This is a genomic window from Cupriavidus sp. GW823-FHT07B10 (assembly GCF_058794355.1).
This window is the reverse complement of record NZ_JBXAGS010000015.1, coordinates 1-57,671: the sequence shown is the minus strand read 5'-3', so window position 1 is coordinate 57,671 and position 57,671 is coordinate 1. Positions and strand designations below refer to the sequence as shown.

The window sequence follows — 57,671 nt, the reverse complement described above, 5'->3', positions numbered from 1 at the left end:
CGAATGCTCGCCCTCGGCCGCCAGCTCGAAATGCTCATGCAGCAGCGCCATCACGCGGCGCATCTCGCCGGGGTCGAGGAAGGTCGGCGTGCCCCCGCCCCAGTGCGACTGCAGCACCTGGCGACGCGGCCCGAGCCGGTCTGCCACCAGCGCCATTTCGCGGCCCAGGTAGTTGACGTAGCGGGCGCTGCGGCCATGGTCGCGCGTGATGATCTTGTTGCAGCCGCAGTAGTAGCAGATGTTCTCGCAGAACGGGATATGCAGGTACAGCGACAGCGGCGCCGGCGCGTCGGCGCGGCAGGCGGCCAGTGCGTCGTGGTACAGCGACAGGTCGGGGCCGTTGTGGAAGCGGTCGGCCGTCGGGTACGAGGTATAGCGCGGGCCGTTGCCGTCGATGCGGCCGGCCAGCGCACGGAAGTCGGACAGCGCGCGGCGGTCGGGCGCAGGGGAAGGTATGGCAGACGGGATCATGGGGGCGCGGGGGTATGAGTGTATGACGGCCCATCGTAGGGCCGCACCGCCGCCGGCGCGTTGACCGCCGTCAAGCGCGGGCATTGGACCCTGCGGGCGGCAGGCGTCACATTGGTGTCATGTGCGGCGGATACGCTGCGCGCCACCGCCGGCCCGCGCGTCACCTGCCCCCTGCAATGCCAACTCCCGACCAGACTCCGATGTTTCCGCCGTACCTACCGCTGCGCAGGCACCTGGCAGCACCGGCCCGGCACCGGCGCCGCCTGCTTGCCGCCGCCGGCGCGGCCCTGGCCCTGCCCGCCTGGCCAGCACTGTCGCAGGCGCGCCGCACGATCGTGGTCGGCCACCTGCTCGACCGCGGCGGCGCACAAGCCGACCTTGCGCGCGACTACCTGGCCGGGGCCAAGGTCATGTTCGACGCCGTCAACGCCGGCAACGGCCCGGTGCGCATCGCGCACGTGGTCCGCGACGCCGATCCCGACCCGCGCCGCGCGCTGGCGCAGGCGGTGTCGCTGGCCGATACCGACCGCGCCGAGCTGCTGTTCGGCCCGGGCGACCGGCTGTTGCCGGCGCTGGCGGCATCGGCCGAGCTGGGCCGGCGCGGCGTGCAGATCGTGGCGCCGCTGTCGGGCCTTGCGCTGACGGCCGACAACGTCTGGTTCACCCGTGCCGACTACCAGGCCGAACTGGACGCGGCGGTACGCCAGCTGCGCAGCTACGGCATGACCAGCATCGCGCTGGCCCTGGCGCCGGACTTCGCCGCCCCGTCGCTGGCCCGGCTGGAGGCGCAGACCGGGACGCGCGCGGTGCCGCTCGACGCCAATCCCGAGGCCGCCGCCCGGCGCATCGCCGCCACCCGCCCGGGCGCGGTGATCGTGGCGGGCGATACCCTCGCCTACGCCGGACTGGGCCGCGCGCTGGCGGTGCAGGGCTGGTACGGTTTCCTGGTCGGGCTGTCGTCGGTCAGCGCCACCGCCGCGCGCGAAATCCTGGGCGCTGGCTACAACGGCGGCATGGTGCTGACCCAGGTCGCGCCCGGGCCGCAACAGGCCACGCTGCGGGTGGTGAAGGAACACGTGGCGCGCATGAAGCAATACCTGGATGAGCCGCCGTCGCCGGCCACGCTGGCCGGCTATATCGGCGCGGCATGGCTGGCGCGCGCGCTGGCCGGCCTGCGCGGCAGCGGCGCGGCCGAGATGCGGCGGGCACTGCAGGGGCGCGTGGACGTGGGCGATTTCCCGCTCGACTTCACGCACGGGCAGCGCGGCTCGCAGTACGTCACGCTGGCGGCGTCAGCCGCGCGGTAGGGACAGGCGCGCGGGCAGGCCGCCTTCGGGGCGGTTGCTCAGGGTCAGCTCGCCGCCATGGCGCGCGGCAATGTCGGCCGCGATCGACAACCCCATGCCGACCCCGCCGGTGGCGCGGCTGCGCGAGGATTCGACGCAGTAGAACGGCTCGAGCAGCACAGCCGCCATACCAGGTATGCCTGCACCCGGCGTCTTGTCAGCCTGGTATGCCTTTGTATCGGGACTGTAGCGCCCCGTTCAGCCCGGGGCCGTCTTGCCGCCGGTTCCCAGCAGTGCCTTGAGCGCGCCGAGCCGGTCCTTGGGGCTCATCGCCGGGGTTTCATCCACCGGCGCAGGCGCCTCCTCCAGCTTCATCTCGCCGATAAAGCGCGAAGGCTGGCACGAGTAGGTTTCGCGCGCACGCTTGCGCTTCTTGCACCAGCTGACATGCAGGCTGCGCTGGGCGCGGGTGATGCCGACATACATCAGCCGCCGCTCTTCCTCGATCTTCTCGTCGCTCATGTCCTCGTCTTCGCGGCAGTGCGGCAGGATGCCCTCCTCCACACCGACCAGGAACACGTGCGGATACTCCAGCCCCTTGGACGCATGCAGCGTGGACAGCCGCACCGCGTCGGGATCTTCCTCGCGGCCTTCCAGCATGCTCATCAGCGCCACGGTCTGGGTCAGCTCCAGCAGGTTCTTGCCTTCGCTGCCGAAGCCGTCGGCATTGTCGAAACCGGTGGCTTCCTCGCCCTCGGCGCCTTCGGGCTTGGTGCCCTTGCGCTTGAGCCAGTCCAGGAATTCCAGCGTGTTGGTCCAGCGCGACTGCGCCTGCCGTTCGTCGAAGCTGTCGTACAGGTAGGCCTCGTAGTGGATCCCTTCCATCAGGTCGTCCAGCACCACGGTGGCGGGATCCTTGGCCGCGCGGTCGGCCAGCCGTACCATCGATTCGCAGAACACGCGCAGCGGCTCCAGCTGGCGCGGCTGCAGCTTGCCTTCGATACCGCCCATCATCGCGGCCTCGAACAGCGACACCTTGGCCTGTCCGGCAAAGGTGCCCAGCACTTCCAGCGTGGTGTTTCCCACGCCGCGGCGCGGCGTGGTGATGGCGCGGATAAAGGCGGGATCGTCGTCGGGATTGGCAATCAGGCGCAGGTAGGCGCAGATGTCCTTGATCTCGGCCTTGTCGAAGAAGCTCTGGCCGCCTGAAAGCACATAGGGAATGCGCTCGCGCCGCAGGATCTGCTCAAACAGCCGCGCCTGGTGGTTGCCGCGATACAGGATGGCGTAGTCGCGGAACTGCGCGCGGCGCTCGAACTTGTGCGCGGACAGGCGGAACACCACCGACTCGGCCTCGTGCTCCTCGTCGTTCATCGGGTGGATGGCGATGGGGTCGCCCATGCCGTGCTCGCTCCACAGCTTCTTGTCGAACAGCTTGGGATTGTTGGCGATAACCGCGTTGGCCGCTTCCAGGATGCGCACGGTGGAGCGGTAGTTCTGCTCCAGCTTGATCACCTTCAGGTCCGGAAAATCGGTCTGCAGCCCGCGCAGGTTGTCCAGCGTGGCGCCGCGCCAGCCGTAGATGGCCTGGTCGTCGTCGCCCACCGCGGTAAAGGCCGGCGCGCGCAGGTGCGAGCCGCCCGCCAGCAGCTTGAGCAACTGGTACTGGCAGGCGTTGGTGTCCTGGTATTCGTCGACCAGGAAGTAGCGCAGGCGGTTCTGCCACTTGAGCTGCACCGCTTCATTGCGCGCGAACAGTTCGGCCGGCAGGCGGATCAGGTCGTCGAAATCCACCGCCTGGTAGGCATGCAGCGTGGCCACGTAGTTGCGGTAGACCAGCGCGGCCTGGTGCTCGTCGGCATTGGCGGCCTGCGCGATCGCTGCCTCCGGATCGACCATGCCGTTCTTCCACAGCGAGATCGTGCCCTGCACGCCGCGGATCAGCTTCTTGTCGGTGGTGCCGAGCTGCTCCTGGATCAGGCCGAAGCAGTCGTCCGAATCCATGATCGAAAACTGCGGCTTCAGGCCCACGTGCTCGGCCTCCATGCGCAGGATCTGCACCCCGAGCGAGTGGAAGGTACAGACCGTCAGCTGTTTGAGCGGAATGCGCTTGCCCTCGCGCGTAGTCTTGCCCTCCATCAGCTTGCCGATGCGCTCCTGCATCTCCTTGGCGGCCTTGTTGGTAAAGGTGACGGCGGCGATATGGCGCGGCTCGAAGCCCTTGTCCTCGATCAGATGCGCGATCTTCTGCGTGATCACCCGGGTCTTGCCGGAGCCCGCCCCGGCCAGCACCAGGCAAGGGCCGTCCAGGTAGCGGACGGCTTCGGATTGGGCGGAGTTCAGGCCATGGGTCATGCGTGGGATGCGGTTGGAGGCAGGGAAATCGGCAGGAACAGCGGAAGGCCAGGCGGGACACGCCAGCACCCAAGAAACGGGCACGGCGGCAAAGCTGCCGATGTTAACACGCTGGCCGCGGCAGGTCAGTCAGCGCAAGCCGCGTTGACACGGCCGGTTGTGTCACCGGCGTAACACTTCGTAAAGGCCGGAGCCAATCGCGCAACCAAACGCTCTAACTAGTATGTCCCCCTGGCCTGCGCGGCGGGGTTGACATGCTTGAATCATCACATCGGAGCCAATAATGAAAACCCTGCAGACTTTGACCAAGGTGACCCTGATCGGCGTGACCGTCGCGGCCTTTGCCGGTTGCGCGGATATGACCCCGAAGCAGCGTAATACCGCCATTGGCGCGGGCGCGGGCGCCGTGGGCGGCGCCATCCTCACCGACGGTAGCGCGCTGGGTACGCTGGGTGGCGCGGCCGTGGGCGGCGTGATCGGTAACGTTGTCACCGACGACAAGAAGAAGTAAGCCAGACCACCGCAGCGACAGGTACGGCAGGCTCCCCTGGCCCGTTTGACAAAGGCCGGGGCCTCCCGTACATTGCGCGCATCCGACCGGGAGAGCGCGCATCGCCTGCGCCGCCGAAGGGGTATCACCCGAAAACTCTCAGGCACCACGGACCGATCGGATCGGCATGCAATATGCACACGATGCATGCCGAACTCTGGAGAGCGGCACCCGCCATTCGTGGCGAGCGTGCCCACCGAAGGGGCGCACGAGGACGGGGTCCGGCAGGATCCGCCTTGTAATCTCTCAGGTATCGAGGACAGAGGGGTCATCCGCCGCAGCGGATTGCCACGCCACATTCAGGCGCGGCGAGCATTGCGGCGGATGGCCCTTTTTTGTTTTCGCCAACCGAGACTGCCCCAGAGGATTCCATGACGCTCCAGGCCACGCCCCTCAACGCCATCCACCGCGCCCTCGGCGCCCGCATGGTTGATTTCGGCGGCTGGGACATGCCGGTCAACTACGGCTCCCAGATCGAAGAACACAATGCTGTGCGCACCGACGCCGGCATGTTCGACGTGTCGCACATGTGCGTGGTCGACCTCGCCGGCGCCAATACCCGCAGCTTCCTGCGCGGCCTGCTGGCCAACAATGTCGACAAGCTGCAGACCCCGGGCAAGGCGCTCTACTCCTGCATGCTGGATGAGAAAGGCGGCGTGATCGACGACCTGATCGTCTACTTCTTTGCCGAGGACCACTTCCGCCTGGTCGTCAACGCCAGCACCGCGCTGGGCGACATCGAATGGATCCGCGCGCGCAATGCCGCCACCGGCAGCGATGTGACCATCACGCCGCGCCGCGAGGACGTTGCGCCTGCAGGCGTGCAGCCTCTGGCGATCGTCGCCGTGCAGGGGCCCAACGCCCGCACCAAAGTGTGGAGCACTTTCCCCTCGACCCAGCCGTCGGACACGCTCAAGCCCTTCAACGCCGCCGTGGTCCAGGACCCGGCCCTCGGCGAGATCATGGTGGCGCGCACCGGCTACACCGGCGAAGACGGCTTCGAACTGGTGGTGCCGGCCGAGAACGTCGCCGCCGTCTGGGAAAAGCTGAACGCCGCCGGCGTGCGCCCGGCGGGCCTGGGCGCGCGCGACACGCTGCGCCTGGAAGCCGGCATGAACCTGTACGGCCAGGACATGGACATCAACACCTCGCCGCTGGATGCGGGCCTGGCCTGGACCGTTGACCTGCAGAGCGAGCGTGACTTCACCGGCAAGGCGGCACTGGCCGCAGCCGGTTCGCGCCAGCAATTCCTCGGCCTGATCCTGCGTGACAAAGGCGGCGTCCTGCGCGCCCACCAGAAAGTGATCACGCCGGCCGGTGACGGTGAAATCACCAGCGGCACCTTCAGCCCGTCGCTGTCGCAGTCCATCGCCTTTGCCCGCCTGCCCAAGGATGTCGCCGTGGGCGATACCGTGCAGGTGGAGATCCGCGACCGCAAACTCAACGCGACTGTGGTTAAACTGCCGTTTGTGCGTAATGGCAAGGCACTCGTGAGCTAAGCGCTCACCCAACGGTCGCCCTCGCCTGCCGGCGCTTGCCGGGCAGGCATCACCCAACAAGAAACAAATCTGTATCCGGAGAACCTTCATGAATTTCCCCGCTGACCTCAAGTACACCGAGTCGCATGAGTGGGTACGCGTCGAAGCCGACGGCACGCTCACCATCGGTATCACCGACCACGCGCAGGACGCGCTGGGCGACATCGTCTTCCTGGAACTGCCCGAAGTGGGCAAGTCGGTCGGTGCCGGCGACGCGCTGGCAGTGGTGGAATCGGTGAAGGCCGCTTCCGACATCTACGCCCCCGTGGCCGGCGAAGTGATCGCCGTCAACGAGGCCGCCACGGCTGCCCCGGAGAGCGTCAACGCCGACGCCTTCGACGCGTGGCTGTTCAAGCTCAAGCCGGCCAACGGCGACGACGTCAACGGCCTGATGTCGGCCGACGCCTACAAGGCCAGCGTCGGCGCCTGACGCCGGCCGCGCCGGTCCATGGTTGGACCGGCCACTGCAGACTGACGCGCGCCGTCCCGGCTGACCACCGGCCGGCGCGCACCCCACGAGGTTCTTGCCAATGAACGCCCCGCTTCCCATGAACGCCGCCCAAGTGAACCGGCCCACGCTGGCCGAACTGGAGGCGCGCGACGCCTTCGCCGCCCGCCATATCGGCCCCGATACCCCCGAACAGCAGCACATGCTGAAGGTGCTCGGCTATGACAGCCGCGCCGCGCTGATCGACGCCGTCATCCCCGCCGCCATCCGCCGCCGCGACGGCATGCCGATGGGCGAGTTCACCGAGCCGCTGAGCGAGGAAGCCGCGCTGGCCAGGCTGCGCGGCCTGGCAGGCAAGAACAGGGTGCTGAAGAGCTTTATCGGCCAGGGCTACTACAACACCGTCACGCCCGGCGTCATCCTGCGCAATATCTTCGAGAACCCGGCCTGGTACACCGCCTACACGCCCTACCAGCCGGAGATCTCGCAGGGCCGCCTGGAAGCGATGCTGAACTTCCAGCAGATGGTCACCGACCTGACCGGGCTGGATATCGCCAATGCATCGATGCTGGATGAAGGCACTGCCGCGGCCGAAGCCATGACGCTGCTGCAGCGCGTGAACAAGCACGATTCGAACACCTTCTATGTGGCCGACGACGTGCTGCCGCAGACGCTGGAAGTGGTACGCACGCGCGCGCTGCCGATGGGCATCGAGGTCAAGGTCGGCCCCGCCGCCGATGCCGCCGCGGCCAACGCCTTCGGCGTGCTGCTGCAGTATCCGGGCGTAAACGGCGACGTCAACGACTACCGCGCCATCGCCGACGCCGTGCACGCCGCCGGCGGCCTGGTGGTGGCTGCCGCCGACCTGCTGGCGCTGACGCTGATCGCCGCGCCTGGCGAATGGGGCGCCGACGTGGCCGTGGGCAACTCGCAGCGCTTCGGCGTACCGCTGGGCTTCGGCGGCCCGCACGCCGGCTATATGGCGGTGAAGGACGCCTTCAAGCGCTCGATGCCGGGCCGCCTGGTGGGCGTGACCATCGATGCGCAGGGCAACAAGGCCTATCGCCTGGCCCTGCAGACGCGCGAGCAGCATATCCGCCGCGAGAAGGCCACCTCGAACATCTGTACTGCGCAGGTGCTGCTGGCCGTAATGGCCTCGATGTATGCCGTCTACCACGGTCCGCAGGGCCTGAAGCGCATCGCGCAGCGCGTGCATCGCCTGACCGCGACGCTGGCCGCCGGCCTGGAAAAGCTCGGCTTCGCGCGCACCAACGCCAGCTTCTTCGATACGCTGACGCTGGAAACCGGCTTCAACACCGATGCCATCCATGCCGCGGCCACCGCGCGCGGCATCAACCTGCGCCATATCAGCGCCACGCGCGTCGGCATCTCGCTGGACGAGACCGCTACCCGTGCCGACGTGGTCGCGCTGTGGGAAGTATTCATGCAGGGCAAGCCGTTGCCCGCGGACGTGGACTTCGACAAGCTCGAGGCCGTCGCGCAGGACGGCTTCCCCTCCGAACTGGCACGCACCAGCGAATACCTGACCCACCCGGTGTTCAACACGCACCACGCCGAACACGAGATGCTGCGCTACCTGCGCATGCTGGCCGACAAGGACCTGGCGCTGGACCGCACCATGATCCCGCTGGGCTCGTGCACGATGAAGCTGAACGCCACCAGCGAGATGATCCCGGTGACCTGGCCCGAATTCAGCCAGATCCACCCGTTCGCGCCGCTGGACCAGACCGTGGGCTACCGCGAGATGATCGACCAGCTCGAGGCCATGCTGTGCGCCGCCACCGGCTACGCCGCGGTGAGCCTGCAACCCAACGCAGGCTCGCAGGGCGAGTACGCGGGCCTGCTGATCATCCATGCCTACCACGCCAGCCGCGGCGAGAGCCATCGCGACATCTGCCTGATCCCGTCGTCCGCACACGGCACCAACCCGGCGTCGGCGCAGATGGCCGGCATGAAGGTGGTGGTCGTAGCCTGCGATGAGGACGGCAACGTCGACCTGCAAGACCTGGCGAAGAAGGCCGAGCAGCACAGCAAGAACCTGGCGGCGATCATGATCACCTACCCGTCCACGCATGGCGTGTTCGAGCAGGGCGTGCAGCAGATTTGCGAGATCGTGCACCAGCACGGCGGCCAGGTGTACGTGGACGGCGCCAACATGAACGCCATGGTCGGTACCGCCGCGCCGGGCCAGTTCGGCGGCGACGTGTCCCACCTGAACCTGCACAAGACCTTCTGCATCCCGCACGGCGGCGGCGGCCCGGGCGTGGGCCCGGTTGCAGTCGGCGCGCACCTGGCTGACTTCCTGCCCAATCAGGACAGCGTCGGCTATCGCCGCGACGACCGCGGCATCGGCGGCGTTTCGGCGGCGCCGTTCGGCTCGGCCAGCATCCTGCCGATCTCGTGGATGTATATCGCGATGATGGGTTCGGCCGGCCTGACCGCCGCCACCGAGAACGCGATCCTGGCGGCCAACTATGTCGCCAAGCGCCTGGCCCCGTACTACCCGGTGCTGTACACCGGCCAGCACGACCTGGTCGCGCACGAGTGCATCCTGGACCTGCGCCCGCTGCAGAAGGACACCGGCATCAGCAATGAAGACGTGGCCAAGCGCCTGATGGACTACGGCTTCCACGCCCCGACCATGAGCTTCCCGGTGCCGGGCACGCTGATGATCGAGCCGACCGAGAGCGAGGCGCTGCACGAGCTGGACCGCTTTATCGACGCGATGATCGCGATCCGCCAGGAAATCGGCCGCGTTGCCGACGGCACCTTCGACCGCGACGACAACCCGCTCAAGCACGCGCCGCACACGGCCGCGGTGGTGACCGCCGACGAGTGGACCCACAAGTACACGCGCGAGGAAGCCGCGTACCCGGTGGCATCGCTGCGCACGCAGAAGTACTGGCCGCCGGTCGGCCGTGCCGACAACGTGTATGGTGACCGCAACCTGTTCTGCGCCTGCGTGCCGGTCAGCGACTACGTGGTGGACTGAGGCGTAGCGCCGCCGCAGCCGCGGCGGCCCGCCAACGAACTATGCTCGAGATGACGGGCATCGCGGTGTCGCGGTGCCCGCCGCAGCCACGCCAACCGACCAAGAAGAGCCTCTTCAGGGCCATCCCATTGCTGGAGACATTCCGTGGCAGTCAGCGTCTTTGATCTGTTCAAGGTGGGCATCGGCCCGTCGAGCTCGCATACCGTAGGCCCGATGCGCGCTGCGCTGATGTTCGCGCAGGGGCTTGAGCGCGACGGCCTGCTGCCGCAGGTGGCGAGCGTGCGTGCCGAGCTCTATGGCTCGCTGGGCGCCACCGGCAAGGGCCACGGCACCGACAAGGGCGTGATCCTCGGCCTGATGGGGGAAGCCCCCGACACCATCGATCCCGATTCGATCGACACGCGCCTGGCCGCGCTGCGCGCGGGCCGCGAGCTGTCCCTGCTGGGCCAGCATGTCGTGCCCTTTGTCGAGAAGGAGCACATCGCCTTCTACCGGCGCGAAGCGATGGCCGAGCACCCCAACGGCATGAAGTTTCATGCCTTCGACGCCGGCGGTGCATCGCTGCGCGAGGCGCGCTACCTGTCGGTCGGCGGCGGCTTCGTCGTGACCGCGGGCGCACCCAATACGCAGGTGCTCAATGCCGCGCAGCAGCTGCCGCACCCGTTCCGCAGCGGCAAGGACATGCTGGAGATGGCCACCGCCAGTGGCAAGAGCATCGCGCGGCTGATGATGGAAAACGAGCTGACCTGGCGCAGCGAGGCGGAAGTCACCAGCGGCCTGCTGCATATCTGGGATGTGATGCAGGCGTGCGTGGCGCGCGGCTGCCGCACCGACGGCGAGCTGCCGGGGCCATTCAGGGTCAAGCGCCGTGCGCCGGAGCTGTTCCGCAGCCTGACCGAGCGCGCCGAGCGCACCCTGTCCGACCCGCTCTCGGTGATGGACTGGGTCAACCTGTACGCCATCGCAGTCAATGAAGAGAACGCCGCCGGCGGGCGCGTGGTCACGGCACCTACCAACGGCGCGGCCGGCATCATCCCCGCGGTGCTGCACTACTACGACCGCTTCGTGCCGGGCGCCAGCAAGCAAGGCGTGGTCGACTTCCTGCTGACCGCGGGCGCGATCGGCCTGCTGTACAAGCTCAATGCGTCGATTTCCGGCGCCGAGGTCGGCTGCCAGGGCGAAGTCGGCGTGGCCTGCTCGATGGCCGCCGGCGCGCTGGCGGCGGTGCAGGGCGGCAGCCCGGCGCAGGTCGAGAACGCGGCCGAGATCGGCATGGAGCACAACCTCGGGCTGACCTGCGACCCGGTTGGCGGACTGGTGCAGATCCCGTGTATCGAGCGCAACGCAATGGCCTCGGTCAAGGCGGTCAACGCGGCGCGCATGGCCTTGCGCGGCGACGGCACGCACTACGTATCGCTCGATTCGGTGATCAAGACCATGCGCGAGACCGGTGCCGACATGAAGACCAAGTACAAGGAGACGGCGCGCGGCGGGCTGGCGGTGAATATCGTGGAATGCTAATGTCCGCGCGCGCAGCGCGGCGTATCATGGCGGCGTTCCCCGAACGAAAAACAAGAGGGCAGCCATGCAGACCTTCCACCAGCTGTTCGACGACACCTCGTCCACCTTCACCTACCTGCTGATCGACGCCGCCACCGGGGACGCGCTGCTGATCGATCCGGTCGACCACCAGCTGGAACGCGACCTGGCGCTGCTGAAGTCAACCGGCGCGCGGCTGGCGTGGGTCATCGAGACCCATGCCCATGCCGACCACATCACCTCGGCCGGCCACCTTGCGCTGCAGACCGGCGCGCACACCGCGGCGCCGTCCGGCTGCGATATCAAGCCCGCGCAGAAGCAGCTGATCGACGGCGACACTGTCGCCTTCGGCAAGCAGGTGCTGCGCGCCATCCATACGCCCGGGCACACCGCCGGCAGCATGAGCTACCTGTGGGAAGAGCCCACGCCCGACGGCATCGTGCGCCGCGTCTTCACCGGCGATGCCCTGCTGATCGACGGCTGCGGCCGCACCGACTTCCAGTCGGGCGACGCCGGCACGCTCTACGACAGCCTGACCAGGAAGCTGTTTGCGCTGCCCGACGACACGCAGGTCTATCCGGCCCACGACTACAAGGGCCGCACCTCGTCCACCATCGGCCAGGAGCGCGCCCACAACAGCCGCGTCGCCGGCCGCACGCGTGAAGAGTTCATCGAGATGATGCGCAACCTGAACCTGCCGCGCCCGAAGCTGATCGATGTCGCCGTGGCGGCCAACCAGCGCCTGGGCCTGCGCGACGGCGAAAGCGTGCCGCACGGCGCCTGAGGTTTTCCTAACGTTAGGAGTCTTTGCATGTCCACATACACCGCTGAAGTCCTGTGGCAACGCGACGGGCAGGATTTCGCCGGCAACCGCTACAGCCGCAGGCATGTGCTGCGCTTTGACGGTGGCGCGGAAGTCCCGGGATCGTCATCACCCCATGTGGTGCCATTGCCGATGTCGGATGCGAGCGCGGTCGATCCCGAAGAGATGTTCATCGCCTCGCTGTCCAGCTGCCACATGCTGTGGTTCCTGTCGCTGGCGGCGAAGCAACGCTTTGTCGTCGACCGCTACCTGGATGCGGCCACCGGTGTGATGGAAAAGAACGCGGACGGGCAGACGGCGATGACCGTGGTGACGCTGCGCCCTCAGGTGACGTTTGGCGGCGAGCGCGAGCCCACGCGCGAAGAACTCGATGCCCTGCACCACGCCGCGCATGGCGCCTGCTTTATCGCCAACTCGGTCAGGACCGAGGTGCGCTGCGAACCGGTGTTCGCCTGCGCCTGAGCGCGTTGCCATGCCTGCCATCTCCCCGGCACCGGCGCCAGCGCGGCTGGTGTCGCCGCGGACTGAATCGGTTCGCCGCAGGGTGCTGCGCTGGCTCGGTGCGGGACTGGTCCTGCTTGCCGGAATCAGCATGATGCAGGATCACTTCCTCTACTTTCCCGATAAAGCCTCGGTCGACGCCATGGTCTCGCCCGGGCTGCGCGCCTGGCCGGGGCCGCAGGACTTTCGCGGCCTTGTCGCCGAACCGGCCGGACCGGCGCGCGCCACCGCCATGGTCTTTCACGGCAATGCCGGGCACGCCGGGCATCGCGGCTACTACGCCAGCGCGCTGACGAAGCTGGGCCTTCGCGTGATCCTGGCCGAGTACCCGGCCTACGGCCCGCGCACCGGCGCACTCGGCGAGCGCAGCTTCGTGGCAGACGCGGAACAATCGATTGCGCTGGCCCGGCGCCAGTTCGGCGGCCCGCTGCTGCTGGTCGGCGAGTCGCTGGGCGCGGGCGTGGCCGCAGCGGCCGCGGCGCGCCAGCGCGAGAGCGTCGCCGGCGTGCTGCTGATCACGCCGTGGGACAAGCTTGTGCATATTGCCTCGCATCACTATCCCTGGCTGCCGGCCGGCTGGGTGCTGCGCGACCGCTACGACAGCGCGGCCAACCTGGAAGGCTTCGGCCGCCCGGTGATGGTCGCGGTCGCCGAACGCGACACCATCGTGCCGGCACGCTTCGGCCAGGCGCTCTATGCGTCGCTGGGCGAACCGCGGCGGCTCGCGGTGATCGGCGGCGCCGGGCATAACGACTGGGCCGGGCATGTCGATACGGCCTGGTGGCAGGAAGCGGTCGCGTTCCTGCTGTCCCCGCCACCCACTACAAACAAATAACATCGGGCCGTCAAAACGCTGATTTGACTTACCCCTGCGTGCCGCAAATACTGGCCTTCACAGAACGGCTCGCCACTTGCGCACCGGTCGGTGCGTCCAGCGTCGCGTAGCCGACACCCGTGGGGGAACATCATCATGAAGCAATGCCCGCATCGCAAGCTGTACCGTGGCCTCGGCGTACTGGCCGCGGCGATCGCGCTGACCCCGGCGCTGATCCCGGCTCAGGCCATGGCGCAGAACAAGCCCATGGCCTATCCGGCCAAGGGCCAGAGTCAGCAACAGCAGGCCAGCGACGACGGCGCCTGCTACAGCTGGGCCAAGCAGCAGACCGGCGTGGATCCGGCACAGGCCGCCAACGCCCCGCCGCCGGCCCAGGCGCAGAGCGGCCAGCGCGTGCGGGGTGCCGCGGGCGGCGCCGCGGCGGGCGCGGTGGTGGGCGCGATGGCAGGCGATGCCGGCAAGGGTGCGGCGGTCGGCGCTGCAGCGGGTACGGTGGGGGGCGGCGTGGCGCACCGGCAGTCGCGCCGCCAGGCGAACGCGGCCAACCAGCAGGCGGCGGCCAATACCAGCCAGGCGATGGGCTCGTACTACCAAGCCTGGGGCGCCTGCATGCAGGGGCGCGGCTACAGCGTCAAATAAGACAAGGGGCAGCCTGGCGCAGGCTCAGGCAGCCCACCGGTCACACGCCTTGCGCACCGTTTCACGCTGGCTGCGCGCATCGGCATCGACCTGGCGCAGCCACTCGGCGTCGCCGTCGCGGCGCTCGGCCAGCGCGCGGATATTGGCCAGCGCCTCCAGCGAGCCGAGTGCCTCGGCGTGCGGCACCAGCGCGTCGCAGATCGACAGGATGTGGTCGGCGATCGGCATGCGCGTCAGTTCGTTGGGATGCACGTACTCCCCCTCCAGCCCGAAACGGCAGGCCTGGAAGCGGTTGAAGGTGTACACCAGGTAATCGTCTTCCTGCGGCATGAAGGGGCGCGACAGCAGCAGGTAGCGCGCCAGCATCTGGATATAGGCGGCGATATCGCAGGCGCGCTGCACCGTCAGCGGCGTGTCCATCACGCGGACCTCGATGGTGCCGAACTCGGGCTTGGGCCGGATATCCCAGTAGAAGTCCTTCATGCTCTCGATCACGCCGGTATTGCGCATTTTCTCGAAATACGCGGTGAAGGCGTCCCACGTCAGCAGGAACGGCGCCCGCCCGCTCATCGGGAAGGCCGCGACCGAATTCAGCCGCGCCGAGGCAAAGCCGGTATCCACGCCCTGCACATAGGGCGAGGATGCCGCCAGCGCCACAAAGTGCGGCACATAGCGGCCGATGGCGTGCAGCAGGAACAGCGATTCGTCGGCGCTGGGGCAGCCGATATGCACGTGCTGGCCGAACACCGTGAACTGCTTGGCGAGGTAGCCGTACAGCTCTGAGATGTACTGGTAGCGCGGCGAATCCGAGATGGTGCGGTCGGCCCACTGCTGGAACGGGTGGGTGCCGCCGCCGGCAATGCCCAGGTTCAGCGAGCGCGAGGCCGCCACCATCAGGTCGCGCATCACAGTCAGCTCTTCCAGCGCCTGCTGGTAGGTGTGGCAGATCCCGGTGCTGATCTCGATCATCGACGGGCTGATCTCCGGCTTGATGTCGCCGGCATGCTCGGCGCCCTTGAGCGCGCGCAGCAGGTCGGGCGCGAACGGGGCCAGGTCATAGTCATGCCGGTTGACCAGCTGCAGCTCCAGCTCCACGCCGAAGGTCAGCGCCTCAGAGTGCTTGAACGTTTCGAGCGACATCAGCGCCCTCCTCCATTGGCCCGGATGTCGACGCGGACTTCGCCTGCGTAGCGCAGCGCCCAGGCCGCGATCACCGGACCGAAAAGTTGTTCGATTGCCAGCGCGCACAGGATGATGGCCGCCAGCGGCTGGCCGGTACCGGGGTAGAGCCGCGCCACGTCATGCATCAGCAGGTAGGCGAGGCCCGACATCGGCGCCAGCGCCAGCCCCAGCGCCATGCACTGGCGCAGGCTCAGGCCCGAGAACGAGCCCAGCGAGACCACGCCGGCCAGCTTGGCCACATGGCGCAGCACCACCAGCGCGATGGCGTAAACGCCGCCCACGGCCCAGTCCTGTGCCGTCAGCGGCAGGCCCAGCGACACCACCATCACGATGATCAGCAGGCTGCCGGCGCTGCCGAAATGCGGCGGCCACACATGCGGCTGGTTGTCCTGGTGCTTGAACACGACACCGGCCAGCATCAGCGTCAGCGGCATCGACAATTTTAGTACCCGGGTCAGCGCCAGCGTGAACAGCACCAGGCCCACCAGCACCAGGAAGCTGTAGTGGTCGTCGGCCGACATGCGGTCATAGATGGCATGGCCGAGCTTGCCCACCACCCACGCCAGCAGGCACGAGCCCACCAGCAGGTACAGCGGATGCAGCAGCGCCGCGCCCAGGTTGCCGTATTCCGAATGCAGCCAGCCGGTGGCGACCTGCACGATGGCAGCGGCGTAGATGCTGTTGAGTGCGGCCATCGCCATCAGGCGCTCGGTGACCTGGCCGTCGGCGCGCAACTCATTCTTGAGCTGCAGCACGATGGTGGGCGAGGTGCTGACCGCGATGCCGCCGGCCAGGATCGCCACGCCGGGCGAGGCGCCGATCCATTGCAGCACCGCCGCCACCAGGCCCCAGGTCAGCAGGCTTTCAAAGGCACTGGTCAGCAGCAGCCAGCGGTTGGCGCGCAGCCAGGTCAGCGAGAGGCGATGCCCGAGTTCGAACAAGGCCAGCGCCAGCGCCATATCGATCAGGATACGGGTCTGGTTGATCATGTTCTCGTCGACGATGCCGCGCCCCAGCATGCCGGCGCAAAGCCCCGCCGCGGCATACCCGACGATGCGCGGGCAGCGCAGCCAGCGCCGGCTCAGCTCACCGGCCAGGCCGGCGCCGACCAGCGCCAGCCCGACCCAGAACAGGCCGCCGGGCGCGAGCGGGAGGCTTGGAAAAAGTTGGCTCAGTCCGTTCATGGCGACATGGTAATGTAAGCACTTCACAATCCATGTCAGTGATTGTCCGACACCGCACAAAACACGCGCACAACTTCTGTCATCTGCACGTAAAAAACGCCATCTCCGGATGGCGTTTTTTACATCCCTTACATGTTCAGACCGTTCGGCGGCCCGGAGCGACGTTTCAGACGCCCCAGACTTTCCACATCGGGCGGGTTGCCTTGAGCGCGGCCTCCACCTGTGCGTACAAAGTGCGCGTCGAGCCCTGCGCGGCCCCGCGGGCACGGGCCTTTTCGAAATACCCCAGCGCGGTTTCACGCTGGTCCAGGCCAAGCGCCGACTGCACCGCGCGCAGGTACACCTCGGCATCCCAGTCGTCACGCACGGCGAAGGCTGCGATAAAGTCGGCCAGCGCGGCATCGTGGCGCCGCGCTGCATGGTGGACCAGCCCGCGCTGCACGCGCGGGCCGGCCTGGTCCAGCGGATCGCCCTCGGTCAGCGCCACGGCCTGTTCGAACAGCGGCAGCGCGCGCTCGGGCTCGCCCGCGTCGCGCCAGACCTGGCCGAAGCGGTTGTACAGCCAGGCGTCCTCGACCAGCAGCGCGCGGCGCTGCTGGGCCTCGATCTCGGCCAGGGCATCGGTGCGGTCGTGCTCGTCCATGCCGGCCACCTGCGCCTGCAGCAGCGCGGCAAAGTGCGCGCGCGCATGCGCCATCGGGTGCGCGGCCTCGCTGCGGGCTTCCACCGGCAGCGCGTCCAGCCGGGCATCCATATGCATCATCGCGGCACGGGCGGCCTCGGTCGGCTCGGCGCCGCCCATGGCCTTCCAGGCCGCGATCATGCGGCTGAAGGCCCAGGTCACGTCGGCCGGGTTACGCTCCAGCGGGTAGCGGTTGAGCACCTCGCCGGCCAGCTCGGCCACTTTCTGGTGCTGGCCGGCGTCGGCGTGGCAGTCGAGCAGGTCGATCCAGTGATCGATGAACTCGCTGGCGGCCATGCCCTGCTGGTGCAGCGCGATGCGCTCGTCCACGTGCGCGGCGTCGGCCGGCAGGCTGCGCGACAGCAGCCGGCAAAGCAGCGAATAGACATGCGGGTCGGCATTGCCGCCGTGCCCCGCGGCATCGCCCTGGCCGGTGGCGAAATACTGGTCGAAGCGCGCCACGCCGGCACGGCCGGCCTGCACAAGCACCGGCCGCAGCGCGGCCTCGGCGGCCGGCACCTCGTCGATGAACTCGCCCAGCGCCATGGCGGCGCGGTAGTAGCCGGCACCGTCGTCGGACTGGTCGGTCAGCGTGAAGCGCAGCCACGGCTCGCGATCGGCCGGCTGGGTGCTGTCGGCGCGCTGCGCCAGCTGGTGGCGCCAGGCCAGTTCGCGTACCTGGCTCTGCGGGTCGGGCACCTGGCGCAGGTAGACCGCCAGGTCGTCCAGTGCCCCCTGGACGTCGCCCACGCCGTGGCGCAGCGGTGCACGCAGGCGGCGCGCCTCGGGGTGGTCAGGGTGCTCGGCCAGCACACGGGCGGCCTGGTCGGCGGCCACGGCGTCACCGGCTGCGGGATCGAGCTCCAGCAGATGCGGGTTGTCCAGGGCCACGCGGCCCAGGCAGACGCGCATCAGGGGCTCCACCGGAACGCCGGCGGCCTCGGCCCGGGCGATGTAGTCCGTCACCAGCGGTGCGATGTCATCTGCGCCCAGGTCGGGATTGCGGACCATCAGGTCATGCCAGTAGCGTGCCGCGGCGGCCATGTCGCCCATGCGCAGCGCGGCCAGGCCGGCGTGGAAATGCGCGGCCCATTCGCCCGTCAGCAGGCCGCTGCGTTGCGCGGCCTCATGCAGCCACGGGCGCGCCTCGGCATCGCGGCCCAGGCTCATCAGCATGGCGCCGTAGCGGTGCGCGATCACCCCGCGCGAGGCCCAGCGGTGCGGCGGCTGCAGCGGCAGCGTGTCAAGCCGCGCCAGCGCCTCGTCCAGCACCGCCAGCGCGGCGTTGGCGTCACCGTTGTCAAAGTGCAGCCGCGCCCGCAGCGTGACGAAATCAACCACCTCGGGGCGGGCCTGCGACAGCTGGTCGGCAATCTGCAGGGCTTCGGTGAAGCGCCCTTGGTTGGCTAGCCCGATGGCGTGGTCGTAGCTGGCTTCCTGCTCGGACACGTACTGCTCCTATGGATTGAAAAAATGTGCGAGTGCGGGATTATGCGCCAATGGGGGAGATACGGAATTGTTTGGGAGGCTTGCCGCCAAGCCCCCAAAAGAAAAAACGCCACCCAAAGGCAGCGTTCTCCCATAACCAAAACCAGCCAGCAGCTTACTTCCCGCCAACCGTCTCCAGCACCGTCCACTTGCCGCCAACCACCTTATAGACAGTGATACCACCATCCTTCAGGTCGCCGCGCGCGTCATACGCCAGCGTCTTGGTGGTCACGCCCTGCATATTGGTAGCAGCCAGCACCGGCAGGTAGCGCGCCGGGTCGGTCGAGCCGGCCTTGACCATGGCCGACATCATCGCGGTGGCGCCGTCGTAGGCGTACGGCGAGTAGGTCTGCACCTTCGAGCCAAAGCGCTTCTCGTACTTCTTCTCGTACGTGGAGCCGCCAGGCATCTGGTCCAGCGGCAGGCCGGCCAGCGACACCACGGTGCCTTCGGCGGCCGGGCCGGCGAGCTTCAGGAAGTTGTCGGTCTTGGACATTTCGCCCGACACCAGCGGGGCCTTCATGCCCAGTTCCTTGACCTGCTTGGCCATCGGCGCGGACTGGGTCTCGGCGCCGCCGTAGAAGATGATGTCCGGGTTGCTGCGCTTGATGTTGGTCAGCACGGCCTTGAAGTCCACCGCCTTGTCGTTGGTGAACTCGCGGCGCACGATCTTGCCGCCGGCGGCCTTGGCGGCCTTCTCGAACTCGTCGGCCAGGCCCTGGCCGTACGCGGTGCGGTCATCGACGATGGCGATGTTCTTCGCGCCCAGCTTCTTCACCACGAAGGCGCCGATCACCGAGCCCTGCTGGGTGTCGGAGGTCATCATGCGGAAGGTGGTCTTGAAGCCTTGCTTGGTGTATTCCGGCGCGGTCGCCATGGCGATCTGCGGAATGCCGGCGCGGTTGTAGACCATCGACGCCGGGATGGTGGTGCCCGAGTTGAAGTGGCCGAGCATGCCCTGGATGCCGTTATCCACCAGCTTCTGCGCCACCACCGAGCCGGTCTTCGGGTCGGCCTGGTCGTCTTCTGAGACCAGCACGAACTTGACTTCCTTGCCGCCGATCTTGGGCTTGGTGGCGTTCATGTCCTCGATCGCGAGGACGATGCCGTTCTGCATGTCCTTGCCGTACTGCGCCTGGCCGCCGGTCATCGGGCCGGCAAAGCCCAGCTTGATTTCCTGGGCCTGCGCGAACGCGGCGGAGGCGGCGGTCAGGCCAGCCAGGGTCAGGGCAACGGTCATTGCCGTCTTGTGGAATGTCGAGCTCATCAGATCTCCTTGGGTCCCAAATGGTGCCGATGTGGTGCCGTTGCCGGCAGTTATAGCGGTGCAGCCTGGCAGTGCCGCACCTTGCTTCAATACGCAACCGGGGCGGGATCGCCGCCACCGCTGCGTGCTTCGACATGACGAGGTCCGAGGGTTGCCTCAGCCGATCGTCATCAAACTGGCATTGCCGCCCGCGGCTGCGGTGTTGACCGAAAGCGAGCGCTCGATCAGCAAACGGTCGAGCGCGATATTCGGTTCACCTTGCGCCAGGCCCTGCACGCCGATGATCGGACCGGGGCGCACCGCCACCTGCTCGCACACCGTGCGCAGCTGGTCGGAATCTCCGTGGTGCAGCACCGCATCGATAGCGATGTCCGCCGCGGTCCAGTCGGCCACCATGCGGACGCGCGATTGTACGCCCTTAGGCAGGCGCGCAAACAGCCCCCGGCTGACAGGGTTTTCCGGCCATACGGCGTCTGCGCCGACGGTCAGCACGGCGCCCAGCTGCAGCGCCAGGTCGGCCTCCTGCGTGGCCAGGCACAGCACGTGCTCGCGCGGCAGCAGGGTGTAGGTGTTGCGCTCGCCGGTGGGGCCGGGCAGCGTCACGGTCAGGCCCGAGGGCGAGGCCTCGGCCAGGCGCTCGCAGGCGGCGGCCACCGCCGGCAGCTCGGCCCTGGCCCAGGCCTGGAAGGCCGCTGCGGCCTCGTCGCGCAGCGTGGCCGCCTCGGCGCCGCCGCCTGCTTCCGACGCGCGCACGCTGCGTACCACCGCGTCCTGCGGGCAGACCGACAGCAGGCGGTGCAGGTACAGCGGGCCGCCCGCCTTCGGGCCGGTGCCCGACAGGCCTTCGCCGCCGAAGGGCTGCACGCCCACCACGGCGCCAACGATATTGCGGTTGACATACAGGTTGCCCACATGGGCACGGCTGACGATGTGCGAGATGGTCTCGTCGATGCGGGTATGGATGCCCAGCGTCAGGCCGTAGCCGGTGGCGTTGATCTGGCTGACCATGGTGTCCAGCGCCGCGCGCGGAAAGCGCACCACGTGCAGCACCGGGCCGAACACCTCGCGCTTGAGTTCCTCGATGCTATCCAGTTCGATCAGCGTCGGCGGCACGAAGGTGCCGTTGCGGCAGCTGGCGCCCTGCGCGGCGTTGGGGTCGGCCTGATGGACACGGCGGCCCTTGGCGCGCATGGCATCGACATGGCGCACGATATTGCCGCGCGCTTCGTCGTCGATCACCGGGCCGACGTCGGTCGAGAGCCGGTCCGGATTGGCCATGTTCAGTTCCTGCATGGCGCCCTTGAGCATTTCCAGCACGCGGTCGGCCACGTCTTCCTGCAGGCACAGCACGCGCAGCGCCGAGCAGCGCTGGCCGGCCGAATCGAAAGCGGAGCTGAGGACATCGCCCACCACCTGTTCAGCCAGCGCCGACGAGTCGACGATCATCGCGTTCTGTCCGCCGGTCTCCGCGATCAGCGGGATCGGGCGGCCGGCGGCGTCGAGGCGGCCGGCGACGTTGCGCTGCAGGATGCGCGCGACTTCGGTCGAGCCGGTGAACATCACACCCTTGACGCGGGCGTCGCCGACCAGCGCGGCGCCCACGGTCTCGCCGCGGCCCGGCAGCAGCTGCACCGCGCCGGCCGGAACGCCGGCTTCGCGCAGCAGGCGCACGGCGGCGGCGGCGATCAGCGGGGTCTGCTCGGCGGGCTTGGCCAGCACCGGGTTGCCGGCGGCCAGCGCCGCGGCCACCTGGCCGGTGAAGATCGCCAGCGGGAAGTTCCACGGGCTGATGCAGACCACCGGGCCCAGCGGGCGGTGGGTCTCGTTGTCGAAGCTGCGGCGCACCTCGGCGGCGTAGTAGCGCAGGAAGTCCACGGCTTCGCGCACTTCGGCGATGGCGTTGGAGAAGGTCTTGCCGGCCTCGCGCATGATGATGCCCATCAGCGACTGCATCTGGGCTTCCATCAGGTCGGCGGCGCGCTCCAGCGCGGCCGCGCGCACGTCCGGCGGCGTCGCCTGCCAGATCGGCGCGGCGTTGATGGCGGCCTGCAGCGCGGCGTCGACCTCGGCCTGGCCGGCCTCGGTGACATGGCCCACCACATCGCGGTGGTCGGCCGGGTTCAGCACCGGCGTGGTGATGGCGTCGGCTGCGCGCGGTACCTCGGCGCCGAGCAGCGGCTCGGCCACGAAGCGCTCGCTGGTGCCTGCCAGCAGCGCCGACGACAGCGACGCCAGGCGATGCTCGTTCGCGAGATCGATGCCGGCCGAATTGGGGCGGCTCTTGCCGTACAGCGTGCGCGGCGACGGGATGCGCGGGTGCGGCAGGCCCAGCACGCCTTCTTCGCGGTGCATGGCTTCGACCACGGCGACCGGGTCGGCCACCAGCTCGTCCAGCGAGATGGTGTCGTCGGCGATGCGGTTCACGAACGAGGTATTGGCGCCATTCTCCAGCAGGCGGCGCACCAGGTAGGCCAGCAGCGTTTCATGCGTGCCGACCGGCGCGTAGATGCGGCACGGGCGGTTGAACTTGCCGTCCGCGGTGGCGCCAACCACCTGGTCGTACAGCGGCTCGCCCATGCCGTGCAGGCACTGGAACTCATACTGGCCGGGATAGTAGCTGTGGCCGGCGATCTGGTAGATGGCCGACAGCGTATGCGCATTGTGCGTGGCGAACTGCGGGTAGATCGCGTCCGGCACCGACAGCAGCTTGCGCGCGCAGGCGATGTACGACACGTCGGTGTAGACCTTGCGCGTGTAGACCGGGTAGCCCTCCAGCCCGTCGAGCTGGGCGCGCTTGATCTCGCTGTCCCAGTAGGCGCCCTTGACCAGGCGGATCATCAGGCGGTGGCGGCTGCGGCGGGCCAGGTCGATCAGGTAGTCGATCACGAACGGGCAGCGCTTCTGGTAGCCCTGCACCACGAAGCCGATGCCGTTCCAGCCCGCCAGCTCGGGCTCGAAGCACAGGCGCTCGAGCAGGTCCAGCGAGATCTCCAGGCGGTCGGCTTCCTCGGCGTCGATATTGATGCCGATGTCGTACTGGCGTGCCAGCAGCGTCAGCGACTTCAGGCGCTCGTACAGCTCGCCCACCACGCGCTCATGCTGCGCGCGGCTGTAGCGCGGGTGCAGCGCCGACAGCTTGATCGAGATGCCCGGGCCCTCATAGATGCCGCGCCCGCGCGAGGCCTGGCCGATGGCGTGGATGGCCTGCTCGTACGAGGCCAGGTAGCGCTGCGCGTCGGCCTCGGTCATGGCGGCCTCGCCCAGCATGTCGTAGGAGTAGCGGAAGCCTTCGGCCTCGTACTTGCGCGCGTTGGCCAGCGCCTCGGAAATGGTCTCGCCGGTGACGAACTGCTCGCCCATCAGGCGCATCGCCATGTCCACGCCCTTGCGGATCAGCGGCTCGCCGCCCTTGCCGATGATGCGCGTGAGCGCCTTGGTCAGGCCCGATTCGGTATGGGTGGCGACCAGCTTGCCGGTCAGCAGCAGGCCCCAGGTGGCGGCGTTGACGAACAGCGACGGGCTCTGGCCCAGGTGCGACTGCCAGTTGGCGCCGCTGATCTTGTCGCGGATCAGCGCGTCGCGGGTGGCCTTGTCGGGGATGCGCAGCAGGGCCTCGGCCAGGCACATCAGCGCCACGCCTTCCTGCGACGACAGCGAGAATTCCTGGATCAGGCCCTGCACCAGGCCCTCGCGGCCGCTGCCGACCTTCTGCTCGCGCAGCCGCGTGGCCAGGGTCTTGGCCATCTTGATGGCGGCCTCGCCTTGCTGCTGCGGCAGGCGCGCCTGCTCCAGCAGCACCGGTACGCAATCGGCTTCCGGGCGGCGATAGGCAGAGGTAATGGCAGCACGCAGCACCGATTGCGGCTGGATGCTTTGGGCGAACTCCAGGAACGGCTGCGGCGCATCGCCATGGACCAGCTCGGCTCCGTCGGCGCCATCCGCGTCGGCGCTACCGGCGGCGCCGGTCTCGTGCGGCAGGTGGCCGCGCTCGATCTGCTCGAGGTAGGTGAAGATAGCCTGCTTGATCAGCCAGTGCGGCGTGCGGTCGATGGATTGGGCAACGCGCTTGAGGCGGTCGCGCGAGGCGTCGTCGAGCTTGACGCCGAGAGTGGTGGTGGCCATGCGGGCATTTCTCCGAAAGACTGGAGCCGCCGCCGGTGCTACCTCGTCCATGCCGGCAGGCACGGGCGCGCGACCGGCCGCAGCCTGTGAGCTGGCGCGATCTTACTCCCGAAAATCACCAAGGTGCAACCTAGTGCAACCCTATCGAAAACCCTAATGCCAGGGTTGCACCTTTCACTGCCACGCCAGCTGACTCAGATCCGCAACGGGTCGATCTCAAGCTGCCAGCGCACCCCTTTTGCCTCTGTCCCCACATCTGCGAAAGTCTGCACCCACTCAGCCACGAAGCGTTGCAGCACCGGCCGCGAGGTGGCCTCAACCAGCATCTGCGCACGCTCCCGGTTGAAGATGCGCACCATCGACATCGGCACCGGATCGTGCAGTTGCACCTCGGCCGCCAGCTCGCAGGTTTCGGCATGCCGGCGCGCCACTTCCAGGAACTGCAGCGCCCGCTCCAGCTGGCCGTGGTCGGCGGTTACCAGCACCTGGTAGCAGAACGGGGGCAACCCGGCCTGGCGCCGCTCGCGCAACTGGCTGGCCGCGAATCCATCATAGTCGTGGCGCGTCAGCGCCTGCAATGCCGGGGTGTCCGGGTAGCGCGTCTGGATCAGCACCTCGCCCGGCAAGCCGGCCCGCCCTGCCCGCCCGGCCACCTGCATCAGCGAGGCGAACAGATGCTCGGCGGCGCGGAAGTCATGGCTGAACATGGCCGCGTCCGGATGGACGATGCCGACCAGGGTCACGCGCTGGAAGTCATGCCCCTTGGCCACCATCTGCGTGCCCACCAGGATGTCGACTTCGCCGGCATGGACTTCGTCGAACATGGCTTGCGCGCTGCCCTTGCGGCGCGTGGAATCTGCGTCGATGCGGGCGATGCGCGCCTGCGGGAAGCGCGTCGCCAATGCCTCTTCGATGCGCTGCGTGCCACGCCCCAGCGGCGCGATGTCGACGTTGCCGCAGTCCGGGCAGTGGTGCGGCACCGGCGCCTCCAGGCCGCAGTGGTGGCAGCGCAGGCGCCGTTCGGGGCGGTGCAGCACCAGGTAGGCCGAGCAGCGCGGGCAGCCCGACAGCCAGCCGCAGCTGTCGCAGGCAATCACCGGCGCGTAGCCGCGGCGGTTCAGGAACAGCAGGCTCTGCTCGCCGCGCGCCAGGCGCGCGTCGATGGCTTCCAGCAGCGGCACCGACAAGCCTTCGAACAGCGGGCGCTGGCGCTGGCGCTCGTGGTTCAGGTCGACCAGGCGCACTGTCGGCAGGGTCGCTTCGGCCTGGGCGCGCTCGCGCAGCACCAGCTTGCGGTAAGTGCCCTGCCCGGCCCGCCACCAGGTCTCCATCGACGGCGTGGCCGAACCAAGCACCACGGCAATGCCGCGCTGCTTGGCGCGCCACACCGCCAGGTCGCGCGCCGAGTAGCGCAGCCCTTCCTGCTGCTTGTAGGAAGTGTCGTGTTCCTCGTCGACCACGATCAGCGCCAGCGCCGGCAGCGAGGCCATCACCGCCATGCGCGTGCCCAGCACGATGCGGGCCTCGCCGCGGTGCGCGGCCAGCCACTGCAGGCTGCGCTCCTGGTCGGCCAGGCCGCTGTGCAGCACCGCCAGCGGCAGGTGCGGGAAGCGTGCAGCGATGCGGGCCTGCAGTTGCGGGGTCAGGTTGATTTCAGGCACCAGCATCAGCACCTGGGCCTGGGGGTCGCGTTCGAGCAGCGCCTGCATCGCATGCAGGTAGACCTCGGTCTTGCCGCTGCCGGTCACCCCGTGCAGCAGGAACGGCGCGAAGCCCTCGGCCTCGGCAATTGCCTGCACCGCGGCGCGCTGCTCGTCGTGCAGCGGCGGCGCAGTCGATGGCGGCTGTGCGGGGTCGGTCGGCAGCAGGGGGCGCGCGGTGCGGCTGGCCTCGACCCAGCCGGCGGCCTGCCATTCGGCCAGCCGCGCCGGTGCCGCCGCGCACAGCACGCGGGCGTCGGCCAGCGTCAGCGGCTCGGCCGCGGCGGCGCGCTCGGCCAGCGCCTGTGCCAGGGCGCGCACGCTGCGTGCGCGTGGCGGCACGGCGGCCAGCAGGGCCTCTGCATGCCCAGGCAGCAGGCGGTATTCGTCGGTGCGGGCACGCTGGGCCAGGCCCGGCCAGCCCTCGGCCTCGCGCAAGGCCGGCGGCAAGGCCGGCAGCATCACTTCGCCCAGGCGGCGCTGGTAGTAGCGCGCGGCAAAGGCGGCCAGCCCGATCCAGTCGGGCTGCAGCGGCGGCATCCATTCCAGGCGCTGCGCCACCTGGCGTAGCCGGTCGGCGGGCACATCGGAGCTGTCGGCATACGCCACCGCCACGCCGACCATGCTGCGGCGACCGAACGGCACCACCACCAGGTCACCCGGGGCGACCTCGGGCGTGGCGAGATAGTCGAAGCAGTCGTCGGCGGGGGTGTCCAGCGCGACCCGGATGACTGACTGCGCGGCGGCGGTCGGCATCACGGCGCCCATCGCCGCGCTGTCCTCGACCACCGGAAGCGCGCCGCTAGCTGGCGCCATGCGGCCCTTCCTGGTGCACCGCCATTGCGCAACCTTTGTGCAACGGGCGCCTGGCGCAATAAGAGTGGAAATCTAGTGTGCGGCGCAACATCAACTTAAAGTAAAACTTCAAATGTGGCCCTAAGTCGATGATAGATGACTGGTTTTCCACTAATTCCACCGCCCCTGTGGATAACTTTGTTGAAAAGTCGCACTGGCTGGCCGGGAAGCCCCGCGAAACAAGGGATCCACCGGCATCGGGCCTTCCTTTGCAATTCTTCCAAATCCTTAAAAATCAAGGGCTTGCAAACATCCCCCGGATAGGTTAGGGAATAACCCTGTTCCGCACTGCGGCAAACCTATCGGTGTGCATAAGTCAAGTACCGCCAGTCAAGTCCGAGCACCTTTTTGGCGAATGCTGGCGAAAAAGTTAACTTGACAGGGTCCGGCGGCGCGGCTCCCGCAGCACTGGGTACGCTGGGGCGCCGGTGCGCTGCAGCGCAGGGCACCGCAGCAGCAGCCAGGCCGGCCGCATACTGTCATCGTCACTTCTGACCGGCGCGCAGCTTGCGGCTGTGGCGATGCACTTCATCCACCAGCACCGAGACGTTATCCGGCGGCGTGAACTGCGAGATGCCGTGGCCAAGGTTGAATACGTGGCCATCACTGCCCCCGGCGGCGGCATAGCTGTCCAGCACGCCGCGCACCTGCTCGCGGATCGCGGCCTCAGGGGCGAACAGCACGGTCGGGTCGATATTGCCCTGCAGCGCCACACGCCCGCCGGTGCGGCGGCGCGCTTCGGCCAGGTTGACGGTCCAGTCCAACCCGATCGCGTCGGCGCCGGTGTCAGCCAGCGCCTCGAGCCACAGGCCGCCGCCTTTGGTAAAGACGATCGCGGGCACCTGTTGGCCATCGTGCTCGCGCTTCAGGCCGGCCAGCACCCGGCGCATATAGGCCAGCGAGAACGCCTGGTACATGCCGTCGGCAAGCGCCCCGCCCCAGGTGTCGAAAATCATCACGGCCTGCGCGCCGGCTTCGATCTGGGCATTCAGGTATTCGGTCACCGCCTGGGCGTTGATCTCGAGAATGCGGTGCATCAGGTCCGGGCGGCCGTACATCATCGCCTTGACCGTGCGGAAGTCGTCCGAGCCGCCGCCTTCGACCATGTAGCAGGCCAGCGTCCAGGGGCTGCCGGAAAATCCGATCAGCGGCACGCGCTGGCCGCCGTCCTGGACCAGTGCGCGGCGGATTTCGCTTACCGCGTCAAAGACATACTGCAGCGACGCCATGTCCGGCACGGCCAGTTTCTGCACGTCGGCTTCGGTGCGCAGCGGATGGGCAAAGCGCGGGCCCTCGCCCTGCGCGAACGACAGGCCCAGGCCCATCGCGTCGGGCACGGTCAGGATGTCGGAAAAGAGAATCGCCGCGTCCAGTGGATAGCGGTCCAGCGGCTGCAGTGTCACTTCCGTGGCGTAGGCCGGGTTCTTGGCCAGCCCGAGGAAGCTGCCGGCGCGGGCGCGCGTGGCGTTGTACTCGGGCAGGTAGCGGCCCGCCTGGCGCATCAGCCACAGCGGCGTGTATTCGGTCGGCTGGCGGCGCAGCGCGCGCAGGAAGGTATCGTTCTGCAGTGCGGTCATGGTCATCCTCGTAAGACCGCCATTCTAAGGGATGGCTGCGGCTGGATGCCGCTCAGACGTCGTCGATCATCCCGGTGAAGGCCGCTGCGGCACGCCGCATCCATTCGCGCGCGCGTTCGGCATCGGGCTGCAGCCGTGCGAAGCCGTGGGTCATGCCACTGGCCTCGATGGTGACCACCGGGGCGTCGTGGCGCACCAGGAAGTCGGCATAGGCCAGGCCGTCGTCGCGCAGCACGTCGTGCGCGGCCACCATCAGCACGGTGGCGGGCGGGCGCACCAGCGGCGCGGCCATCAGGTGCACGCGGTGGTCGGGGTGGGCGGTGCCCTCCGCCAGGGCCTCGGCGCCGATGAACTGGGTCCAGAACCAGGCCATCTCGTCACGCGTCAGGCCGGGACCGTCGGCAAAGGCGCGGTAGCTTTCGGTGCTGAGCACCGGTGCCGTCACCGGATAGATCAGCAGTTGCGCATCGACCTGCACCGCGCCGCCGCCGTTGAGCTGCTGCGCTGCCTGCGCCGCCAGGTGGCCGCCGGCGCTGTCGCCCGCCACGGCCAGGAAATCGGTCGCTAGCCCGAGTGCCTGACGTTCACCGGCGAACCACTGCACTGCCTCGGAGGCATCGTCGCAGGGAGCCGGGAACGCGTGCTCGGGTGCGAGGCGGTAGTCGACGCTGGCCACCGCGCAGCCCGTGTCGGCCGCAAGCAACGCTGCAACCGTATGGTGCGTCTGCGGCGAGCCGATCACCCAGCCGCCACCGTGGAAGTAGACCACCAGCCGCGGCGCGGTCTCGCCGGCCGGGCGGAACAGCCTGGCGCCCAGCGAGCGGCCGGAGAGCGCAAGCTCCAGGTCCTGCACCGTGATGCCTGCCGGATCCGGCAACAGCGACGCCGCCGCGATCTCGGCAAAACGGGCCCGCTGCGCGGGAATGTCGGCAGGCGCGGGCGCATTGGCATAGCGCTCCGCCAGGCGGCGGTAATAGGCAAGCAGTTGCGGATCGATGGCCATGGTTGGCGACTGATGGGAAAGCGGAAAAAGAAAGGGTGCCGGGGCGGGAATCAGTCCAGCCCGAGCTGGCGCGTCAGCTCGACCTTGCTGCAGCAGTCCTGCACCGCCAGCAGGCCGGCATCGGCAGCGCGGCGCACGGCGTGGTCGTTGACGATGCCCAGCTGCAGCCAGACACCCTGTGCGCCAATGGCGATGGCCTCATCGACCACGCCCGGCGTTTCCTCGGCACGGCGGAAGATGTCGACCCACGCGATGGGGCTGCCTGCTGCCGCGGCAGCGTCGGCGGCTTCGCGCAGCGTGGCGTGGCAGGTCTCGCCCAGAATGCGTTCGCCGGCATGACGCGGATTGACCGGCACGATCCGGAAGCCATGGTCCTGCAGGAATTCCGCAACCTCATGACTGGGACGCTCCGGGCGGTCGGACAGGCCGACCACGGCCACGGTCTTCATCGCCAGCATGGCTTGCTGCATCTCAGGGCGCATCGCGTCTCCGGGTGGACAAGGGCGGGCCCGCGGACATGCAAAAACGCAACGCGAAGGCCACAGACGTCCTGAATCGTAACCGGAATTGTCACGCAGGGATTGGTGGGGGAGCGAACATGGAAATCGCGTCATCAAAGATAATACAACGACACGTTTCTGCGGCTAACGTGACGTGAACGCGTGAAAATATGCCGAACACGCCAGATCCCGGCGCCTCTGGCTTTCAACTTCTTGCAAAACGATACATTTTGTTACTGCCATGCCGGGGAGTTTCCCCCACAATACATTGACACACCCGGTGTCCGGCGTGTGGCGCCCCAGTAAAATAAGGCTGTGCAGACTTAAAGGGGCGTGGTGAAGAAAGCCTTTTGAAGCAGTAACCCGATTTTCCGATCCAGCAGATCGCCGCTGGACCGGAGCACCAGGCAGACCGTTGCAGCGCGTGGCCTTTGCGGCCTCTGGTCGGATATTGGATATCCGTTGCGCCTTGATTGTCGACCTGGACCGAACCCGTTCCTTCGAATTGACCCCTCGAAGGGATTTTCCCGTCCGCGCGGAGCCTCCCCGGCCCGCGCGCTTTTTTTTGTCCAGGCGGGATAAAAGCATATCGCCACGCCCAAGAAAAAGGCAGCCATGCGGCTGCCTTTTTTCATTGTCGCGCCAGAAAAACAACAGCGCGACAAGCCACTAATTGCTTACTTCTTACGACGCAGGCGGGCGATGGCAGCCAGTTGGGCAGCCGCCACGGCGAGCTCGCTCTGAGCGCGTGCCAGATCCAGATCGCTGCTCTGGTTCTGCATCAGCTCTTCGGCAGCACGCTTGGCTTCCTGCGCCTTGGCTTCGTCCAGGTCGCCACCGCGGATAGCGGTGTCGGCCAGCACGGTGACGTGCTTGGGCTGGACTTCGAGAATGCCGCCGGCAACGAACACGAACTCTTCGCTGCCGTCTTCCTTCTCGATCCGCACCGCACCCGGCTGGATGCGCGTGATCAGCGGCGTGTGGCCCGGCAGAATGCCCAGTTCACCCGACTCGCCCGGCAGCGCCACGAACTTCGCCTGGCCGGAGAAGATCGACGCTTCCGCGCTGACGACGTCTACAAGAATGGTTGCCATATCAGATCCTTTCTCCAATCGCTTTGCTCAGGCGGCCGGACACGCAGGGGTGGCCGGCCATCACTCCCACCGCCAGGCGGGAGTGATGAGCAAGGCTTACTGGAGCTTCTTGGCCTTTTCGAAGGCTTCGTCGATCGAGCCGACCATGTAGAACGCCTGCTCGGGCAGGTGATCGCACTCGCCGTCCACCAGCATCTTGAAGCCGCGGATGGTTTCCTTCAGCGGCACGTACTTGCCCGGCGAACCCGTGAACACTTCCGCCACGTGGAACGGCTGCGACAGGAAACGCTGGATCTTACGAGCGCGGTTCACTGCCAGCTTGTCTTCCGGCGACAGTTCGTCCATGCCCAGAATCGCGATGATGTCGCGCAGTTCCTTGTAGCGCTGCAGGGTCTGCTGAACGCGGCGGGCCACTTCGTAGTGTTCCGTGCCGACAACCTGCGGGTCCAGCTGGCGCGAGGTCGAGTCCAGCGGATCCACTGCGGGGTAGATACCCAGTGCAGCGATGTCACGCGACAGCACCACGGTCGAGTCCAAGTGCAGGAAGGTGGTTGCCGGCGACGGGTCGGTCAAGTCATCCGCAGGCACGTACACGGCCTGGATCGACGTGATCGAGCCAGTCTTGGTCGACGTAATACGTTCCTGCAGCTTGCCCATTTCTTCTGCCAGCGTCGGCTGGTAGCCCACGGCGGAAGGCATACGGCCCAGCAGTGCGGACACTTCGGTACCGGCCAGCGTGTAGCGGTAGATGTTGTCCACGAAGAACAGGATGTCACGGCCTTCGTCACGGAAGCGCTCGGCCATGGTCAGGCCGGTCAGCGCCACGCGCAGACGGTTGCCCGGCGGCTCGTTCATCTGGCCGAACACCATGGCCACCTTGTCGAGCACGTTCGAGTCCTTCATTTCGTGGTAGAAGTCGTTCCCTTCACGGGTACGCTCGCCCACGCCGGCGAACACCGACAGACCGCTGTGCTGCTTGGCGATGTTGTTGATGAGCTCCATCATGTTGACGGTCTTGCCCACGCCGGCGCCACCGAACAGGCCCACCTTGCCGCCCTTTGCGAACGGGCAGACCAGGTCGATCACCTTGATGCCGGTTTCCAGCAGGTCAACCGACGGCGACAGTTCGTCGAACTTCGGGGCCTTCTGGTGAATCGCGCGCAGCTCGTCCGAGGCGATCGGGCCGGCTTCGTCGATCGGGCGACCCAGCACGTCCATGATGCGGCCCAGCGTGCCGTGACCGACCGGCACCGAAATCGGGGCGCCGGTGCTCTTCACTTCCATACCGCGGCGCAGACCGTCCGACGAGCCCAGGGCAATGGTACGCACCACGCCGTCACCGAGCTGTTGCTGGACTTCGAAGGTCAGGCCCTTTTCGGCGAACGAGGCGTCGCCGGAGTCTTCCAGCACGAGCGCGTCGTACACCTTCGGCATTGCGTCACGGGGGAACTCGATGTCCACCACGGCGCCAATACACTGCACAATATTTCCGATACTCATTTCGTATCTCCGATAGCTTGAATTCGTGACGCCTTAGACCGCAGCTGCGCCGCTGACGATTTCCGACAGTTCCTTGGTAATCGCGGCCTGACGGGTCTTGTTGTAGACCAGTTGCAGTTCGCCGATCACGTTCTTGGCGTTGTCGGACGCAGCCTTCATGGCCACCATGCGCGCCGATTGCTCGGACGCCATGTTCTCGGCCACGGCCTGGTACACCAGCGCCTCGACGTAGCGGACGAGCAGCTCTTCCACTACGGTCTGGGCGTCGGGCTCGTAGATGTAATCCCACGAGTAGGCGCGCTTCTCTTCTTCGGTCTGAACCAGCTTGTCGGCGGCGAGCGGCAGCAGCTGCTCGACCATCGGTTCCTGCTTCATCGTATTGATGAACTTGGTGTACGCCAGGTACACCGCGTCGACCTCACCATTGGTGAAGGCATCGAGCTGGACCTTGATCGCGCCGATCAGCTTTTCCAGATGCGGGGTGTCACCGAGGTGCACCACGTGCGAGATCACCTTGGCACCGACGCGGCCCAGGAACTGCATGCCCTTGGTGCCGATGGCGGTGGCTTGCACGTCCACGCCGCGGCCCTGCAGGGTCTTCAGTTCATTGGTGACGGCGCGCAACACGTTCGTGTTCAGGCCGCCACACAGCCCCTTGTCGGTCGTGACCACGATCATGCCGACGCGCTTGACTTCGCGTTCCTGCATGAACGGGTGCTTGAACTCGGGGTTGGCCGTAGCCAGGTGCGCCGCAATGTTGCGCACCTTCTCGGCGTAGGGACGGGCACTGCGCATCCGCTCCTGCGCCTTGCGCATCTTGGACGCGGCGACCATCTCCATCGCCTTGGTGATCTTGCGCGTGTTCTGCACGCTCTTGATCTTGGTTCGAATCTCTTTCGTTCCGGCCATATCTTCCTCTCCATCCGAACCAGCGCCGCGCCGGCGTGAGCCAGGCGCGGCGGCGGTGTCGTGGAATCACGCGGTTAGAACGCGGCGGACTTCTTGAAATCCTCGACAGCGGCACGCAGGGCGGCTTCATCTTCCTTCGAGAGCTGCTTGGTCTCTTCGATGCGGTTGATGAGATCGGCGTACTTGGTCTTCAGATGGTCGTGCAGGCCCTTCTCGAACGGCAGAATGTCCTTCACTTCCACGTTGTCGAGGAAGCCGTTGTTGGCGGCGAACAGCGACGCGGCCAGCTGCCACACTTGCAGCGGCTGGTATTGCGGCTGCTTGAGCAGTTCGGTCACGCGGCGGCCGCGCTCGAGCTGCTTGCGGGTGGCATCGTCCAGGTCCGAGGCGAACTGCGCGAACGCAGCCAGCTCACGATACTGGGCCAGGTCGGTACGGATACCGCCAGACAGGTTCTTCACCACCTTGGTCTGGGCTGCACCACCGACGCGCGACACCGAGATACCGGCGTTGATAGCGGGGCGGATACCAGCGTTGAACAGGTCGGTTTCCAGGAAGATCTGGCCATCCGTGATCGAGATCACGTTGGTCGGAACGAACGCGGACACGTCGCCGGCCTGCGTTTCGATCACCGGCAGCGCGGTCAGCGAACCGGTCTTGCCCTTGACGGCGCCGTTGGTGAACTTCTCGACGTAGTCGGCGTTCACGCGGGCAGCACGCTCCAGCAGGCGCGAGTGCAGGTAGAACACGTCGCCCGGGTAGGCTTCGCGGCCCGGCGGGCGGCGCAGCAGCAGCGACACCTGGCGGTAGGCCCAGGCTTGCTTGGTCAGGTCGTCATAGACGATCAGCGCGTCTTCGCCGCGGTCGCGGAAGTACTCGCCCATGGTGCAGCCGGCGTACGGTGCCAGGTACTGCATGGCGGCCGAGTCCGAAGCGGCGGCGGCCACGACGACGGTGTATTCCATCGCGCCGTGCTCTTCCAGCTTGCGCACCACGTTGGCGATCGTCGAAGCCTTCTGGCCGACTGCCACGTAGACGCAGAAGACGCCCTTGCCCTTCTGGTTGATGATGGCGTCGACAGCGACGGCGGTCTTGCCGGTCTGGCGGTCGCCAATGATCAGCTCACGCTGGCCACGGCCGATCGGCACCATCGCGTCGATCGACTTCAGGCCGGTCTGCACCGGCTGGCTCACCGACTGACGCGCGATCACGCCCGGGGCGACCTTCTCGATCACGTCCGTTTCCTTGGCGTTGATCGGGCCCTTGCCGTCGATCGGCTGGCCCAGCGTGTTCACCACGCGGCCCAGCAGTTCCTTGCCCACCGGCACTTCCAGAATGCGGCCGGTGCACTTGACCGTGTCGCCTTCGGAAATATGTTCGTACTCACCCAGCACCACGGCGCCGACCGAGTCGCGCTCGAGGTTCAGCGCGAGGCCGAAGGTGTTGCCGGGGAATTCCAGCATCTCGCCCTGCATCACGCCGGACAGGCCATGCACGCGGCAGATGCCATCGGTCACGGAGATCACCGTGCCGGTATTGCGCACTTCAGCTTCAGCGCCAAGGCCCGAGATGCGGGACTTGATCAGCTCGCTGATTTCTGAGGGGTTCAGTTGCATCACAATGCTCCTAATTCTTCAATCCGTCGGCCGGTGCGGTCAGGCGGTCAGCGTGGCTTGCATGGCAGCCAGGCGCGAACGCACGGAGGTGTCGAGCACTTCGTCGCCGACCTTGACGCTCACGCCGCCGATCAGGGACGGGTCCACCGCCACCTGCGCGTACAGCTTGCGGCCGAACTTGCGTTCGAGTGCAGCGACCAGGTCGTTCAACTGCGAACCTTCCAGCGGGAATGCGCTGGTGATCTCGACATCCGACGACCCTTCGCGGGCGTTCTTGAGCACATGGAACTGCTCGGCGATTTCCGGCATCACCGTCAGGCGGCCGTTATCCACCAGCAGCTTGACGAAGCGGCGAGCCTCGTCATTCAGCGGGGACTTCAGCACCGACAGGAACAGTTCGGCCAGCTTGTCGCCGGGAACGTTCGGATCGCCGGCTACCGCCTTCATGTCGGGATTGGCAGCAACCTGCCCCATCTCCGACACCAGCTCGGACCATGCACCCAGGTTGCCTGCGCTCGATTCGCTGGCGACGCGGAACAGCGCCTCAGCGTAGGGACGGGCAATGGTTGCGGTTTCAGCCATGATTAGAGCTCAGCCTTGAGTTGATTGAGCAGGTCGGTGTGGACCTGCGCGTTCACTTCACGCTTGAGGATCTGCTCGGCACCCTTGACGGCCAGCACGGCAACCTGGTCACGCAGTGCTTCGCGTGCGCGGGTAACCTGCTGTTCTGCTTCGGCCTTGGCCTGGGCAATGATGCGTGCGGCTTCTGCCTGGGCGTTTTGCTTGATCTCGTCTGCCGTCAGCTGGGCGCGCTTCTCGGCGTCAGCGACGCGTTGTGCACCCTCGGTGCGGGCTTCGGCCATAGCCTGGTCCACACGCTTGTTGGCGAGTTCGAGCTCGGCCTTGCCCTTCTCGGCAGCGGCGAGGCCATCGGCGATCTTCTTTGCGCGTTCGTCGAGCGCCTTCACCAGCGGCGGCCAAATGAATTTGGCAACAACCCACCACAGGATGAAGAACACGACCATCTGCGCAAAAAACGTTGCGTTCAGATTCATGGTGTGTTCCTTTCGGTAATCAAACTACAGATAAATGCACAAAAGGCGGCCAGGCTGGTGGCCCGCGCCGCCCGTCAGCATCATGCAGACCGAAAAGAATTACTTGATGACAGCCAGCAGCGGGTTGGCGAAGGCGAACAGCATTGCAACGCCCACGCCGATCAGGAATGCCGCGTCGATCAGGCCAGCCAGCAGGAACATCTTGGTTTGCAGCGGGTTCATCAGCTCGGGCTGACGTGCGCAGGCTTCGATGTACTTACCACCCATCAGGGCGATACCCAGGCAGGCGCCGATAGCGCCCAGGCCGATGATGATGCCGATACCGATGGCGGTCAGACCCTGGATGTTGGCGAGAAATTCTTGCATGACGACTCCTTTAATTTAGAGAGACTTAGAACCAAAAAACCAAAAAACCAAAAAACCGAAAATCAGTGGTGATCGTGAGCCTGGCCGATGTACACCAGCGTCAGCATCATGAAGATGAAGGCCTGGAGCAGGACGATCAGGATGTGGAAGATCGCCCATACCGCGCCGGCCAGCACGTGGCCGACAAAGCCCAGCGCGGACAGGTCGGCGCCGAACGTCCAGATCGAACCCAGCAGCGCGATCAGCAGGAACACGAGTTCGCCGGCGTACATGTTGCCGAACAATCGCATGCCGAGCGAAACGGCCTTGGCCAGGAATTCGATCAGGTTCAGGACCAGGTTGAACGGGGCCAGATACCACTTGGCGCCGAACGGGGCCGAGAACAGTTCGTGCATGAAGCCGCCCGTGCCCTTGATCTTGAAGCTGTAGTAGATCATCAGCACCAGCACCGAGCACGACATGCCCAGCGTGCCGTTCAGGTCGGCCGTGGCCACTGCGCGGTGGTGGGGGATGTGCAGGTGGAAGATGCCGAGGACTTGATTCAGGCCGTTGACCCAGTCCACCGGGATCAGGTCGATCGCGTTCATCATGGTGATCCAGCAGAACACCATCAGCGCCAGCGGCGCGATCCACGAACGGTCGCCGTGGATGATGCCCTTGGCCTGGTCATCGACCATCTCGACGATCATCTCGACGAAGGCCTGGAAGCGGCCCGGCACGCCGGCGGTGACGCGGCGCGCGGCGGCGTACAGGAACAGCACGGCGATGGCGCCGCACAGCACGGACCAGAACACCGTGTCGTAGTTGATCACGGAGAAATCGACCACCGACGCTTGCTTGCCGCCGACCGAGTTCAAGTTCTGCAAGTGTTCGGCGATATAGCCGGAGGGTGTCAGCGCGTGTTCGGCGCCTTGGGTAGCATCAGACATGTCGATACGAACGGTATATTGCGAAATCTTCGGGCCGCGCGCCGCCACTGTCTGGCCAACGCCCGGTACGCAACTTGCATTGCCTTCGGCGGATTCGCCGGTCACCGCAATGCAAGCGGGGTCCAACCTTGGCCGTGTCCGGTGTCACCACTGTGAAACCGGCACGGCAAATCTTGATATTCCGTCTTGGTGCCCCATTTCCGGATGAGGCACCGCCTTCGTGCGGCTGGCCTAGCGGATCACCAGAGCCACCACCAAATATGTCTTTAGCGCCAGCAGGAACGTGACCAGCATCGGCACCCAACGCAGATCCCGGTACAGCACCACCACCAGCACCAGCAGAGCCGCCGTGCCAAAGACCTTGATCGCCTCGCCCAGGACCAGTCCGCCGACCGAAGCCCGGTCGCGCGCCAGCCACAGGCGGAACGCGAAGAACCCGCTCGGCACGAAGCACACCATGCCGCCGAACAGCGCCGACCAGCCATACGGGCCGGCCTCTTTCGCGAACAGCGCCCAGCACAGTGCCGACAGCAGGGTGACCATCACCTGCGCCAGGACAACCTTGCCCGGGGTCATGCGCGAAGGGCGCAACGCGCGCTCACCAAACAGCGTCACCGCCTCGGCGTGCGACAGCGGATCGACAGCCTCTTCCTCACGGTCTGCGCCTTCTTTCCAGTCGTCCCAGTCATCTTCCTGACGGGACCCGGCGCCTCGCTGCTGACGGTCTTGAACCACTACTGCTCGCCTTATTCCAGGCCGGAACTTTTCGGCCCGACCAGAATTCAAACCGCACGATTTTAAGGGGAACTACTGATTCGCGTCAATCTGCTTACATTTAGCTTGCAGTGTGTTGCGCACAACGGTTGCCATCACGATGCCATGATGGCTTCACAAAAATTGCGCAGCAATAATGTTTGACGTAATTGGATTGCGCAGCGAACCCTGCGCATGATGAGGGATTACCGGGTACGCCGTACGTATACCGGTCCCAGGAACGGACACTGCAGCGTACACGCAACAGTCATCGCCGCAATGGCCGTTAATCGCACCGAATTGCGCACGCAAAGTTACGCGCGCCTTGGCACCCTGCCTCAGGCGACCTTCTGCTTTTCAGTCGATTCGCGCAGCCGCACGAGCACGCCTTCAAGCGCGTCGTTGTCGCTGAAGTGGATGGTGAGCTGGCCCTTGCCGCGCGCGCCCAGCTTGATCTGCACCGCCAGGCCCAGCGCATCGGACAGTTCTTCTTCCAGCCGTGCCACATCGCGCACGTTGTTGGCGCCCTTCTGCTTGAGCGACTTCAGGTCGAACGGCTTGAGCGTGGACGCCACCAGCTTCTCGGTCTCGCGCACAGACAGCCGCTTGTTCACGATCTGGTTGGCCAGCGTGATCTGGTTGGCGCCGTCCACCGCCAGCAGCGCGCGCGCGTGGCCCATGTCGAGGTCGCCCGCCATCAGCATGGTCTGCACAGGTGCGGCCAGGTTCAGCAGGCGCAGCAGGTTCGACACCGCGCTGCGCGAACGGCCGACCGACTCGGCCGCCTGCTCATGCGTGAAACTGAACTCGCGGATCAGGCGCATGATGCCCTGCGCTTCTTCCAGCGGATTCAGGTCTTCGCGCTGGATGTTCTCGATCAGCGCCATCGCGGCCGCGGCTTCATCGGCCACGTCCTTCACCAGCACCGGCACCTTGTCCAGGCCGGCGAGCTTGGACGCGCGGAAGCGCCGCTCGCCCGCGATGATTTCATAGCGGTCCGGCTCGGCCACGCGGCGCACCAGGATCGGCTGCATCAGGCCCTGCGCGCGGATGCTGGCGGCCAGTTCCTGCAGCGCGCCTTCATCCATGCGCGTGCGCGGCTGGTACTTGCCCGGCTGCAATTGGTTCAGGCGCAGCACGGTGGGCGCACCCTCCTGCTTCACCGATTCAACGATTTCGGCCGGCCCGCCCAGCAACGCTTCAAGGCCGCGGCCCAGGCCCTTTTTCTTTGCAGTGCTCATGCTTGCCCTCTCCTTCAGCCCAGCTGCCTGACGCGCGCGATCATCTCGGCGCCGAAATCCAGGTACGCCTTGGCGCCCTTCGATGACGGATCGAACGCCACGCCCGGCATGCCATAGGACGGTGCCTCGGCCAGCCGCACATTGCGCGGGATCAGGGTCTTGAAGACCTTTTCACCGAAGTGCGATTCCAGCTGCGCCGACACCTGCTGCTGCAGCGTGACGCGCGGATCGAACATGACACGCAGCAGGCCGATCACCTGCAGGTCGCGATTCAGGTTGGCGTGCACCTGCTTGATGGTGTTGACCAGATCCGACAGCCCTTCCAGCGCGAAATACTCGCACTGCATCGGCACGATCACGCCATGCGCGGCGCACAGGCCATTCAGCGTCAGCAGCGACAGCGACGGCGGGCAGTCGATCAGCACGAAATCATATTCGTCATTGACCTCTGCGATGGCCTGCCTGAGGCGGCGCTCGCGCTGGTCCAGCTCGACCAGTTCCACTTCCGCGCCGGCCAGTTCGCGGTTGGCGGGCAGCACATCGTACCTGCCGGTCTCGGAACGCTGGCGCGCCTGCTTGATGCTGGCCAGGCCGACCAGCACCTGGTACACGCTGTGCTCCAGCGCCTGCTTGTCGATGCCCGAACCCATCGAGGCATTGCCCTGCGGGTCCAGGTCGACCAGCAGCACGCGCTGGTCCTGCGCGGCCAGGCCGGCGGCGAGGTTCACCGTGGTGGTGGTCTTGCCTACCCCGCCCTTCTGGTTTGCGATCACGAATACCTTGGCCATAAGCTACTGAGGCTCCTGCTTCAATTCATCCGGCCAGCGCGGGGCTGGCAGTTCGCGGCGCTGCACGCAGCGCCGCGGCGTACGTCATGCGTGGGCGCTTGCGCGCCGCGACAGCACCACCAGGTGGCGCTCGGCATCCAGCCCGGGCACGGTGATGCGGGGAACCGCATCGACCTGCCATTGCGCCATCAGCCCGGCAGCTTCCATGCGGTCCAGCTCGGCCTGTGGATAAACCCCCTTCATGGCGATCAGCTTGCCGTGCGGTGCAAGGAGCTGGCCCGACAGGTTCACGAAATCAGTCAATTCCGCAAACGCGCGCGAGGTGATCACGGCAAAGCCGCTGGCATCGTCGAGCTTCTCCACCGGCCCCCAATGCGCCGCGGCATTGGAGAGCCCGAGTTGCGCACGGCACTGGGTCAGGAAGGCGGTCTTCTTCTGCACGATGTCCACCATCAGCACCGACACGTCGGGACAGGCGATGGCCAGCGGCAGGCCGGGCATGCCGCCGCCCGAGCCCACGTCCAATACCCTGCCCCGCGCCGGCGTGCCTACCTCTGCGGCACGCGCGGCTTCGGCCAGTGCCGGCACGGCGGCGAGCGAGTCCAGCATGTGATGCGTAAGCATCTCATCGGGGTGGCGGATTGCGGTCAGGTTGTAGACGCCGTTCCATTTGCGCAGTAGCGCCAGGTAGGCAAACAAGGTGTCGATCTGGGCCGGCGCCAGCGCCAGTCCGATCTGGGCCAGACCGGCTTCAAGGCGACGGCGCTGCGTGGCGTCGTCGGTCATGGTGTGTCGCGGACCGGGCACTCAAGCAGCCTCTTCAGAGTTGCCCGAAGGCGCGCCCGACTCAGCGCGCGTGCGCCCCAGCCCCTTCTTCTTCAGGTGCACCAGCAGCAGCGAGATCGCGGCCGGCGTCACGCCGGAAATGCGCGAGGCCTGGCCCAGCGTTTCCGGACGATGCTGGTTCAGCTTCTGGCTGACCTCGAAGCCCAGGCCACGCACTTCGGTGTAGTCCAGCCCTTCCGGCAGGCGCGTCGACTCGTTGGCTTCCAGCTTGTCGACCTCCGCCGCCTGGCGGGCGATATAGCCGTGGTACTTGATGCCGATCTCGATCTGCTCGCGGATCTGCTCTGCCAGCATCGGCTCGGCGTCCAACGGCGTTTCCGGGGCATGGCGGCCACCCTGCAGCGCCATCAGTGCCTCATAGCGGACTTCTGGCCGGCGCAGCAGGTCGGCCAGGCTGTACTCGCGCTCGATCGGCTTGCCCAGCAGCGGCACGGCGTCTTCGCCCGGAAGCATCGCGGGGTTCACCCATGTGCTCTTCAGGCGCTCTGTTTCACGTGAAACAGCGTCGCGCTTGCGGTTGAAGGCATCCCAACGCGCATCGTCGACCACGCCCAGTTCACGGCCAACCTCAGTCAGCCGCATATCGGCGTTGTCTTCCCGCAGGCTCAGGCGGAATTCCGCGCGGCTGGTGAACATGCGGTACGGCTCGGTCACACCGCGAGTAATCAGGTCGTCGACCAGCACACCCAGGTAGGCCTGGTCGCGGCGCGGCGTCCACGCATCGCGTTCGCGCACATAGCAGCCAGCATTGATGCCGGCCAGCAGGCCCTGCGCGGCGGCTTCTTCATAGCCGGTGGTGCCATTGATCTGTCCCGCAAAGAACAGGCCGCTGATGGCCTTGCTCTCCAGCGATGCCTTCAGCCCGCGCGGATCGAAGTAGTCATACTCGATCGCATAGCCGGGGCGCAGGATATGCGCGTTCTCCATCCCGCGGATCGAGTGCACGAGTTCCAGCTGCACGTCGAACGGCAAGCTGGTCGAGATCCCATTGGGGTAGAACTCGTTGGTGGTCAGGCCTTCGGGCTCCAGGAAGATCTGGTGGCTTTCCTTGGTGGCAAAGCGATGGATCTTGTCCTCGATGCTGGGGCAGTAGCGCGGCCCTACCCCTTCGATCACGCCGGTGTACATCGGCGAGCGGTCCAGCCCGCCACGAATGATGTCGTGGGTACGGCTGTTGGTATGGGTGATCCAGCACGGCAGCTGTTGCGGGTGCTGCTCCGGACGACCCAGGAAGGAGAACACCGGCACCGGATCCAGGTCGCCGGGCTGCTCTTCCATCACCGAGAAATCGATGGTGCGGCCGTCGATGCGCGGCGGCGTGCCGGTCTTCAGGCGGCCTTGCGGCAGCTTCAGGTCCTTCAGGCGTGCCGACAGCGACACTGCTGCCGGGTCGCCGGCGCGGCCGCCGGTGTAGTTGTCTAGCCCGACGTGGATCTTGCCGTCCAGGAAGGTACCGGCGGTCAGCACCACCGCGCGGGCGCGGAAGGCGATGCCCACCTGGGTCATGGCGCCGACTACGCGATCGCCCTCCACCATCAGGTCGTCCACCGCCTGCTGGAACAGCATCAGGTTCGGCTGGTTCTCCAGCCTTGTACGGATGGCCTTGCGGTACAGCACGCGATCAGCCTGGGCGCGCGTGGCGCGCACCGCAGGGCCCTTGCTCGAGTTCAGGATGCGGAACTGAATGCCGGACTCGTCCGTGGCGGCGGCCATGGCACCGCCCATGGCGTCCACTTCCTTGACCAGGTGCCCCTTGCCGATGCCGCCGATGGACGGGTTGCAGCTCATCTGGCCCAGCGTCTCGATGTTGTGAGTCAGCAGCAGCGTCTGGCAGCCCATACGGGCCGCGGCGAGTGCAGCTTCAGTGCCGGCATGGCCACCGCCGACGACGATGACGTCGAATTCTTTTGGGTAAAGCATGGGACACCTCCTCCGGGAGGCTGGCGGGAAAATACGGGAATGCGAAATTATAGCGGCAATCGACTAGCCGCCTTCCGATGGTAACCATGTTTCACGTGAAACATGGCGTTGGCGATACCCGGCGAGTCGCTCGAAAGCGACGTTATGTTCCACGTGAAACAAAAAGGCCGGGCACATGGCCCGGCCTGATGTTTCACGTGGAACAAGCGCCTCAAAGCTGCGCGCGGATATAGCCCGTAACCTGCTGGGTCAGCTTGTCAAGATCGCGCTGCAAGGTGGCGAACCCGGCATTGCGCTCGCGCGTCACCTCGTCCATATACAGCGGCCGCCGGATTTCGATCTGCAGGCTATTGCGCCGCTCGGCCGGCCGGCCAATCTGCGCGATCAGCTGCACGCCCTTGTACGGGTCGTTGCGAGCCACCGTGTAACCCATGCCGCGCAGTTCCCGTTCGACCAGGTCGACCAGTCCCGGCTCGCAGGTGGTGCCGTCACGGTCGCCCAGCACAAAGTCCGCCAGCGGATGCGGGCTGGCGATCTTGAGCCGCTCGTAGGCGTTGTTGGGCATGGAGTGCAGGTTCAGGTGCCAGAGCGCGCCAAAGCGCTGGTGGGCGCCCTCCACGGCCTCGGCCAGCGCCGCATGGTATGGCCGGTAGTAGCGGTCTATACGGGCCTGCACTTCCGTCACGGACAGGCGGCGGTCATAGATCGGCGTGCTGGCGTCGACCCGGCTCCAGATCAGGCCGAAGCCCAGCCGCGTCTTCGGCCCCGGGGCCAATGCCGTCGGCCAGGTGCCGTCGAGCTGGGCCGGGTCGATGTCGTCGGGCATCCGGTTCGGGTCGATATAGACCCGCGGGAAAGTGGCCGCCAGCAGCGTACCACCTGCTGCGGGCACGGCCTCCCACAAGGCATCGACGTGGGTATCCTCGCCGCCACGCAGGCGCGCGGCCGGGATCGCCGCACCGAAGTCAGCCGGGTACTCGGTACCGCTGTGCGGCGAGTCGCATACCAGCGGCAGCGCCTCCCCTTCCGGCAGGCGTACGATGACCGGCGGCAGTACCGCAGCTTGGTTGATTGCCTCCGCCATGCCTCAGTCCAGCTTGATATCGGCAGCCTTGGCCACGCGGGCGTAGCGCGCCATCGCCTGCTGGATCTGCGCCTTGAACTGCTCCGGCGTAGTCGGCACCAGCGTGCCGCCGGATTCTTCCACCTTGCGCTTGAACTCGGGGTTCTGCATGGCCTTGTGGATCGCCTGGTTCAGCCTGGCGACGATGGCGGGCGGCGTATTCGCAGGCGCGACGATGCCGAACCAACCGCCGTCGCCCATCTCCTTGTAGCCCAGTTCTGCATAGGTGGGCACGTTTGGCAACTGCGGCGAGCGCGTGGCGCCAAGCACCGCCAGCGCGCGCAGGCGGCCCGATTTCACGTGAGGCAGCGCAGAGGCCAGGTTGTCCGAGATTGCATTGACCTGCCCTGCCACCGCGTCATTGAGTCCAAGGCCGGCGCCCTTGTACGGCACATGCAGCAGCTGGATCTTCGCCAGCATCTGGAAGTTCTCAAGATTTACGTGGCCGAGGGTCCCTGTGCCCGGCGAGGCAACTGAATACTTCCCCGGATTGGCCTTGGCTAAGGCAATAAACTCCTGCATGGTTTTCGCCGGCACGCTCGGATGCACCGTGAATACGCTCGGCATCGACACCACGTTGGTGATCGGGGCAAAGTCCTTGATCGGGTCGTACTTCAGCTTCGGGTACACCGCCGGGTTGGAACCATGCGTGCTGACCGTGGCCATGCCGATGGTGTAGCCATCGGGCGCGGCGTTGGCCACCTGCTCCATGCCCAGCGAGCCGCCGGCGCCGCCCTTGTTCTCGACCACGATCGACTGGCCCAGCTCGCGGCCGGCAAACTCTGCCACCAGGCGCGCCGACAGGTCGGTGGAGCCACCCGCCGCGAACGGCACGATCAGACGGATCGGACGCGTCGGGTAATTGGCTTGCGCGAACGCGTTGCCGGCAAAGGCCAGCGTGGCAGCGGCGGCGGTACCGGACAGCAGCAGCTGGCGGCGGGACATCCTGGCTCGGATCACGGGGATTCTCCTGTTGGTTTTGTGCATGAACCGGACGAGTGTCAGCCGTTTACCGGGCGGGCACAAACGACTATATTGCACGTTTGCATTACCAAAGATCATCCTGCAGCGGCCGCTCCGGCAGCCGTCCCGCCCTTCCTCCCCTCCCCCACCATGCGGCTGCATTCCCCATCGATGTCTGAGTTGCACGCCTTTGCCACCGCGGCGCGGCTGGGCAGCTTCACGCGTGCGGCGGACGAACTGTGCGTGACGCAGGGTGCCATCAGCCGCGCCATCGCGCGGCTGGAAGCGCATTTCGGGCAGCCGCTGCTACAGCGCAATGCCCACCGGCTGGTGCTGACAGATGCCGGCCGGAAATTGCTTGAGGCCGTGGCCGAGCCGCTGGCCACGATCGAGCATGCCAGCGCCACCCTGCGCGCCGGCAACCGCCGGCACCACCTGACGCTGTCCGTCGTGCCCACGCTGGCCAGCGTCTGGCTGGTGCCGCGCCTGCCGGACTTCCATCGCCGCCATCCGGAAATCCGGCTGGACTTCGTCCCGTACCAGCGCGACGAGGACCTCTCCGGCCCCTCCCCCGACGCCGCCATCCTGGCGGGTGAAGCCGGCAAATGGCCCGGCCTGCAGGCCGACTATGTGGTGGGACGTGAATTGGTGCCGGTCTGCCATCCGGACCGCGCCCGGGCACGGCGCGAGGCCGGCCGCTGGCAGTCTCCTGCGGAGCTGCTGGACGAGCCCCTGCTCTACCACACCACCGCACCGGCGAACTGGCAAAACTGGCTGCAGGCCGCCGGCGTACCCAACGCTGCGCCAAGGTTATCCACAGCGTTCGACCAGGTCTCGATCCTGATCCAGGCGGTGCGCGCCGACATCGGCGTCGCCGTGCTGCAGCGTTGCCTGGTGCGCGACGAAATTGCCGCCGGACGCGTAACGGCGCCGTTTGACCTGCCAATTACGCTGCAACGGGGCTATTTCCTGTGTGCGCCGAAGGAACGGCGCGATCATCCGGCGCTGAACTGCTTCCGGGATTGGCTGCTGGAAACCGCAGCGAAGGATACAGGCAGCGGCACCAACACTTTATTCGCCGGATGACTAACATTGAAAAAATTATGCAAAGATACATTCATTCCACAGATAAAATTCCTAAAATTATTATCTGTATGGATGTTATCCGGTAAATTTGATTGCTAAAAATTACCCCAGTAGATATTTGCGTACCTACATCAGCGCACCGATAGCGACATCCGCCCGAAGCGCCTCTGAATTGGGTTATCCCCAAAGTTATTCACACCACCAATAGAAAAGGGCCTGCATCCGCAGACCCTCATTCCTCTGGCGAAAACCGGGCGGGTTAAGCCGCCTTTTTTGCCAATCCAAGATAGGTTTCGATCACCTTCGGATTCGCCGCCAGTTCGTCGGCCAGCCCTTCCATCGCCATATCCCCGGTCTCGATCACATAGCCGTAGTCCGCCACCTGCAGCGCAGCGCGTGCGTTCTGCTCGATCAGCAGCGTGGCCACGCCGGTCTGGCGCAGATTGCTGATGATGTGGAAGATCTCCTTCACGATCAGCGGCGCCAGGCCAAGGCTGGGCTCGTCCAGCATCAGCAGCTGCGGCTTGGCCATCAGCGCGCGGCCCACCGCCAGCATCTGGCGCTCGCCCCCGGAGAGCGTGCCGGCGTCCTGGCGGGCACGCTCGCGCAGGCGTGGGAACAGGTCGTAGACCACGTCCATCTGGTCCAGGTAGTTCTTCTCGCCGGCGCGCTTGCGGCGAAAGGCACCCAGCTGCAGGTTGTCTTCCACCGTCATCGACGCAAACAGCTCGCGCTTCTCCGGCACCAGGCACATGCCGCGCGCAACGCGCCCTTCCACCGGGATGCCGGCCATGTCGTGGCCGAGGTAGTTGACCGAGCCGCTCGACGACCCCGTCACCGGCAGCGCACCCATGACCGCATTGAGCATGGTCGACTTGCCGGCACCGTTGGGGCCGATCACGGTGACGATCTTGCCGGCCTCCACCTTCAGGTTGGCGCCGTGCACCGCTTCCACCTTGCCGTAGCGGACGTGGAGGTCCTTCACTTCGAGAATCAGGCTCATGTCCGGTCCTTACTCCACGCCACCCAGGTAGGCTTCCAGCACCGCGGGGTTCTTCTGCACTTCCTCGGGCACGCCCTCGGCAATGCGCGTGCCGAATTCCATCACCACCAGCCGGTCGGTCAGGTTCATCACGAAATCCATGTCGTGCTCGACCAGCAGCACGCTCATGCCCTCGCCCTTGAGCTTGCGCAGCAGCTCGGCCAGCGCCTGCTTCTCCTTGTAGCGCAGGCCCGCTGCCGGCTCGTCGAGCAGCAGCAGCGCCGGGTCGCAGCAAAGCGCACGCGCGATTTCAAGAATCCGCTGCTGGCCCAGCGCGAGGCTGCCGGCTTCCATGTACATGCAATCGGCCAGGCCCACGCGTTCAAGCTGGCGCTTCGCCTCGAACAGCAGCTTCTCTTCCTCGGCCTTGTTCATGCGCAGGATCGCTGCCGAGACGCCGCCCTGGGCGCGGAAATCACCGCGCAGGTGCGCGCCTATGGCCACGTTCTCCAGCACCGTCATGGTCGGCAGCAGGTGCACATGCTGGAAGGTGCGGCCGATGCCGCGCTTGACGATCTCGCGCGACGGCAGGCCCGAGATCACTTCACCGCGGTAACGCACCTCCCCACGCGTGACCGGCAGCACGCCCGTCACCAGGTTGAAGGTGGTGGACTTGCCCGCGCCATTGGGACCGATCAGCCCGATGATCTCGCCCGCGCGCACCTGGAAGCTGACATCGTTCACCGCCACCAGCCCGCCGAACTCCTTGCGCGCGGCGCGCACATCCAGAATCAGGTCGCCCGCCTCGGGCTTCTGGCGCACGGCCAGGGCCTCGGCCTGCGCCGGCGCCAGCACCGGTGGACCAGAAGGCACCAGACGCCGCAGGAACGGCCAGATGCCATCGCGCGCGTATTGCAGCAGCAATACCAGCAGCACGCCGAAGACGATGATCTCGAAGTTGCCGTTGGCACCGAGCAGCTTGGGCAGCACGCCCTGCAGCACATCCTTCAGGATGGTCAGGATGCCCGCGCCCAGCACCGCGCCCCACACATGGCCCACGCCGCCGACCACGGCCATGAACAGGTACTCGATGCCGTAGTTCAGGCCGAACGGCGTCGGGTTCACCGCGCGCTGCAGGTGCGCGTACAGGAAGCCCGACACGCACGCCAAAACCGCCGCCACCACGAAGATCACCACTTTCATCCATGCGGTGTTCACACCCATGGCCTCGGCCATCACGCCACCGCCCTTGAGCGCGCGGATGGCGCGCCCCGGGCGCGAGTTCAGCAGGTTCTGCATCGCCAGCACGGCCAGCAGCACCACCGCCCAGATCAGGTAGAACATCGAGCGGCCCGACTGCAGCTCGATGCCGAAGAGCGACAGCACCGGGATCCCGTTCAGGCCGTCATACTTGCCCAGGAACTCCAGGTTGCCAAACAGGAAGAACAGCGACAGGCCCCAGGCAATGGTCGCCAGCGGCAGGTAGTGGCCGGACATGCGCATCGTGATCAGCCCGATCACATAGGCCGATGCCATCGTGATCACCAGCCCCACCATCAGCCCGAACCAGGGCGACAGCCCGAACTGCGTGGTCAGGTACGCAGTGCTGTACGCGCCCAGCCCCACGAACGCGGCCTGCCCGAACGAGGTCATGCCGCCCACCCCGGTCAGCAGCACCAGCCCGATCGCCACGATGCTGTACAGGCCGATGTAATTGCCCAGCGTGATCCAGAACTCCGGCGTCGGCAGCGCCGGCAGCAACACCAGCACCACAATGAAAGCCAGCACCAGGACCCGGTTGCGGTTCAGCCGCGCACGGCTGCCTGCCTCGGCACTGGCCACCCGCGCCTGCTTGTCGGTCAGCATGGTCATGGCTTATTCCTCCTCCTCGACATGCTTGCTCGTCAGCGAGCGCCACAGCAGCACCGGAATGATCAGTGTGAAGACGATGACCTCCTTGAACGCGCTGGCCCAGAAGGACGAATAGGATTCAAGCAGGCCCACCAGCAGCGCACCGAGCGCCGCCACGGGGTAGCTCACCAGCCCGCCGACAATGGCGCCGACAAAGCCCTTCAGGCCCACCAGGAAGCCCGACTCGTAGTACACGGTGGTCAGCGGCGCGATCAGGATGCCGCACAGCGCGCCCATCGCCGCGGCCAGCGTGAACGACAGCCGCCCCGCCTGCGTGGTGCCGATGCCGACCAGGCGCGCGCCCAGCCGGTTCACCGCGGTCGCGCGCAGCGCCTTGCCCTGCAGCGTGCGCTCGAAATAGAAGTACAGCGCGCCGATCAGCAGCGCCGACACGCCCACGATCCACAGGCTCTGGCCCGAGATGCTGAGCGCCCCCACGTCGAAGCGCGCATCCGAGAACGCATTGGTGCGCGAACCCTCCGCCCCGAACATCACCAGGCCCAGCCCCACCAGCGCAAAGTGCACGCCGACCGAGACGATCAGCAGCACCAGCGTGCTGGCCTCGGCCAGCGGCTGGTAGGCCAGCCGGTACAGCATCGGCCCCAGCGGGATGATGATCAGCAGCGTCAGCGCGATCTGCGCCAGCATCGGCAGCGGCTGCGCGCCATACTGCTGCGCCAGCCAGTGCACCGCGAGCGGGAACACCAGGTATTTGCCTCCCAGCACCGCCAGCCGCTGGCCCAGCGTGCGGCGCAACTCGGGGCTGCGCAGCACCGTGACGGTTTCATAGATGAAGGTCAGCGCCCCCATCGCCAGCAGCAGCCAGCTGGTCTGCGGCGCGTGACCGGCCTGCATCGCCGCCAGCGTCAGCGCGCCGTAGGCAACAAACTCCCCTTGCGGGATGAAGATGACCCGGGTCACCGAGAACACCAGCACCAGGGCCAGTGCCAGCAGCGCGTAGATCGCGCCCGAGGTGATGCCGTCCTGGGCCAGGATGGCAGCGATTGATAAGTCCATTGTCTCCCCGTCTCTTGGAAATACCTGCCTGCATCATATGGGGGCCGACAGGGTGCTGTGTGCTTCGGGATTTACGCAATAGTAAACGGATTGCCTAATGTGGAAATACAGGCAAGCCCTAACGAGAGGTGTGTATGGCGGCGTGAGCGTTTCGCATTGTTGCCATGCGGTTGGTTGTCGCTCTTGGCAGGCGTAGCGTTTCGCGCAAGCGCCCAATGACCGTTAGCGCACTTTGAGCCGGCGCAGCAGCCGTAGGCGTCCAGGCGATGCCGTTTGCAGCAGGCGGCCTACGCCCTGCATGGGGATTGTTCAATAGTGGGTTATCGAAGGCACTATCCCTGACTCACATGGCGTAGCAGGGTCGAACGGGCAACCACGCCAGAACGGCAAGCACCACCGTGCGAACCACCAACACCGTGCAATTTATTGCCAGCCGCATAGGCGACGCGTTCTTTGGTTACTTTCTGTCGCTCGGACAGAAAGTGACTCGCCGGCTAAGCCGGCGAAACAGCAGCACTTGCCAAGGGCGACACCCAACCGCATAGCGCCACGCCGCCCCCCGACCCTCACTTAGTCAACAACTTCCACTTCCCATCAACAATCTGCACCATCACCCGTGCCCTCTGATCAAAGCCAAGGTGGTCGGTAGCACTCATGTTCATGATCCCATGCGAAACCGGCAGATTCTTGGTCTGCTCCATCGCATCCCGCAATGCCTTGCGGAATTCCTTGGTACCCGGCTGGCCCTTCTTCAGCGCCTCAGGGATGGCATGCTGCAGGATCAGCCCCGCATCCCAGGCATGACCGCCGAAGGTCGAGACCTGGCCACCGAAGGCCTTCTCGTAAGAAGTCTTGTAGGACATGGCCGGCTTCTTCACCGGATTGCTGTCCGGCAATTGCTCAGCCACCAGCAGCGGCCCGGCCGGCAGGAACGTGCCTTCGCAATCCTTGCCGCACACGCGCAGGAAGTCGGCATTGGCCACACCGTGGGTCTGGTAAATCTTGCCCTTGAAACCACGCTCCTTGAGCGTCTTGGCCGGCAGCGCCGCGGGCGTACCCGAGCCTGCGATCAGCACGGCGTCGGCATTGGCGCTCATCATCTTCAGCACCTGGCCGGTGACCGAGGTATCGGTACGGGCAAAGCGCTCGTTGGCGACCACCTTGATCTTGCGCAGCTCCGCCACCTTGGCGAACTCCTGCGCCCAGCTGTCGCCATAGGCGTCCGCGAAGCCGATGAAGGCCACCGTCTTCACGTTGTTGTTGGTCATGTGCTCGGCAATGGCGGTCGCCATGTGCGAGTCATTCTGCGGCGTCTTGAAGACCCAGGCGCGCTTGGCATCCATCGGCTCGATGATGCGGGCCGAGGCGGCCATGGTGATCATCGGCGTATCGTTCTCGGCCACCACGTCCACCATCGCCAGCGAGTTCGGCGTCACGGTGGAACCCACCACCACGTCAACCTTGTCTTCGCTGATCAGCTTGCGGGTGTTCTTGACCGCGGTGGTGGTGTCGGAGGCATCGTCCAGCACGATGTACTCGATCTTCTTGCCCGCGATTTCCTTGGGCATCAGCGTGAAGGTGTTCTTCTCCGGAATACCCAGCGATGCCGCCGGACCCGTGGCCGACACCGTCACCCCGACCTTGACCTGTGCCTGGGCTGCACCGGCAACCAGGCTCGCCGCAGCGATTGCCAGCAGGCTGGCGCGCTTGAAATCCATCTTGTCTCCTCGGTTCCTGAAACGGAAAGGCATCCGTCCGGCGTCCACCGGCGGATGCCCTGGTCCACTGAACTGGATGAGGCGCAGCCCAGCGGGTGCGCATACCATCCGGTTCAGTGGGCCTTGATCGACCCCTCGGGTCAACACAGGCACATCGCCGGCACCTGCGCTACAGCCAGGAACGACGCAAGGCCGCTCCCCAGTTTCCCCGTCCGCACCACTCCCCCGGATCGGCGCGATCCGGCTATTCACCGACCGTGCGGTCGGGAATTCGGATCGAGTCTAGCACAGCGACTTGGCGCGAAAAGGGAGGATTAACCCGCATCGCGAGCGCCGCCCGGCTTCGCCGTCAGCGCAGGAACGCGTCCCAGGCGGTCTTCAGGATCAGCGCGCTCACCACCACGATAAACACCTTGCGCACGAAGGCGCTGCCGTGGCGCAGGGCCAGCTTGCTGCCCACCTGGCTGCCGGCGATGTTGGCCACTGCCATCACCAGGCCCAGTTGCCACCAGATATGGCCCTTGCTGGCCAGCAACAGCAGCGCCGCCAGGTTGGTGGCAAGGTTGACCACCTTGGTCGAGGCCGCCGCGTGCAGGAAGTCATAGCCGAACACCCGCACGAACGCGATCATCAGGAAGCTGCCGGTACCCGGGCCGAACACGCCGTCATAGAAGCCGATGGCGGCACCGGCCAGCAGCGCCGCGACGCGCTCGCGCGACCCCGACAGCGTCGGCGCGTGTTCCGTACCCAGGTCCTTCTTGGCCACGGTGTAGACCAGCAACACCACCAGCACGAATGGCAACGCCTTGCGCAGCGGTTCGGCCGGAATCTTGGTCAGCGCCCAGGCACCGGCCATCGAGAAGACAAGGGCCGCCACCACCGCGGGCGCGGTCGCTCCCCAGTAGATGCGCACGCTGCGGCCGTAGCGCAGCGCCGCGTTGGCGGTGCCCGCGATCGAGCCCATCTTGTTGGTGCCCAGCAGCGTGGCCGGCGCGACATTGGGATAGGCCGAGAACATCGCCGGGATCTGTACCAGGCCGCCGCCGCCGGCGACCGCGTCAATCAGGCCGGCGAGAAAGGCGGCAACCGCCAGGAATGCGAATTCCGTCATTGCAGGAAGCAGGAAAGCGAAAAGGGATAGGATCGGAGGAGATCGGTGCGGGCGGGCCGGCGCGCTGCCGGGCGGTATCAGTTCAGCCCAGCACCTTGGCCGCAGGCACCAGGCTGCGGTGCCACATGCCGTTGCCATGCGGGCTGAAGCCCGGCGGCGCGCCGCCTTGCCCTGCCGCCAGCCCCGGCGCCAGCAGCGCGTGACGGATACCGTGCGCGCGGCCCCAGTCGGCCAGCGTGGCACAACAGGCCTCAAGGCAGGCGCGGCGGGCCCCGCCGTCCAGGCCGGGCCGTACCCACCACTCCATGCCGCAAGCGGCCAGCCCGGCAAGCTCGAGGCTCGGGAGCAGCGCCACCGGCAGGCACGCCAGCAGATCGTGCGGAGCCTGCGCATCATCCACCAGCAGGCAGATGCCGCGACCGGACTGGGCCAGCAGCTCGTCCAGCATCAGCCGGCGCGCGCGCGCGGCGGGCACCGGCAGTGGCTGCACCGTAGCCAGCCAGGCTTCCAGCGTGGCTGCGTCGGCGCCCAGTCCGAGGCGTACCAAACCCTGCGGCGCGGGCGCGTCGGGATGATCCGGAACGGCTGGGGAGTCGGGGGAATCAGGTGCGGCAGGCATGGCGGGCAATGAGAGCGCCCGCATTGTCGCATGTGGAGGGTAGCCAGGTGATGCCGGTGCAGCCTGGATGCCCCATGATGGGGCGAAAGCGCCACAGCAGCGATTGGGAGGCCCAAATGAAAAAAGCGTTGCCGAGGATCACCCGGCAACGCCCTTTATTTATAACGCTGCTACCCGACACCGGGTGCGCGCCTGTCGTCTCCTCGCTTCCGCCTCCATTTAACCTGCGAAAACCGTATATGGAATGTAACGAAGCGGTGCATCGAGGACAAGCTAGAAAAAACCCTAGCCCCAGAATCGGGCATGTCGACCCGCGGTCACTCCTGCCGGGTTACTCCCGCTTGCCCGAGTGGCCCCCGAAGCGCGCCAGCAGCTCGCCCATGATGCCACGGCGGAAAGTCAGCACGCAGATCACGAAGATCACGCCGGTCACCATCGTCACCGACTCGCCCAGCGTGCCGAACCAGGAGATGCCGGTGACCGACGCCAGGAAGTTGCCGATGTCGCCCAGCTTGTTCTCCAGCGCGACCACCACGAAGGCACCGACAATCGGGCCCGACAATGTGCCCAGGCCGCCGACCAGTGTCATCAGGATGACCGAGCCGGACATCGACCAGTGCACGTCGGTCAGCGTCTCGAAGCCCAGCACCAGCGCCTTGATCGAGCCGGCCAGCCCCGACAGCGCCGCCGACAGCACGAAGGCGGTCAGCTTGAAGCGGTCGACGTCATAGCCCAGCGAGATCGCGCGCGGCTCGTTCTCCTTGATCGCCTTCAGAATCTGGCCGAACGGCGAATGCACCGTGCGCACGATCAGCGCAAAGGCGGCCACGATGATCGCCAGCGCGACGTAGTACAGCGTCAGGTCGTCCGACAGCGGCAGCACACCGAACAGCTTGCCGCGCGGGATGCCCTGCAGGCCGTCCTCGCCACCGGTGAACGGCGCCTGCAGGCAGATAAAGAACAGCATCTGCGCCAGCGCCAGCGTGATCATCGAGAAGTAGATGCCCTGCCGGCGGATGGCCAGCGAGCCCACCACGTAGCCGATCAGCGCGCCCGCACCGGTGCCCAGGATCAGGCCGATTTCCGGGGTCACGCCCCAGACCTTCATGGCATGGCCGGCCGCGTAGCCAGCGCCGCCGAAGAAGGCCGCATGGCCGAACGACAGCAGCCCGGTATAACCGATCAGCAGGTTGAAGGCGCACGCAAACAACGCGAAGCACAGCACCTTGAGCACGAACACCGGATACGCACCTGCCAGCGGCGCGGCCACCAGTGCCAGCAGCAGCAATCCGTACAACAGTTTCTTCTGCACGCCTTGTCCCTTTCCTGCGTTGCCCGCGTTGGCCGCCACCGTGGATGGCGTCGATGATGTGGAGGGTGCGCTCATCACTTCTCCTTCCCGAACAGCCCGGCCGGGCGCAGCAGCAGCACGATCACCATGATGAAGAACACCACGGTCGACGACGCTTCCGGATAAAACACCTTGGTCAGCCCCTCGACCACGCCCAGCCCCAGGCCGGTCAGGATCGAGCCCATGATCGAGCCCATGCCGCCGATCACCACCACCGCGAACACGATGATGATCAGGTTCTGGCCCATCAGCGGCGAGATCTGGATCACCGGCGCGGCCAGCACCCCGGCAAACGCGGCCAGCGCCACGCCGAAGCCGTAGGTCAGGGTCACCATCAGCGGCACGTTGACGCCGAAGGCCTCGACCATCTTGGGGTTCTCGGTGCCGGCGCGCAGGTAGGCGCCCAGCTTGGTCTTCTCGATCACGTACCAGGTGGCAAAGCACACCACCAGCGACGCCACCACGACCCACGCGCGGTAGTTGGGCAGGATCATGAAGCCCAGGTCGGTCGCGCCCTGCAGCGCATCCGGCGTCGAGTACGGCAGCCCGGAGACGCCGTAGATCGAGCGGAAGATGCCCTCGATCACCAGCGTGATGCCCAGCGTCAGCAGCAGGCCGTAGATATGGTCGAGCTTGTAGATCCAGCGCAGCATGGTCTTCTCGATCACCACGCCCAGTGCGGCGACGACCAGCGGCGACAGCAGCAGCATGATCCAGTAGTTCAGCCCGGCGTACTCCATGCCCATCCAGGCCAGCACAGCGCCCAGCATGAAGAGCGCGCCGTGCGCGAAATTGATGACGTTGAGCAGGCCGAAGATAACCGCCAGGCCCAGGCTCAGCATCGCATAGAAGGCGCCGTTGACCAGCCCCAGCAATAGCTGGGAAAGCATGGCCGGCAAGGGGATTCCGAAGATGTCCATCGCGGAGTGCCGTTGATACCGCCGTTGTATGGCGGGGATTGCTGCGGTTGGTGCCAGGTAATGCGAACGCTGCGGCGAACACCGTTGGCGAACACCGCAGCAAGGAACCGCGTCCGATGCCGGCGGCACGCAGGTGGCGCGCCGCCGGCAGATCTCACATCAGCTTACTTCTTCAGCATTGCGCACTTCGACTCGGCCACCGTGGTGAAGGCCTGGTCGCCCGGAATGGTCGCGACCACCTTCAGGTAGTCCCACGGCTTCTTCGACTCTGCCGCGGTCTTCACCTGCATCAGGTACATGTCGTGGATGCCACGGCCGTCCTGGCGGATATAGCCCTTGGTATAGAAGTCGTTGATCTTCATCTTCTTCAACTCGGCCATGACCTTGTCCGGATCGTCGGTCTTGGCCGCTTCCACCGCCTTCAGGTAGGTGCTGGCCGCCGAGTAGTCCGCGGCCTGCAGGCTGCTCGGCATCTTCTTCATCTTGCCGAAGAAGCGGTTGGCGAACTTGCGGGTGTCGTCGTTCATGTCCCAGTACCAGCTGTCGGTCATCAGCAGGCCTTCGGTGTTCTTCAACCCGAGGCTGTGCACATCGTTGATGAACATCAGCAGGCCGGCGATCTTCATCGACTTGGTGATGCCGAATTCCTTGGCCGCCTTGATCGCATTGATGGTGTCGCCGCCGGCGTTGGCCAGGCCCAGGATCTGCGCCTTGGACGACTGCGCCTGCAGCAGGAACGACGAGAAGTCCGATGCCGACAGCGGATGGCGCACCTGGCCCGCCACCGTGCCACCGCTGGCCTTGACCACCGCCGCGGTATCGCTTTCCAGCGAATGGCCGAAGGCGTAGTCGGCGGTCAGGAAGAACCACGACTTGCCGCCCTGCTTGACCACCGCGCTGCCGGTGCCCTTGGCCAGCGCCACCGTGTCATAGGCGTAGTGCACCGTGTACGGCGAGCACTCTTCGTTGGTCAGGCGCGCGGTGCCGGCGCCGATGTTGATGTAGACGCGCTTCTTCTCCGAAGCCACCTTGTTCATCGCCAGCGCGGTGCCCGAGTTGGTACCGCCCAGCAGCAGGTCCAGGCCCTGCTGGTCCATCCATTCGCGCGCCTTCGAGGCGGCGATGTCGGCCTTGTTCTGGTGGTCGGCAGAGACAATCTCGATCGGCTTGCCCAGCACCTTGCCGCCGCGGTCCTCGACCGCCATCTTGATGGCTTCCAGGCCGCCGGGGCCGTCGATGTCGGCGTACAGGCCCGACATGTCGGTGATGTAGCCGATCTTCACGGTGTCACCGGACACCTGGGCAACGGCGCTGAAGGAAACCGCACCCATGGCAATGGCCGCCATCGCGGCCGCGAGCCGAGTCTTTTTCATGTCTATGTCTCCTGATTTGCGGCGGCGTGCGCGCCACCCGTTCCTGCCAAACATCAACCCATGATCCGTGCGGATCAGACCCCGAGCAGTTCGTGCAGCACCGGCATCTTGGCCTCCAGCTCATTGGCCGCGAAGCGCTCGACGATGCTGCCGTGCTCCATCACGTAGAAGCGGTCAGCCAGCGGCGCGGCAAAGCGGAAGTTCTGCTCCACCATCACCACCGTGTACCCCTTCTGCTTGAGCATCAGGATCATGCGCGCAAGCGCCTGCACGATCACCGGTGCCAACCCTTCCGAGATTTCATCGAGCAGCAGCAGGTTGGCGCCGGTGCGCAGGATGCGCCCGACCGCCAGCATCTGCTGCTCGCCGCCGGAAAGACGCGTGCCCTGGCTCTGGCGGCGCTCCTTCAGGTTCGGGAACATCTCGTAGATATCGGATTCGCTCATGCCCTTGCTGGTGTCGGCGCCTTTCAGCACCGGCGGCAGCATCAGGTTCTCTTCGCATGAGAGGCTGGAGAAGATCGCCCGCTCTTCGGGGCAATAGCCAATGCCGTAGTGCGCGATCTTGTGCGTGGGCAGGCTGATGGTCTCGTGGCCATTGACCTTGATCGAGCCCTTGCGCGCGCCGGTCAGTCCCATGATCGCGCGCAGCGTGGTGGTGCGGCCAGCGCCGTTGCGGCCCAGCAGCGTGACCACTTCGCCGCGGTTCACGGTCAAATCCACGCCGTGCAGGATGTGCGATTCGCCGTACCAGGCGTGCAGGCCCTTGATCTCGAGCGCGGGTGTGTTGGATGTCGTCATATGTTCCCCGGCCCTCTCAGTGCGCGCCCTGCAGTTCCGCGTCGACGGTGCCCATGTAGGCCTCCATCACGCGCGGGTCCCTGGACACTTCGGCATACGGGCCTTCGGCCAGGATCGCGCCA

At 66.4% G+C, this 57,671-nt stretch carries 48 protein-coding genes, 1 pseudogene and 2 riboswitches (1 of these 51 running past the window's edge); of the genes and pseudogenes, 11 read left to right on the top strand and 38 right to left on the bottom strand.

Going from position 1 to position 57,671, the window contains the following annotated elements; genetic code table 11:
- A protein-coding gene (hemN, locus tag AC1Q6V_RS25645; protein WP_439668401.1) for an oxygen-independent coproporphyrinogen III oxidase crosses the window boundary here: on the bottom strand, nt 1-471 show its start. The gene continues 1,014 nt to the left of window position 1, outside the view; 471 of the gene's 1,485 nt are visible here — the first part of the coding sequence; it begins with the start codon at nt 469-471; its stop codon lies beyond the left edge, outside the window.
- A gap of 176 nt (nt 472-647) precedes the next feature.
- Here hemN and AC1Q6V_RS25640 point away from each other — a divergent pair, with 176 nt between their 5' ends.
- Nucleotides 648-1,778 (top strand): ABC transporter substrate-binding protein, encoded by a 1,131-nt coding sequence (locus AC1Q6V_RS25640; protein ID WP_037024928.1) that lies wholly within the window; start codon nt 648-650, stop codon nt 1,776-1,778.
- Here AC1Q6V_RS25640 and AC1Q6V_RS25635 read toward each other — a convergent pair.
- Nucleotides 1,764-1,958 (bottom strand): annotated as a pseudogene (locus tag AC1Q6V_RS25635) (ATP-binding protein); the annotation flags it as partial. The gene AC1Q6V_RS25640 and the pseudogene AC1Q6V_RS25635 overlap by 15 nt on opposite strands.
- Before the next feature lie 57 nt (nt 1,959-2,015).
- Nucleotides 2,016-4,112: a UvrD-helicase domain-containing protein gene (locus AC1Q6V_RS25630; RefSeq protein ID WP_010812166.1), complete on the bottom strand. Its 2,097-nt coding sequence runs from the start codon at nt 4,110-4,112 to the stop codon at nt 2,016-2,018.
- A gap of 283 nt (nt 4,113-4,395) precedes the next feature.
- Here AC1Q6V_RS25630 and AC1Q6V_RS25625 point away from each other — a divergent pair, with 283 nt between their 5' ends.
- The 9 genes from AC1Q6V_RS25625 (at nt 4,396) to AC1Q6V_RS25585 (ending at nt 13,998) form a co-directional block, all read left to right on the top strand.
- A complete protein-coding gene (locus AC1Q6V_RS25625) occupies nt 4,396-4,623 on the top strand; it encodes a YMGG-like glycine zipper-containing protein (protein ID WP_010812167.1) in 228 nt (75 codons plus the stop codon).
- A gap of 77 nt (nt 4,624-4,700) precedes the next feature.
- Nucleotides 4,701-4,788: riboswitch (glycine riboswitch) on the top strand.
- Between the two features lie 21 nt (nt 4,789-4,809).
- A riboswitch (glycine riboswitch) is annotated at nt 4,810-4,935 on the top strand.
- A gap of 98 nt (nt 4,936-5,033) precedes the next feature.
- On the top strand, nt 5,034-6,161 hold the full coding sequence (gene gcvT / locus AC1Q6V_RS25620) for a glycine cleavage system aminomethyltransferase GcvT (protein ID WP_439668402.1): 1,128 nt from the start codon (nt 5,034-5,036) through the stop codon (nt 6,159-6,161).
- An 88-nt stretch (nt 6,162-6,249) separates the two neighbouring features.
- The gene (gene gcvH, locus AC1Q6V_RS25615) at nt 6,250-6,630 is read left to right on the top strand and encodes a glycine cleavage system protein GcvH (protein WP_010812169.1); all 381 of its coding nucleotides are present in this window, start codon (nt 6,250-6,252) and stop codon (nt 6,628-6,630) included.
- A gap of 100 nt (nt 6,631-6,730) precedes the next feature.
- A complete protein-coding gene (gene gcvP, locus AC1Q6V_RS25610) occupies nt 6,731-9,661 on the top strand; it encodes an aminomethyl-transferring glycine dehydrogenase (RefSeq protein WP_439671068.1) in 2,931 nt (976 codons plus the stop codon).
- A gap of 144 nt (nt 9,662-9,805) precedes the next feature.
- Nucleotides 9,806-11,182 (top strand): L-serine ammonia-lyase, encoded by a 1,377-nt coding sequence (locus tag AC1Q6V_RS25605; RefSeq protein ID WP_010812171.1) that lies wholly within the window; start codon nt 9,806-9,808, stop codon nt 11,180-11,182.
- A 64-nt stretch (nt 11,183-11,246) separates the two neighbouring features.
- Nucleotides 11,247-11,984: an MBL fold metallo-hydrolase gene (locus AC1Q6V_RS25600; RefSeq protein ID WP_010812172.1), complete on the top strand. Its 738-nt coding sequence runs from the start codon at nt 11,247-11,249 to the stop codon at nt 11,982-11,984.
- A gap of 27 nt (nt 11,985-12,011) precedes the next feature.
- Nucleotides 12,012-12,485, top strand: coding sequence for an OsmC family protein (locus AC1Q6V_RS25595; RefSeq protein ID WP_010812173.1), 474 nt, complete (start codon nt 12,012-12,014; stop codon nt 12,483-12,485).
- A 10-nt stretch (nt 12,486-12,495) separates the two neighbouring features.
- Nucleotides 12,496-13,359 (top strand): alpha/beta hydrolase, encoded by an 864-nt coding sequence (locus AC1Q6V_RS25590; protein ID WP_454749989.1) that lies wholly within the window; start codon nt 12,496-12,498, stop codon nt 13,357-13,359.
- Nucleotides 13,360-13,494: 135 nt separating this feature from the next.
- Nucleotides 13,495-13,998, top strand: a complete 504-nt coding sequence (locus tag AC1Q6V_RS25585) for a glycine zipper domain-containing protein (protein ID WP_010812175.1) — start codon at nt 13,495-13,497, stop codon at nt 13,996-13,998.
- Nucleotides 13,999-14,022: 24 nt separating this feature from the next.
- On the opposite strand, the gene AC1Q6V_RS25580 is transcribed toward AC1Q6V_RS25585, so the two are convergent.
- The 24 genes from AC1Q6V_RS25580 to AC1Q6V_RS25465 form a co-directional block, all read right to left on the bottom strand.
- Nucleotides 14,023-15,138 carry a YbdK family carboxylate-amine ligase gene (locus AC1Q6V_RS25580; protein WP_010812176.1) on the bottom strand — a complete coding sequence of 372 codons (1,116 nt, stop codon included), beginning with the start codon at nt 15,136-15,138 and terminating at the stop codon, nt 14,023-14,025.
- Nucleotides 15,138-16,364 (bottom strand): cation:proton antiporter, encoded by a 1,227-nt coding sequence (locus tag AC1Q6V_RS25575; RefSeq protein WP_010812177.1) that lies wholly within the window; start codon nt 16,362-16,364, stop codon nt 15,138-15,140. The genes AC1Q6V_RS25580 and AC1Q6V_RS25575 overlap by 1 nt, the downstream gene beginning before the upstream one ends.
- 166 nt (nt 16,365-16,530) lie before the next feature.
- A complete protein-coding gene (locus AC1Q6V_RS25570; protein WP_439671071.1) occupies nt 16,531-18,495 on the bottom strand; it encodes a tetratricopeptide repeat protein in 1,965 nt (654 codons plus the stop codon).
- A gap of 154 nt (nt 18,496-18,649) precedes the next feature.
- Complete coding sequence (locus tag AC1Q6V_RS25565) at nt 18,650-19,801, bottom strand: branched-chain amino acid ABC transporter substrate-binding protein (protein ID WP_010812179.1); 1,152 nt, start codon at nt 19,799-19,801, stop codon at nt 18,650-18,652.
- A 156-nt stretch (nt 19,802-19,957) separates the two neighbouring features.
- Entirely contained in the window at nt 19,958-23,923 is a 3,966-nt protein-coding gene (gene putA / locus AC1Q6V_RS25560; RefSeq protein WP_010812180.1) for a trifunctional transcriptional regulator/proline dehydrogenase/L-glutamate gamma-semialdehyde dehydrogenase, read from the bottom strand.
- 194 nt (nt 23,924-24,117) lie between these two features.
- Nucleotides 24,118-26,439 carry a primosomal protein N' gene (locus tag AC1Q6V_RS25555; protein WP_454749990.1) on the bottom strand — a complete coding sequence of 774 codons (2,322 nt, stop codon included), beginning with the start codon at nt 26,437-26,439 and terminating at the stop codon, nt 24,118-24,120.
- 524 nt (nt 26,440-26,963) lie between these two features.
- On the bottom strand, nt 26,964-28,055 hold the full coding sequence (gene hemE / locus AC1Q6V_RS25550) for a uroporphyrinogen decarboxylase (protein WP_454749991.1): 1,092 nt from the start codon (nt 28,053-28,055) through the stop codon (nt 26,964-26,966).
- A 52-nt stretch (nt 28,056-28,107) separates the two neighbouring features.
- Nucleotides 28,108-29,058 carry an alpha/beta hydrolase gene (locus AC1Q6V_RS25545; protein WP_011616229.1) on the bottom strand — a complete coding sequence of 317 codons (951 nt, stop codon included), beginning with the start codon at nt 29,056-29,058 and terminating at the stop codon, nt 28,108-28,110.
- A gap of 50 nt (nt 29,059-29,108) precedes the next feature.
- The gene (locus tag AC1Q6V_RS25540; RefSeq protein WP_454749992.1) at nt 29,109-29,540 is read right to left on the bottom strand and encodes a CoA-binding protein; all 432 of its coding nucleotides are present in this window, start codon (nt 29,538-29,540) and stop codon (nt 29,109-29,111) included.
- A gap of 695 nt (nt 29,541-30,235) precedes the next feature.
- Complete coding sequence (locus AC1Q6V_RS25535; RefSeq protein ID WP_010811262.1) at nt 30,236-30,652, bottom strand: F0F1 ATP synthase subunit epsilon; 417 nt, start codon at nt 30,650-30,652, stop codon at nt 30,236-30,238.
- A 96-nt stretch (nt 30,653-30,748) separates the two neighbouring features.
- Nucleotides 30,749-32,152 carry a F0F1 ATP synthase subunit beta gene (gene atpD, locus AC1Q6V_RS25530; RefSeq protein ID WP_010811263.1) on the bottom strand — a complete coding sequence of 468 codons (1,404 nt, stop codon included), beginning with the start codon at nt 32,150-32,152 and terminating at the stop codon, nt 30,749-30,751.
- 33 nt (nt 32,153-32,185) lie between these two features.
- Nucleotides 32,186-33,061, bottom strand: coding sequence for a F0F1 ATP synthase subunit gamma (gene atpG / locus AC1Q6V_RS25525; protein WP_010811264.1), 876 nt, complete (start codon nt 33,059-33,061; stop codon nt 32,186-32,188).
- A gap of 74 nt (nt 33,062-33,135) precedes the next feature.
- On the bottom strand, nt 33,136-34,677 hold the full coding sequence (gene atpA / locus AC1Q6V_RS25520) for a F0F1 ATP synthase subunit alpha (RefSeq protein WP_010811265.1): 1,542 nt from the start codon (nt 34,675-34,677) through the stop codon (nt 33,136-33,138).
- 39 nt (nt 34,678-34,716) lie between these two features.
- On the bottom strand, nt 34,717-35,259 hold the full coding sequence (locus AC1Q6V_RS25515) for a F0F1 ATP synthase subunit delta (protein WP_010811266.1): 543 nt from the start codon (nt 35,257-35,259) through the stop codon (nt 34,717-34,719).
- Between the two features lie 2 nt (nt 35,260-35,261).
- Nucleotides 35,262-35,732: a F0F1 ATP synthase subunit B gene (locus AC1Q6V_RS25510; RefSeq protein ID WP_010811267.1), complete on the bottom strand. Its 471-nt coding sequence runs from the start codon at nt 35,730-35,732 to the stop codon at nt 35,262-35,264.
- Between the two features lie 99 nt (nt 35,733-35,831).
- Nucleotides 35,832-36,098 carry a F0F1 ATP synthase subunit C gene (gene atpE / locus AC1Q6V_RS25505; protein ID WP_010811268.1) on the bottom strand — a complete coding sequence of 89 codons (267 nt, stop codon included), beginning with the start codon at nt 36,096-36,098 and terminating at the stop codon, nt 35,832-35,834.
- A gap of 62 nt (nt 36,099-36,160) precedes the next feature.
- The gene (atpB, locus tag AC1Q6V_RS25500) at nt 36,161-37,027 is read right to left on the bottom strand and encodes a F0F1 ATP synthase subunit A (protein ID WP_037025280.1); all 867 of its coding nucleotides are present in this window, start codon (nt 37,025-37,027) and stop codon (nt 36,161-36,163) included.
- 231 nt (nt 37,028-37,258) lie between these two features.
- Nucleotides 37,259-37,762, bottom strand: a complete 504-nt coding sequence (locus AC1Q6V_RS25495; protein WP_010811270.1) for an ATP synthase subunit I — start codon at nt 37,760-37,762, stop codon at nt 37,259-37,261.
- A gap of 356 nt (nt 37,763-38,118) precedes the next feature.
- The gene (locus tag AC1Q6V_RS25490) at nt 38,119-39,021 is read right to left on the bottom strand and encodes a ParB/RepB/Spo0J family partition protein (RefSeq protein ID WP_010811271.1); all 903 of its coding nucleotides are present in this window, start codon (nt 39,019-39,021) and stop codon (nt 38,119-38,121) included.
- Between the two features lie 14 nt (nt 39,022-39,035).
- Nucleotides 39,036-39,809 carry a ParA family protein gene (locus AC1Q6V_RS25485; RefSeq protein ID WP_010811272.1) on the bottom strand — a complete coding sequence of 258 codons (774 nt, stop codon included), beginning with the start codon at nt 39,807-39,809 and terminating at the stop codon, nt 39,036-39,038.
- 84 nt (nt 39,810-39,893) lie between these two features.
- Complete coding sequence (rsmG, locus tag AC1Q6V_RS25480) at nt 39,894-40,595, bottom strand: 16S rRNA (guanine(527)-N(7))-methyltransferase RsmG (RefSeq protein ID WP_011616232.1); 702 nt, start codon at nt 40,593-40,595, stop codon at nt 39,894-39,896.
- A gap of 21 nt (nt 40,596-40,616) precedes the next feature.
- Nucleotides 40,617-42,575, bottom strand: coding sequence for a tRNA uridine-5-carboxymethylaminomethyl(34) synthesis enzyme MnmG (gene mnmG / locus AC1Q6V_RS25475; RefSeq protein ID WP_010811274.1), 1,959 nt, complete (start codon nt 42,573-42,575; stop codon nt 40,617-40,619).
- 211 nt (nt 42,576-42,786) lie between these two features.
- Nucleotides 42,787-43,659, bottom strand: coding sequence for an N-formylglutamate amidohydrolase (locus tag AC1Q6V_RS25470; RefSeq protein ID WP_011616233.1), 873 nt, complete (start codon nt 43,657-43,659; stop codon nt 42,787-42,789).
- Between the two features lie 3 nt (nt 43,660-43,662).
- Entirely contained in the window at nt 43,663-44,643 is a 981-nt protein-coding gene (locus tag AC1Q6V_RS25465) for a tripartite tricarboxylate transporter substrate binding protein BugE (protein ID WP_010811276.1), read from the bottom strand.
- A gap of 168 nt (nt 44,644-44,811) precedes the next feature.
- On the opposite strand from AC1Q6V_RS25465, the gene AC1Q6V_RS25460 reads away from it, so the two are divergent.
- Nucleotides 44,812-45,747, top strand: coding sequence for a LysR substrate-binding domain-containing protein (locus tag AC1Q6V_RS25460; protein ID WP_037025231.1), 936 nt, complete (start codon nt 44,812-44,814; stop codon nt 45,745-45,747).
- 259 nt (nt 45,748-46,006) lie between these two features.
- Here the strand turns inward: AC1Q6V_RS25460 and AC1Q6V_RS25455 are convergent, their stop codons facing one another.
- The 11 genes from AC1Q6V_RS25455 to AC1Q6V_RS25405 form a co-directional block, all read right to left on the bottom strand.
- Nucleotides 46,007-46,750, bottom strand: coding sequence for an ABC transporter ATP-binding protein (locus tag AC1Q6V_RS25455; RefSeq protein ID WP_010811278.1), 744 nt, complete (start codon nt 46,748-46,750; stop codon nt 46,007-46,009).
- 9 nt (nt 46,751-46,759) lie between these two features.
- On the bottom strand, nt 46,760-48,601 hold the full coding sequence (locus AC1Q6V_RS25450) for a branched-chain amino acid ABC transporter ATP-binding protein/permease (protein WP_010811279.1): 1,842 nt from the start codon (nt 48,599-48,601) through the stop codon (nt 46,760-46,762).
- A 3-nt stretch (nt 48,602-48,604) separates the two neighbouring features.
- Entirely contained in the window at nt 48,605-49,657 is a 1,053-nt protein-coding gene (locus AC1Q6V_RS25445; RefSeq protein WP_454749993.1) for a branched-chain amino acid ABC transporter permease, read from the bottom strand.
- A gap of 566 nt (nt 49,658-50,223) precedes the next feature.
- The gene (locus tag AC1Q6V_RS25440) at nt 50,224-51,375 is read right to left on the bottom strand and encodes an ABC transporter substrate-binding protein (protein ID WP_010811281.1); all 1,152 of its coding nucleotides are present in this window, start codon (nt 51,373-51,375) and stop codon (nt 50,224-50,226) included.
- A gap of 349 nt (nt 51,376-51,724) precedes the next feature.
- Complete coding sequence (locus AC1Q6V_RS25435) at nt 51,725-52,486, bottom strand: sulfite exporter TauE/SafE family protein (protein ID WP_010811282.1); 762 nt, start codon at nt 52,484-52,486, stop codon at nt 51,725-51,727.
- Nucleotides 52,487-52,568: 82 nt separating this feature from the next.
- Nucleotides 52,569-53,105: a hypothetical protein gene (locus AC1Q6V_RS25430; RefSeq protein ID WP_439668406.1), complete on the bottom strand. Its 537-nt coding sequence runs from the start codon at nt 53,103-53,105 to the stop codon at nt 52,569-52,571.
- A gap of 331 nt (nt 53,106-53,436) precedes the next feature.
- Nucleotides 53,437-54,492: a branched-chain amino acid ABC transporter permease gene (locus AC1Q6V_RS25425; RefSeq protein WP_010811284.1), complete on the bottom strand. Its 1,056-nt coding sequence runs from the start codon at nt 54,490-54,492 to the stop codon at nt 53,437-53,439.
- Nucleotides 54,492-55,376: a branched-chain amino acid ABC transporter permease gene (locus AC1Q6V_RS25420; RefSeq protein ID WP_010811285.1), complete on the bottom strand. Its 885-nt coding sequence runs from the start codon at nt 55,374-55,376 to the stop codon at nt 54,492-54,494. Before AC1Q6V_RS25420 ends, AC1Q6V_RS25425 begins: the two co-directional genes overlap by 1 nt.
- Nucleotides 55,377-55,540: 164 nt before the next feature.
- Nucleotides 55,541-56,749: an ABC transporter substrate-binding protein gene (locus AC1Q6V_RS25415; protein WP_010811286.1), complete on the bottom strand. Its 1,209-nt coding sequence runs from the start codon at nt 56,747-56,749 to the stop codon at nt 55,541-55,543.
- A 74-nt stretch (nt 56,750-56,823) separates the two neighbouring features.
- Entirely contained in the window at nt 56,824-57,549 is a 726-nt protein-coding gene (locus AC1Q6V_RS25410; protein WP_439671073.1) for an ABC transporter ATP-binding protein, read from the bottom strand.
- A 16-nt stretch (nt 57,550-57,565) separates the two neighbouring features.
- A partial coding sequence (locus tag AC1Q6V_RS25405; protein WP_492316816.1) for an ABC transporter ATP-binding protein C-terminal domain-containing protein occupies nt 57,566-57,671 on the bottom strand: 106 nt, incomplete at its 5' end.

Bases quoted from the DNA above. Each gene is read 5' to 3' on its own strand.
- AC1Q6V_RS25640 (WP_037024928.1), top strand. From the start codon at position 648: ATGCCAACTCCCGACCAGACTCCGATGTTTCCGCCGTACCTACCGCTG.
- AC1Q6V_RS25630 (WP_010812166.1), bottom strand. From the start codon at position 4,112: ATGACCCATGGCCTGAACTCCGCCCAATCCGAAGCCGTCCGCTACCTG.
- AC1Q6V_RS25625 (WP_010812167.1), top strand. From the start codon at position 4,396: ATGAAAACCCTGCAGACTTTGACCAAGGTGACCCTGATCGGCGTGACC.
- gcvT (WP_439668402.1), top strand. From the start codon at position 5,034: ATGACGCTCCAGGCCACGCCCCTCAACGCCATCCACCGCGCCCTCGGC.
- gcvH (WP_010812169.1), top strand. From the start codon at position 6,250: ATGAATTTCCCCGCTGACCTCAAGTACACCGAGTCGCATGAGTGGGTA.
- gcvP (WP_439671068.1), top strand. From the start codon at position 6,731: ATGAACGCCCCGCTTCCCATGAACGCCGCCCAAGTGAACCGGCCCACG.
- AC1Q6V_RS25600 (WP_010812172.1), top strand. From the start codon at position 11,247: ATGCAGACCTTCCACCAGCTGTTCGACGACACCTCGTCCACCTTCACC.
- AC1Q6V_RS25595 (WP_010812173.1), top strand. From the start codon at position 12,012: ATGTCCACATACACCGCTGAAGTCCTGTGGCAACGCGACGGGCAGGAT.
- AC1Q6V_RS25590 (WP_454749989.1), top strand. From the start codon at position 12,496: ATGCCTGCCATCTCCCCGGCACCGGCGCCAGCGCGGCTGGTGTCGCCG.
- AC1Q6V_RS25585 (WP_010812175.1), top strand. From the start codon at position 13,495: ATGAAGCAATGCCCGCATCGCAAGCTGTACCGTGGCCTCGGCGTACTG.
- AC1Q6V_RS25580 (WP_010812176.1), bottom strand. From the start codon at position 15,138: ATGTCGCTCGAAACGTTCAAGCACTCTGAGGCGCTGACCTTCGGCGTG.
- AC1Q6V_RS25575 (WP_010812177.1), bottom strand. From the start codon at position 16,364: ATGAACGGACTGAGCCAACTTTTTCCAAGCCTCCCGCTCGCGCCCGGC.
- AC1Q6V_RS25565 (WP_010812179.1), bottom strand. From the start codon at position 19,801: ATGAGCTCGACATTCCACAAGACGGCAATGACCGTTGCCCTGACCCTG.
- putA (WP_010812180.1), bottom strand. From the start codon at position 23,923: ATGGCCACCACCACTCTCGGCGTCAAGCTCGACGACGCCTCGCGCGAC.
- AC1Q6V_RS25555 (WP_454749990.1), bottom strand. From the start codon at position 26,439: ATGGCGCCAGCTAGCGGCGCGCTTCCGGTGGTCGAGGACAGCGCGGCG.
- hemE (WP_454749991.1), bottom strand. From the start codon at position 28,055: ATGACCGCACTGCAGAACGATACCTTCCTGCGCGCGCTGCGCCGCCAG.
- AC1Q6V_RS25545 (WP_011616229.1), bottom strand. From the start codon at position 29,058: ATGGCCATCGATCCGCAACTGCTTGCCTATTACCGCCGCCTGGCGGAG.
- AC1Q6V_RS25540 (WP_454749992.1), bottom strand. From the start codon at position 29,540: ATGCGCCCTGAGATGCAGCAAGCCATGCTGGCGATGAAGACCGTGGCC.
- AC1Q6V_RS25535 (WP_010811262.1), bottom strand. From the start codon at position 30,652: ATGGCAACCATTCTTGTAGACGTCGTCAGCGCGGAAGCGTCGATCTTC.
- atpD (WP_010811263.1), bottom strand. From the start codon at position 32,152: ATGAGTATCGGAAATATTGTGCAGTGTATTGGCGCCGTGGTGGACATC.
- atpG (WP_010811264.1), bottom strand. From the start codon at position 33,061: ATGGCCGGAACGAAAGAGATTCGAACCAAGATCAAGAGCGTGCAGAAC.
- atpA (WP_010811265.1), bottom strand. From the start codon at position 34,677: ATGCAACTGAACCCCTCAGAAATCAGCGAGCTGATCAAGTCCCGCATC.
- AC1Q6V_RS25515 (WP_010811266.1), bottom strand. From the start codon at position 35,259: ATGGCTGAAACCGCAACCATTGCCCGTCCCTACGCTGAGGCGCTGTTC.
- AC1Q6V_RS25510 (WP_010811267.1), bottom strand. From the start codon at position 35,732: ATGAATCTGAACGCAACGTTTTTTGCGCAGATGGTCGTGTTCTTCATC.
- atpE (WP_010811268.1), bottom strand. From the start codon at position 36,098: ATGCAAGAATTTCTCGCCAACATCCAGGGTCTGACCGCCATCGGTATC.
- atpB (WP_037025280.1), bottom strand. From the start codon at position 37,027: ATGTCTGATGCTACCCAAGGCGCCGAACACGCGCTGACACCCTCCGGC.
- AC1Q6V_RS25490 (WP_010811271.1), bottom strand. From the start codon at position 39,021: ATGAGCACTGCAAAGAAAAAGGGCCTGGGCCGCGGCCTTGAAGCGTTG.
- AC1Q6V_RS25485 (WP_010811272.1), bottom strand. From the start codon at position 39,809: ATGGCCAAGGTATTCGTGATCGCAAACCAGAAGGGCGGGGTAGGCAAG.
- rsmG (WP_011616232.1), bottom strand. From the start codon at position 40,595: ATGACCGACGACGCCACGCAGCGCCGTCGCCTTGAAGCCGGTCTGGCC.
- mnmG (WP_010811274.1), bottom strand. From the start codon at position 42,575: ATGCTTTACCCAAAAGAATTCGACGTCATCGTCGTCGGCGGTGGCCAT.
- AC1Q6V_RS25470 (WP_011616233.1), bottom strand. From the start codon at position 43,659: ATGGCGGAGGCAATCAACCAAGCTGCGGTACTGCCGCCGGTCATCGTA.
- AC1Q6V_RS25465 (WP_010811276.1), bottom strand. From the start codon at position 44,643: ATGTCCCGCCGCCAGCTGCTGCTGTCCGGTACCGCCGCCGCTGCCACG.
- AC1Q6V_RS25460 (WP_037025231.1), top strand. From the start codon at position 44,812: ATGCGGCTGCATTCCCCATCGATGTCTGAGTTGCACGCCTTTGCCACC.
- AC1Q6V_RS25455 (WP_010811278.1), bottom strand. From the start codon at position 46,750: ATGAGCCTGATTCTCGAAGTGAAGGACCTCCACGTCCGCTACGGCAAG.
- AC1Q6V_RS25450 (WP_010811279.1), bottom strand. From the start codon at position 48,601: ATGACCATGCTGACCGACAAGCAGGCGCGGGTGGCCAGTGCCGAGGCA.
- AC1Q6V_RS25445 (WP_454749993.1), bottom strand. From the start codon at position 49,657: ATGGACTTATCAATCGCTGCCATCCTGGCCCAGGACGGCATCACCTCG.
- AC1Q6V_RS25440 (WP_010811281.1), bottom strand. From the start codon at position 51,375: ATGGATTTCAAGCGCGCCAGCCTGCTGGCAATCGCTGCGGCGAGCCTG.
- AC1Q6V_RS25435 (WP_010811282.1), bottom strand. From the start codon at position 52,486: ATGACGGAATTCGCATTCCTGGCGGTTGCCGCCTTTCTCGCCGGCCTG.
- AC1Q6V_RS25430 (WP_439668406.1), bottom strand. From the start codon at position 53,105: ATGCCTGCCGCACCTGATTCCCCCGACTCCCCAGCCGTTCCGGATCAT.
- AC1Q6V_RS25425 (WP_010811284.1), bottom strand. From the start codon at position 54,492: ATGAGCGCACCCTCCACATCATCGACGCCATCCACGGTGGCGGCCAAC.
- AC1Q6V_RS25420 (WP_010811285.1), bottom strand. From the start codon at position 55,376: ATGGACATCTTCGGAATCCCCTTGCCGGCCATGCTTTCCCAGCTATTG.
- AC1Q6V_RS25415 (WP_010811286.1), bottom strand. From the start codon at position 56,749: ATGAAAAAGACTCGGCTCGCGGCCGCGATGGCGGCCATTGCCATGGGT.
- AC1Q6V_RS25410 (WP_439671073.1), bottom strand. From the start codon at position 57,549: ATGACGACATCCAACACACCCGCGCTCGAGATCAAGGGCCTGCACGCC.